This window comes from Rhizobium subbaraonis, assembly GCF_900220975.1.
GTDB classification, from domain to species: domain Bacteria; phylum Pseudomonadota; class Alphaproteobacteria; order Rhizobiales; family Rhizobiaceae; genus Mycoplana; species Mycoplana subbaraonis.
Map to the genome: position 1 here is coordinate 7606 of NZ_OBQD01000026.1, position 51938 is coordinate 59543.

General features: G+C 63.4%; 38 protein-coding genes and 2 pseudogenes. 19 read left to right on the forward strand and 21 right to left on the reverse strand.

The genetic code is table 11. From position 1 onward, the window contains the following. The 3 genes and pseudogenes from CRO48_RS33315 to CRO48_RS27030 all read left to right on the forward strand — a co-directional run. Positions 1 to 4504: pseudogene (locus CRO48_RS33315) on the forward strand (FG-GAP repeat protein); the annotation flags it as partial. 159 nt (positions 4505 to 4663) lie between these two features. Continuing rightward, positions 4664 to 5872 (forward strand): TIGR03032 family protein, encoded by a 1209-nt coding sequence (locus CRO48_RS27025; RefSeq protein WP_097142845.1) that lies wholly within the window; start codon positions 4664 to 4666, stop codon positions 5870 to 5872. 45 nt (positions 5873 to 5917) lie between these two features. Beyond that, positions 5918 to 6310 (forward strand): hypothetical protein, encoded by a 393-nt coding sequence (locus CRO48_RS27030; protein ID WP_280952698.1) that lies wholly within the window; start codon positions 5918 to 5920, stop codon positions 6308 to 6310. Between the two features lie 162 nt (positions 6311 to 6472). On the opposite strand, the gene CRO48_RS27035 is transcribed toward CRO48_RS27030, so the two are convergent. The 9 genes and pseudogenes from CRO48_RS27035 to CRO48_RS33565 form a co-directional block, all read right to left on the reverse strand. Further along, positions 6473 to 7735 carry a benzoate/H(+) symporter BenE family transporter gene (locus CRO48_RS27035; protein WP_097142813.1) on the reverse strand — a complete coding sequence of 421 codons (1263 nt, stop codon included), beginning with the start codon at positions 7733 to 7735 and terminating at the stop codon, positions 6473 to 6475. A gap of 90 nt (positions 7736 to 7825) precedes the next feature. Further along, the gene (locus tag CRO48_RS27040) at positions 7826 to 8632 is read right to left on the reverse strand and encodes an enoyl-CoA hydratase/isomerase family protein (RefSeq protein WP_097142814.1); all 807 of its coding nucleotides are present in this window, start codon (positions 8630 to 8632) and stop codon (positions 7826 to 7828) included. 38 nt (positions 8633 to 8670) lie between these two features. Further along, the gene (locus tag CRO48_RS27045; protein ID WP_097142815.1) at positions 8671 to 10188 is read right to left on the reverse strand and encodes an AMP-binding protein; all 1518 of its coding nucleotides are present in this window, start codon (positions 10186 to 10188) and stop codon (positions 8671 to 8673) included. Further along, positions 10181 to 10693 (reverse strand): (2Fe-2S)-binding protein, encoded by a 513-nt coding sequence (locus tag CRO48_RS27050; RefSeq protein ID WP_097142816.1) that lies wholly within the window; start codon positions 10691 to 10693, stop codon positions 10181 to 10183. Before CRO48_RS27050 ends, CRO48_RS27045 begins: the two co-directional genes overlap by 8 nt. Further along, positions 10681 to 11508 carry an FAD binding domain-containing protein gene (locus tag CRO48_RS27055; protein ID WP_097142817.1) on the reverse strand — a complete coding sequence of 276 codons (828 nt, stop codon included), beginning with the start codon at positions 11506 to 11508 and terminating at the stop codon, positions 10681 to 10683. The genes CRO48_RS27050 and CRO48_RS27055 overlap by 13 nt, the downstream gene beginning before the upstream one ends. Continuing rightward, on the reverse strand, positions 11505 to 14480 hold the full coding sequence (locus tag CRO48_RS27060) for a xanthine dehydrogenase family protein molybdopterin-binding subunit (protein WP_097142818.1): 2976 nt from the start codon (positions 14478 to 14480) through the stop codon (positions 11505 to 11507). The genes CRO48_RS27055 and CRO48_RS27060 overlap by 4 nt, the downstream gene beginning before the upstream one ends. 91 nt (positions 14481 to 14571) lie before the next feature. Then, the gene (locus CRO48_RS27065; RefSeq protein WP_097142819.1) at positions 14572 to 15438 is read right to left on the reverse strand and encodes a helix-turn-helix transcriptional regulator; all 867 of its coding nucleotides are present in this window, start codon (positions 15436 to 15438) and stop codon (positions 14572 to 14574) included. 150 nt (positions 15439 to 15588) lie between these two features. Next, positions 15589 to 17889, reverse strand: coding sequence for a hybrid sensor histidine kinase/response regulator (locus CRO48_RS27070; RefSeq protein WP_245423682.1), 2301 nt, complete (start codon positions 17887 to 17889; stop codon positions 15589 to 15591). A 12-nt stretch (positions 17890 to 17901) separates the two neighbouring features. Further along, a pseudogene (locus CRO48_RS33565) lies at positions 17902 to 18423 on the reverse strand (hypothetical protein); the annotation flags it as partial. Positions 18424 to 18623: 200 nt separating this feature from the next. Here CRO48_RS33565 and CRO48_RS27075 point away from each other — a divergent pair. From CRO48_RS27075 to CRO48_RS27090, 4 genes are all read left to right on the forward strand, one after another. Then, the gene (locus CRO48_RS27075; RefSeq protein ID WP_097142821.1) at positions 18624 to 19115 is read left to right on the forward strand and encodes a hypothetical protein; all 492 of its coding nucleotides are present in this window, start codon (positions 18624 to 18626) and stop codon (positions 19113 to 19115) included. A 5-nt stretch (positions 19116 to 19120) separates the two neighbouring features. Continuing rightward, complete coding sequence (locus tag CRO48_RS27080; protein WP_210202031.1) at positions 19121 to 19819, forward strand: response regulator transcription factor; 699 nt, start codon at positions 19121 to 19123, stop codon at positions 19817 to 19819. A 12-nt stretch (positions 19820 to 19831) separates the two neighbouring features. After that, on the forward strand, positions 19832 to 21187 hold the full coding sequence (locus CRO48_RS27085) for a sensor domain-containing phosphodiesterase (protein ID WP_097142823.1): 1356 nt from the start codon (positions 19832 to 19834) through the stop codon (positions 21185 to 21187). 272 nt (positions 21188 to 21459) lie between these two features. Continuing rightward, a complete protein-coding gene (locus tag CRO48_RS27090; RefSeq protein ID WP_097142824.1) occupies positions 21460 to 23169 on the forward strand; it encodes a cation:proton antiporter in 1710 nt (569 codons plus the stop codon). A gap of 208 nt (positions 23170 to 23377) precedes the next feature. On the opposite strand, the gene CRO48_RS27100 is transcribed toward CRO48_RS27090, so the two are convergent. From CRO48_RS27100 to lsrA, 9 genes are all read right to left on the reverse strand, one after another. After that, positions 23378 to 24676 (reverse strand): alpha/beta hydrolase, encoded by a 1299-nt coding sequence (locus tag CRO48_RS27100; protein ID WP_097142826.1) that lies wholly within the window; start codon positions 24674 to 24676, stop codon positions 23378 to 23380. Between the two features lie 14 nt (positions 24677 to 24690). After that, positions 24691 to 27741 (reverse strand): efflux RND transporter permease subunit, encoded by a 3051-nt coding sequence (locus CRO48_RS27105; protein WP_097142827.1) that lies wholly within the window; start codon positions 27739 to 27741, stop codon positions 24691 to 24693. Continuing rightward, positions 27738 to 28841, reverse strand: a complete 1104-nt coding sequence (locus CRO48_RS27110; protein WP_097142828.1) for an efflux RND transporter periplasmic adaptor subunit — start codon at positions 28839 to 28841, stop codon at positions 27738 to 27740. Before CRO48_RS27110 ends, CRO48_RS27105 begins: the two co-directional genes overlap by 4 nt. Position 28842: 1 nt before the next feature. Then, complete coding sequence (locus CRO48_RS27115; protein ID WP_097142846.1) at positions 28843 to 29910, reverse strand: efflux RND transporter periplasmic adaptor subunit; 1068 nt, start codon at positions 29908 to 29910, stop codon at positions 28843 to 28845. Between the two features lie 1145 nt (positions 29911 to 31055). Next, positions 31056 to 32309, reverse strand: a complete 1254-nt coding sequence (locus CRO48_RS27125; protein WP_097142830.1) for a class II aldolase — start codon at positions 32307 to 32309, stop codon at positions 31056 to 31058. A gap of 65 nt (positions 32310 to 32374) precedes the next feature. Then, complete coding sequence (gene lsrB, locus CRO48_RS27130; protein WP_097142831.1) at positions 32375 to 33406, reverse strand: autoinducer 2 ABC transporter substrate-binding protein LsrB; 1032 nt, start codon at positions 33404 to 33406, stop codon at positions 32375 to 32377. 2 nt (positions 33407 to 33408) lie between these two features. Then, entirely contained in the window at positions 33409 to 34422 is a 1014-nt protein-coding gene (locus CRO48_RS27135; protein WP_097142832.1) for an ABC transporter permease subunit, read from the reverse strand. Then, positions 34419 to 35450 (reverse strand): autoinducer 2 ABC transporter permease LsrC, encoded by a 1032-nt coding sequence (gene lsrC / locus CRO48_RS27140; RefSeq protein ID WP_097142833.1) that lies wholly within the window; start codon positions 35448 to 35450, stop codon positions 34419 to 34421. The genes CRO48_RS27135 and lsrC overlap by 4 nt, the downstream gene beginning before the upstream one ends. Next, on the reverse strand, positions 35443 to 36945 hold the full coding sequence (lsrA, locus tag CRO48_RS27145) for an autoinducer 2 ABC transporter ATP-binding protein LsrA (protein ID WP_176526915.1): 1503 nt from the start codon (positions 36943 to 36945) through the stop codon (positions 35443 to 35445). Before lsrA ends, lsrC begins: the two co-directional genes overlap by 8 nt. A gap of 239 nt (positions 36946 to 37184) precedes the next feature. On the opposite strand from lsrA, the gene CRO48_RS27150 reads away from it, so the two are divergent. Genes CRO48_RS27150 through CRO48_RS27160 form a run of 3 tightly spaced genes read left to right on the forward strand, consistent with a single transcriptional unit; the run spans position 37185 to position 40041 of the window. Beyond that, a complete protein-coding gene (locus CRO48_RS27150) occupies positions 37185 to 38132 on the forward strand; it encodes a sugar-binding transcriptional regulator (RefSeq protein ID WP_097142847.1) in 948 nt (315 codons plus the stop codon). Positions 38133 to 38135: 3 nt separating this feature from the next. Next, positions 38136 to 39698, forward strand: coding sequence for an autoinducer-2 kinase (gene lsrK / locus CRO48_RS27155; RefSeq protein ID WP_176526916.1), 1563 nt, complete (start codon positions 38136 to 38138; stop codon positions 39696 to 39698). A gap of 37 nt (positions 39699 to 39735) precedes the next feature. Then, positions 39736 to 40041: an antibiotic biosynthesis monooxygenase gene (locus CRO48_RS27160; protein ID WP_097142835.1), complete on the forward strand. Its 306-nt coding sequence runs from the start codon at positions 39736 to 39738 to the stop codon at positions 40039 to 40041. Between the two features lie 153 nt (positions 40042 to 40194). Here the strand turns inward: CRO48_RS27160 and CRO48_RS27165 are convergent, their stop codons facing one another. Next, entirely contained in the window at positions 40195 to 41436 is a 1242-nt protein-coding gene (locus tag CRO48_RS27165; protein ID WP_097142848.1) for a glycosyltransferase, read from the reverse strand. A gap of 208 nt (positions 41437 to 41644) precedes the next feature. On the opposite strand from CRO48_RS27165, the gene CRO48_RS27170 reads away from it, so the two are divergent. After that, positions 41645 to 42070, forward strand: a complete 426-nt coding sequence (locus tag CRO48_RS27170; RefSeq protein ID WP_097142836.1) for a GNAT family N-acetyltransferase — start codon at positions 41645 to 41647, stop codon at positions 42068 to 42070. Positions 42071 to 42185: 115 nt separating this feature from the next. On the opposite strand, the gene CRO48_RS27175 is transcribed toward CRO48_RS27170, so the two are convergent. Continuing rightward, a complete protein-coding gene (locus CRO48_RS27175; RefSeq protein WP_097142837.1) occupies positions 42186 to 42734 on the reverse strand; it encodes a TetR/AcrR family transcriptional regulator in 549 nt (182 codons plus the stop codon). A gap of 110 nt (positions 42735 to 42844) precedes the next feature. Here CRO48_RS27175 and CRO48_RS27180 point away from each other — a divergent pair, with 110 nt between their 5' ends. The 6 genes from CRO48_RS27180 (at position 42845) to CRO48_RS27210 (ending at position 48367) form a co-directional block, all read left to right on the forward strand. Further along, entirely contained in the window at positions 42845 to 43633 is a 789-nt protein-coding gene (locus tag CRO48_RS27180; protein ID WP_097142838.1) for an SDR family NAD(P)-dependent oxidoreductase, read from the forward strand. A 55-nt stretch (positions 43634 to 43688) separates the two neighbouring features. After that, positions 43689 to 44783, forward strand: coding sequence for an alkene reductase (locus tag CRO48_RS27185; protein WP_097142839.1), 1095 nt, complete (start codon positions 43689 to 43691; stop codon positions 44781 to 44783). Between the two features lie 310 nt (positions 44784 to 45093). Continuing rightward, positions 45094 to 46098, forward strand: coding sequence for an NADP-dependent oxidoreductase (locus CRO48_RS27195; protein WP_097142840.1), 1005 nt, complete (start codon positions 45094 to 45096; stop codon positions 46096 to 46098). A 41-nt stretch (positions 46099 to 46139) separates the two neighbouring features. Next, entirely contained in the window at positions 46140 to 46451 is a 312-nt protein-coding gene (locus CRO48_RS32490; protein WP_176526917.1) for a hypothetical protein, read from the forward strand. Between the two features lie 18 nt (positions 46452 to 46469). Continuing rightward, positions 46470 to 47186 (forward strand): TetR/AcrR family transcriptional regulator, encoded by a 717-nt coding sequence (locus CRO48_RS27205; RefSeq protein WP_097142842.1) that lies wholly within the window; start codon positions 46470 to 46472, stop codon positions 47184 to 47186. A gap of 98 nt (positions 47187 to 47284) precedes the next feature. Beyond that, positions 47285 to 48367 (forward strand): AI-2E family transporter, encoded by a 1083-nt coding sequence (locus CRO48_RS27210; RefSeq protein WP_245423684.1) that lies wholly within the window; start codon positions 47285 to 47287, stop codon positions 48365 to 48367. A 111-nt stretch (positions 48368 to 48478) separates the two neighbouring features. Here the strand turns inward: CRO48_RS27210 and CRO48_RS27215 are convergent, their stop codons facing one another. After that, positions 48479 to 50548 (reverse strand): ATP-dependent helicase, encoded by a 2070-nt coding sequence (locus CRO48_RS27215; RefSeq protein WP_097142843.1) that lies wholly within the window; start codon positions 50546 to 50548, stop codon positions 48479 to 48481. A gap of 654 nt (positions 50549 to 51202) precedes the next feature. Between CRO48_RS27215 and CRO48_RS32495 the strand changes: the two genes are divergently transcribed. Together CRO48_RS32495 and CRO48_RS27220 are read left to right on the forward strand one after the other, a co-directional pair. Further along, positions 51203 to 51352, forward strand: a complete 150-nt coding sequence (locus CRO48_RS32495) for a hypothetical protein (RefSeq protein ID WP_176526918.1) — start codon at positions 51203 to 51205, stop codon at positions 51350 to 51352. 25 nt (positions 51353 to 51377) lie between these two features. Continuing rightward, positions 51378 to 51746, forward strand: coding sequence for a hypothetical protein (locus tag CRO48_RS27220; protein WP_141402131.1), 369 nt, complete (start codon positions 51378 to 51380; stop codon positions 51744 to 51746). Positions 51747 to 51938: the final 192 nt, after the last annotated feature.

Sequence of the window (51938 nt, forward strand, 5' to 3'; positions counted from 1 at the left end):
CTCCGGCATCGAGCAGATTGTGCTGGCCAACGGACCAAACAACCTCACCCTGACCAATGCGCTGGTCGGCTCGGCCACTGGCGATATCCTGCGCGTGGCGGGCGGCTCGAGCAACGACGTTATCAACGCAGCAAGCGTGACGACAGCCAGCCACCGCGTGACCATTTCGGGGGGCGACGGCAACGACACGATCATTGCCGGCAGCGGAGCCGATACGCTGGATGGCGGTGCCGGTGCCGACAGCTTCCGCTTCACGGCCATGAACCTGACCGGCAGCGACACGGTCGTCGGTGGCGAGGGCAGCGCCCTAGACCGGTTCGTCTTCACCACATCAGGCACGATCACGGCATCCGCTTTCGCCAGGGTGTCCGGTATCGAGCAGATCGTTCTGGCCAACGGATCAAACAACCTCACCCTCACCAACGCGCTGGTCGGCTCGGCCACTGGCGATATCCTGCGCGTGGCGGGCGGCTCGGGCAACGACGTCATCAACGCAGCAAGCGTGACGACAGGCAGCCACCGCGTGATAATCTCGGGGGGTGACGGCAACGACACGATCATTGCCGGCAGCGGGGCCGATACGCTGGATGGCGGTGCCGGTGCCGACAGCTTCCACTTCACAGCCATGAACCTGACCGGCAGCGACACGGTCGTCGGTGGCGAAGGCAGCGCGGTGGACCGGCTCGTCTTTACCACGGCCGGCACGATCGCGGCGTCCGCCTTCGCCAGGGTTTCCGGCATCGAGCAGATTGTGCTGGCCAAGGGCAGCAACAACCTCACCCTCACCAACGCGCTGGTCGGCTCGGCCTATGGCGATATCCTGCGCGTGACAGGCGGCTCGGGCAATGACGTGGTCAACGCAGCGCCGGTGACGACAGGCAGCCACCGCGTGATAATCTCGGGGGGCGACGGCAACGACACGATCATTGCCGGCAGCGGGGCCGATACGCTGGATGGCGGTGCCGGTGCCGACAGCTTCAGCTTTACAGCCATGAACCTGACCGGCAGCGACACAGTCGTCGGTGGCGAAGGCAGCGCGGTGGACCGGATCGTCTTTACCACGGCCGGCACGATCGCGGCATCCGCCTTCGCCAGGGTGTCCGGCATCGAGCAGATTGTGCTGGCCAACGGACCAAACAACCTCACCCTGACCAATGCGCTGGTCGGCTCGGCCACTGGCGATATCCTGCGCGTGGCGGGCGGCTCGGGCAACGACGTTATCAACGCAGCAAGCGTGACGACAGCCAGCCACCGCGTGATAATCTCGGGGGGTGACGGCAACGATACGATCATTGCCGGCAGCGGGGCCGATACGCTGGATGGCGGTGCCGGTGCCGACAGCTTCCGCATCACGGCCATGAACCTGACCGGCAGCGACACGGTCGTCGGTGGGGAGGGCAGCGCGGTGGACCAGCTCCTCTTCACCACATCGGGAACGATCGCGGCATCCGCCTTCGCCAAGGTCTCCGGCATCGAGCAGATCGTTCTCGCCAATGGCAGCAACAGCCTGACCTTGGCCAATGCGCTGGTCGGCTCGGCCTATGGCGATGTGTTGAAGGTGACGGGTGGTTCGGGCAACGACGTGATCAATGCATCAGCCGTCACCACGGCCGCCAACTGGGTGCAGATCGTCGCCGGTGCGGGCAACGACACTCTGACCGGTGGCGCCGGGGCCGACACCCTCAATGGCGGTGACGGAGACGACACTCTGACCGGTGGCGCAGGCAACGACACGCTCATCGGGGGCGCTGGAAACGACACGCTGACCGGTGGAACGGGCAAGGACACGCTTTCTGGCGGCAGCGGCTTTGATTCCGCCATGCTCACGGCCAGCAAGGAGAGCTATCAGGCGTCATACAATGCCAAGGGCCAGTTGACACTCATGAAGGCGGGCATCGAGGTGGTGCTGGACAATACGGTCGAGGTCCTGTGGTTCAGCAATAGTATCATGGACCGCCGCGACATTGGCACGCCTGTGGTCACGTCGGTGACATCGGATGTTGGAGAACTGTCCCCGGGCGCCACGACCGACGATATGCGGCTAATTATCCACGGCCAGGCCGATCCCTTCACGCGCATCGTCGTCAAAGACGGGACCGTCCAGATCGGCGTAACCGTGGCCGATGCCGATGGCAAATGGAGCTTCGACCACACCAACGTCAGGCTGTCGAATGGCGCGCATTCGTTTTCGGCCACCGCCAGCTATGGCGATGGCCTGCCCGCCGAGACGGGCCCCAGCGCGACATTTACCATCGACACCACGGTCCAGTTGATCGACCTGGAGACGCTGACAGCCAGCCAGGGCTTCATCATCAAGGGCGACGGCATACAGGACCGTGCCGGCAGAAGTGTCTCATCAGCCGGAGACGTCAATGGGGACGGCTTCGACGACGTCATCGTCGGTGCGCTAGGCGGCGATGATGGCGGCAGCAATGCGGGCGAGGCATATGTGATCTTCGGTAAGTCCTCGGGATTTGGCAACACCGTCGCGGGCCGCCAGATCATGGACCTTGCCACGCTGACAGCGAGCGAGGGCTTCGTCATTCAGGGCAGTGCCGCGGAAGATTTCGCCGGCATTTCGGTGTCGGACGCGGGCGATATCAACGGTGACGGCTTTGACGACATCATCGTTGGGGCAAACCAGGGCGACCTCGGCGGCAGCAATGCCGGCCAAGCCTATGTGATCTTCGGCACCGCCTCCGGCTTCGGCAGCGCTGTCGGCGGTCGACAGGTCCTAGACCTTGCCGCGCTCACCGCCAGCCAGGGCTTCATCATCCAGGGCGATGCCGCAAGTGACAGTGCCGGTGAGACCGTGTCGTCGGCCGGCGATATCAACGGCGACGGCATCGACGACCTCATCATCGGCGCGACTGCGGGTGATGATGGCGGCGACAATGCCGGCGAGGCCTATGTGGTCTTTGGGACGACCTCCGCTCTTGGCACCAATGTCGCAGGCCAGCGCGTGATCGACTTGGGCACATTGACCGCCAGCCAGGGCTTCGTCGTCCAGGGCGACGCAGCCGGCGACATCACCGGCAGGTCGGTATCCTCGGCCGGCGATGTCAATGGCGACGGCTTCGACGACCTCATCATCGGCGCGAACGGGGCTGGTGGTGGCAACGGGGCGGCCTATGTCATCTTTGGCGCAGCCTCCGGCTTCGGCAGCAACGTCGCGGGCAGGCAGGTGATCGACCTCACCAATCTCACGGCCGACCAGGGCTTTATCGTCAAGGGCAGTGAAGCCGTGGTCTTCAATGGCGATCAAGCTGTTGAACAAGCAGGATTTTCGGTGTCTTCGGCGGGGGATGTCAATGGCGACGGCTTCGACGACCTCATCGTCGGAGCGCCCTTTTCCGGTATAGTCGAACAAATCACGGATGACCCTCGGGACACCTATCTATTCGTCGGCATAGGAACGGCCTATGTGGTCTTCGGCACGGCCTCCGGCTTCGGCAGCAATGTCGCGGGCCGGCAGGTGATCGACGCAGGCACACTGACATCCAGTCAGGGATTTGTCATCACCGACGGCAACTCCAGAGTTTTCACAGGCTACTCGGTCTCGTCGGCCGGCGATGTCAATGGCGACGGCTTTGATGACTTGATCGTCGGCGCCAAGGGCAGAAGTTATGGCGGCGCCTACGCGGGTCAGGCCTTCGTGGTCTTCGGCACGGATGCCGGTTTCGGCAGCACTGTCGATGGCCGCCAGGTTATCAACGTGCGAACGATGACGGCCAACGAGGGCTTCACCATTCAGGGTGACTCCGATTTCGATTATGCCGGAACTTCAGTGTCCTCCGCCGGCGATATCAATGGTGACGGTTTCGACGACCTGATGGTCGGCGCGCCCCTTGGCGGCGGCGACAATACGGGCCCGGACTATGTTGAAGGCGCGGGCGAGGCCTATGTCCTCTACGGCGGCTCGTTCGGTAACAACGCCGAGGCGATCAACCTCACCGGCACATCGGTGGCGGAAATCCTCAGGGGCGATGCTGCCAATGACGCGCTTTCCGGCAAGGGCGGCGCTGACATCTATCGTTCCGGTGCCGGCAATGACCGCATCCTGATCAGCGATGCCGGCTTCCGACTGATCGACGCTGGCGGCGGCGATCAGGATAAGGTGGTGTCGTCAGGCACCGGCTTCACGCTCGATGCCCGGAATTTCTCCAGTACCGAGTTGACCGGCATCGAGGGTTTCGACCTGACGACGGGCAACAACACGCTGAAACTGGCAGCGAGCGATGTCTTCCACTTCTCCACCACCGGTAACGGCCTGTTCACGGGCGCCGACAGCCACAACAGCCTCGTCGTCGATGGCAATGGCGGCGATAGGCTGGAGCTGTTCGACACTGGCGCAGCCAATGCCGACTGGGTGACGACCGAGGTCAACCGCAAGCTCGACGGGACGGCCGGCGGCGACTACACCTTCGTCAATCTCGTCGCGATCGGCAGCAGCAGGGTGCTGGCCTCGATCGCGGTCGATCATGACGTGACGCTCATCCTGTGAGCGAGGACCTCGTCAAGCGGGCGCCGGCTCCGGCGCCCGCTTGACGAGAAAGCCCTGCCTCCTGATGGAAAACGGGCCCGAGGCTCTGGTAAGGAAATGAAGAGAAGGTTTGGGCCAATCGGGCCCGACAAGCCGTCCAGTTTAGAAATCGATGATTCCATGACCAGTGCCCCTTCGCCGGCCCCCAAGCTCGAACTCTTGACCTCGCGCCAGTTCGTCTCCTGGCTGCGGGAGACGGGCGGGTCGATAGCGCTCTCGACCTACCACTCCGGCAAGGTTCTGTTCGTCGGCACGAACGCCGGAACCGACAGGATTTCCGTCTTCGAGCGCTCACTCGAACGGCCGATGGGCATGGCGGTCAGCGGTAACAGGCTGGCGATCGCCTCGCTCTACCAGGTCTATACGTTCATCGACGCGCTCGGCGATGGCGAGACGGCCAGGGGCGCGGACGCCGTCTATGTGCCTCAGGTGAGCCATTTCACCGGCGATCTCGATGTCCACGACATGGGCTATACATCGGACGGCAGGCTAGTGTTTGCCAACACGCTGTTCTCTTGCATCGCAGAAATCTCCGAGACCCATTCTTTCAAGCCGCTATGGAAGCCGCGCTTCATCTCGCGGTTGGCGGCGGAGGATCGCTGCCACCTCAACGGGCTGGCGATGAAGGATGGCCGGCCCGCCTATGTGACGACGGTCGGCAAGGGCGATGTGGCCGACAGCTGGCGCGACGCACGCGTTTCCGGCGGTGTAGTGGTGGATGTCGAAAGCAGCGAGATCGTCTGCTCGGGCCTCTCCATGCCACACTCGCCGCGCTGGCACGACGGTGAGCTATACGTGCTGAATTCCGCCCAGGGCGAGTTCGGCAGGGTCAATCTGGCATCCGGGAGGTTCGAGCCGATCGCCTTCCTGCCGGGATATGCGCGCGGGCTCACATTCTTCGGCCATTACGCGATCATCGGCCTCTCGGCGCCGCGCTCCAACCGCACCTTCGAGGGCCTGCCCTTGCAGGACCGTCTCGACGCGCAGGGCATGAGCCCCCGCTGCGGATTGCAGGTCGTCGATCTCAGGACCGGCGACGTGGCGCATTGGCTGACGATCGAGGGCATCGTCACCGAACTCTACGATGTCATCGCGCTTTCGCGACGTCGCTCGCCGTCGATGATCGGTTTCAAGACCGACGAAATCCGCCGTGTGATATCAATGGATGGCAAAGGCGCCCCTATCGAAGTGGCGACTGTTTTGGGGCCGCAAGCGATTGTCGGTATACCGCGGTCCTATGACCGCTTTCGTCCATTGCCGGCACAGAAGCAGTCAGCCAGCAGACGGCCCCAAAACGGAAGTCACCCTCTGACTTGGCTTGAGGCTTGAAATTACAAGTCTCTGTGTACTCAGGCTGCCACCGACACGCGCGCCTTGTACGAAAACATGCTTACCATGCTGATGGCAGGGCGTGCCGCCGAGAAGCTGGTGCTGAAGCGCGTATCGAGCGGCTGCGGGGGCGCTGATGACAGCGATCCGGCGCGGGCGACAAGGTTCGCCTTCGATATGGAACGCATCCTTGGCTTCAGCACCGAGCATCCGCTGCTCTATCGGCGGCATCGTGATCTGGGCGTGGTTCTGGACCATGAACCCGAACTGGCAGCTCGTGTTCATGTCAGGCTGGAAGCGGCGCTCGACCGGGCAGCCGCAATTCTTAGGCGACGTAGGCCGTCCTTTCATGCCCTCGCCAAGGCGCTGTTCGTGGCCCAGGCAATGGATGAGAAATCGGCGTGGCAAATTCTGGCGGACGGTGATCCGGCGCCCTGAGCCGATAGTCATGGGATGAAGAGTTTGTGGATCCCCATCGGGATTCAACGGTCAGATCCAACTCACGAGCCGGAAAGCTCACCGCCCCGGAGGGTCCAGTACGGATGCACCGGGGCAGTGTTTCCCTCTATATGCTGCGACCGCTCAGCGCTTGACGTCGCGTCACGCAGCCTGTTTTGCCGTCACCGTTCCGGCCTCGACCAGGGCCGAGACGATGACGCCGGCGACGAGGGCCCAGAAGGGGGCGCTGATGCCCAGCAGCGAGACATTCGACATGGCGACGGCGAGCGCCACGAAGGCGCCGGTCTGGTTGCCGAGCGACTTGCCGAAGGCGTTCTGGAAGGCCGACAGGAGCACGCCGATCATGGCGAGGCCGGCGACGGTGCCGATGAGGGCGGACGGCAGGCTGAGCACGATCGGAACGGCGGCGCCGGCGATCAGGCCGAAGGCGGCGAAGAGCACGCCATTGACGACGGTTGCGGCATAGCGCCCCTCCTTGTTCTCGCCGGCCTGTTCGGACGAGCATATCGCCGTCATCGGGCCTGCGATATTGGCATTGTGGCCGCCGAGGAAGCCGGCCGCGACGCCGCCGATGCCGGAAACGATCGTCATCGCGTTGACCGGCGGCCTGTAGCCTTCCGCCATCAGTACGCCGGTCGCCTGCGCGTTCTCGGCGCCGATCACGAGAAGGGCGAGCGGGATGGCGATCGCGAAGAAGGCATCGACAGAGAAGACCGGCATCGTGAATTCAGGTGCCGCGAAGGCGATGTTAGCCGCGCCGCCGCCGACCGCACCGGTCGCAAATGCCGCGATCAGGCCGGCGACGAGGGCCGCCAGCACCGGCGGGATGGTTTTGGTCAGCCGCATCGAGACGAAGAAGGCGAGGATCGCGGCGCCCGCGACGAGCGGGGCCGTGCCGAGCGCCGTAACGGTCCCGGTCGCAAAACGGATCAGCGCACCGGCGATCATCGCCATGACGATCGGCATCGGCAGCCAGCGCATCACCTTGCCGATGAGCCCGGTGACCCCGAGCAGCAGTACCAGCAAGCCCGCCAGGATGAATGCGCCGACGGCTTCGTTGAACGGAATGGTCGCAAGCGAGCCGGCAACGAGGGCCGCACCCGGGATCGAATAGGCGCCGTTGATCGGCTGCTTGTAGTAGAGCGCGAGCAGCAGACTGATGAGCCCGCCGAGCACGTAGATCGCGAAGAGCCAGGCGACGGTTTGCCCGTTGGTCAGATGGCCCGCCTCGGCCGCGCCGATGACGATGAGGGCCGGGCCGGAGCAGCCGAAGATGGCGGCGACGAGGCCGGCGCTCATTGTCTTGATGCCGAGGTGTTTTGGCAGGTCGCGGAGACCCGACGCGATGCCGGGTCCTCGTTCGACAAGGTGTCTTTCCTGTATAGCCTGCTGGGTCGTATCCATTCTCAATCCTCCCGAAGCGGATCCGAGGCCGCTCCCTCCTCGTAACTGGAGCCGGGTTCCCGCCCGGCCCGTGATTCAGCGTCCGGTGGTTCAGCGCCCGACGAAGGCCGGCGCGCGCTTTTCGTGGAAGGCGAGCACACCTTCGCGGAAATCGTCCGATGTCCGAAGCCGGCTGTAGCAATGGCCCTCGAGTTCGATGGCCGTCGACAGCAGCGCGTCGTCCGTGTCGTTCAGGAGCTTCTTCGCCGTGCGCTGGGCGAGCGGCGAGAAGCCGATCAGTTCCTCGACGAGCGCATCGACGGCCTTCTCCAGATCGGCGTCCGCGACGATTTCCGAGGCGATGCCCCAGTCGTAGGCCTCCTGGCCGGTGATCCGCTTCGAGCGCATCACGATGTTCTTGGTGCGGGTGACACCCACCATCTTCTGCAGGCGTGCCGAACCGCCGGAGCCCGGGATCTGGCCGAGCTTCTGCTCGGGCAGCGCATAGCGCGTGGTGTCGGTCGCGATGCGGAAGTCGCAGGCGAGCGACAGTTCGAAGCCGACGCCGAAGCAATAGCCGCGGTTGGCGGCGATGACCGGCTTGGAGCAGCGCGCAGGGGCCGCGATGTTCCAGGCGAGGTGCGAGACGTGTTCCGGGCTTGCCTCGAGGAAGCCCTTGATGTTGCCGCCGGACGAGAAGTGCTCGCCCTTGCCGGCAACGACGATGATGCGGATGCGGTCGTCCTCGTCGAGGGCCTCGAAGACAAGGCGCAACTGGTCGCGGGCCAGCATGGAGACGACGTTGTAGGGCGGGCGGTCGAGCGTGATGTCGGCGCGCTGGCGTGCCGCGTCGATCGTGACGGTGAAGCCGTCGAGTTCGGCGAGGCGCGGGTCCTGGAATACGGCATGTTCGGCCATGGAATGTCCTTTCGTTGATCTGTCGGCGCTCTGGCCGCTCACTGATGCTCGGGAATGCGTTCTTCGGTGTACTCGCCGGCCACCAGGAGGCGGCGCAGCAGCTTGCCGACGGGCGATTTCGGGATCGCCTCGACGAAGACGAAGCGGCGCGGGCGGCGGAAATTGGCAAGCCCGGAATCGCGGCAATGGCGGTCGAGATCCTCGGCCGTGACATCCCCCCGCCGCTTGACGAAGGCTACGACGATCTTGCCCCAGCGCTCGTCGGGCAGGCCGACGACGGCGACCTCGGCGACGCCCTCATGCAGCGACAGGCAGCTCTCCACCTCGACCGGCGAAACGTTCTCGCCACCGGTGATGATCATGTCGTCGGCCCGCCCGGTGACGAAGAGATCGCCGTCCCGGTCGACGAAGCCGGTGTCGCCGGTGAAGTACCAGCCGCCGTGCAGCGCCTTGGCATCCGCATCGGGCCGGTTCCAGTAGCCTTCGAAGGCCTCGTCGCTCTTCATCAGTGCAATGATCTCGCCTTCCTCACCGACGGCCGCCCGCTCGTCCGGGTTGCGGCTGCCGAGCTTCACGACGCGGATCGTCTGGTTGATGCCGGCACGGCCGGCGGAGCCGGGTTTTGCGGCCGCCTTCTGCTCGATCGTGAAGGTGTAGATTTCCGACGAGCCGTAGTGATTGACGAAGAGCTCCGGCCGGAAGGTCTGGTCGAGCCGCTTCAGCAATCCGTCGGTCATCGAGGCGCCGGCATAGCCGAGCTTGGTGACCGAGGCGACGCGTTCGGGCGAGAACGCCTCGTGATGCACGAGGTCGTGGTAGAGCGTCGGCACCAGATAGAGGTTGGTGATCCTCTCCTGCTCGATCAGGTCGAGCGCCTTCGCCACGTCGAAGCGCGGCAGGCAGACGAAGGTGCCGCCGATCAGCGAGGACGCGATCAGCGAACGCACCCCCATCGTGTGATAGAGCGGCATGACGCCGAGTGTGCGCTCGCCATGCCGGTAGAGGTTCTGCGCGACGTGGGCCACGGCGCCGGCGCGTTCGGCCCGGTGGCGGCGCGGCACGCCCTTCGGCTTCGACGTCGTGCCGGACGTATAGAGCATCAGCGACCAATCCGCGGCGTCCGCCAGCGGCACCGCATCGGGGGCGCTGGCGTCCATGATGCCGGCGAGTGCATCGGCGGAGAATCGCGGCAGGTCCTGCGCGAGGCGCGACAGGCGCACGGCCTCTTCGGTTGATTCCTCGTAGAACACAGCCTTCGCGCCGGAATCCTCGATGCCGAAGTCGATTTCGTCGGCCTTCGCCCGCCAGTTGAGCGGGGTGACGATCAGGCCGAGGAATTGGCAGGCCCAGTGCAGCGACGCGTTCTCCCAGCGGTTCTGCATGGCGGTGAGCACATGGTCGCCCCGCTTCAGGCCGGCCTCGCTAAGTGCTGCGGCAAGCGCCGAAACCTTGCGGTACCAGTCGTGATAGCTCAGCCGCATCTCCCCGTCGACGATCGCGAGCGCGCCCGGGTCGCGCTCGACGCTCGCAAGGAAGCTCGTTCCAAGATCAAGCATTCGGTTTCTCCTCCTTCCGTTGTTCCTCCGCGGCGGCGAGCGCCGCCTCGACGATGGTCGCGTAGCCCGTGCACCGGCAGAGATGGCCGGAGAGGTGCTCGCGAATGTCTTCCCGGCCCGCGTCGGGGTGCTCGCGCAGAAGGGCGTCGAGCGACATCAGGATGCCGGGCGTGCAAAAGCCGCATTGCAGGCCGTGGTGTCGGCGAAAGGCCGCCTGAAGCCGGGAGAGCTTGGCCGGGTCGGGCGAAAGCGCTTCCACGGTCCGGATGTCGCTGCCGCGGACCTGCTGGGCGAGCGTCAGGCAGGCGCGCGCCGGCTTTCCGTCGATCTGCACGGTACAGGCGCCGCAGACGCCGTGCTCGCAGCCGACATGGGTGCCGGTCAGCCCGATCTCGTGGCGCAGCAGGTCTGACAGCAGCATGCGGTTCTCGGCCTCCGCGCGCACCGCTTTGCCATTCAGGGTGAAGTCGACCGGGTGCTTCCGGGCAGCGTTCATGCGCGGCATCGGCTTGCCTCCTTGAGGGTCTCGCGGCCGAGGCTGCGGACCAGTTCGCGCCGGTAGCGGGCGCTTGCGTGAATGTCGTCGCGGGCGTTCAGCGACCAGGCGATATCGTTGATGGCATCTTCGAACTGGTCGTCGTCGAGCGCCGGCAGCGGGAAGACGCGCGGCCGGTCGTCGACGCCGGCAATGCCGAGCCGCAAGCCCCTGTCGTCGGCGACGGCGGCGCAGGCGACGATGGCGAAATCGCCATGCCGGCGACCGACCTCTCGGAAGGCGTAGCCGCTGCCGCGCCGGGCCTTCGGGAAGTGTACGGCTTCGATCATCTCGCCCTCGGCGAGGTCGGTGGCCATCATGCCGATGAAGAAGTCGTCCGCCTTGACCCTGCGCTTCTGCTTGCGGCTGCGTAGGCTGACCGCGCCGCCGAGCGTCACCAGAGACAGCGGCAGCTCCGCGCTCGGATCGGCATGGGCGACAGAGCCGCAGACCGTGCCGCGTGCCCGCGTCTGCACATGGCCGAGCCAGGGGAAGGCAGCGGCCAGTAGCGGCAGGTCATGCAAAAGGCTTGGCCACGTTTCCAGTTCGGCCTGGCGCACGCCCGCGCCGACGACGATCTCGTCGCCGGATGTCTCGATCCGGCGCAGAGCTTCAAGCCGCATGATGTCGACGAGCAGGGCAGGGCGGGCGAGCCGCATGTTCAGCATCGGCACCAGTGACTGTCCGCCGGCGATCACACGGGCCTCGCCGCCGCCCTCGGCGAGCGCGGCAAGCGCTTCCTCGAGCGTTTCCGGACAGAGGAAATCGAAGGATGCGGGTTTCATCGGCGCCTCCTGAAAAGGGCGACAAGCCGCTGGAGGAGGCCGGCGGGGGCGCTGGGAGGCGCGCCGCCGCCGGCATGACGGGCGAGCGCCTGGAAGAACTGACCGATCACCACGCGCGCCGCGCCGTCGAGAAGGCGTCCGCCGACCGAGGCGACCTTGCCGCCGATCGCCGCCTCGTAGCGATAGTCGATGCGGGTGCCGGTCGCGGTCTCGGTCAGCGTTACGCGACCCGTGCCGCGGCCGGAGCCGAGCGCGCCTTCCGTGCCGCCGGAGAGCGTAACCGCTTCCGGCGCGACCATGTCGGACAGGCGGATGTCGGCGCGATAGCGACCCTTGACCGGGCCGATGCCGAGCGTGACCTCGGCGCGGAAATGCGTATTGGAGACCTTGCGGACCTCGTGCGCACCGGGAATGATCGCCTTCAGCGTGTTCGGGTCCAGCAGCATCGCCCAGACGGAATCGCGGGTGGCGGTGACCTCGGCCGAGCCCGAACCGGTCAGCATCCGCTCGCCGGAAGCGCCGGTGGCGACCGGGGCCGCGTCCTGCGGCTTCGTCGGCGGGCGCTCCTCGCCATAGAGCCATTCGCTGACCCGGCTCGGCGACAGCGGCAGCCGGATGTCCTCGACGCCGAGCGCATCGGCGACGGCATTGGCGATGCAGACGGGCGTCGACATGCAATTGCCCTCGCCGACGCCCTTGGCGCCGAGCGGCGTGAAGGGCGAGGGCGTCTCGTGATGGAGGATCAGCGGCTCCGGCGTCTCCATGACGGTCGGGATCAGATAGTCGGCGAGCGTTCCCGTCAGGAAGCTTCCGTCGCCGCCGTACGCATATTCCTCGTAGAGCGCGGCGCCGACCGCCTGGGCGAAGCCGCCGCGCACCTGGCCGTCGACCATGCCGGGATGCAGGATGCGGCCACAGTCGTGCATCGTCACATAGCGGTCGATACGCACCTGGCCGGTCGTCCGGTCGATTTCCACGCCGCAGAAGTCGAAGATGAAGCCGTGACAGAGCGACGAGTTGATGCCGTCCGCCGCCGTCGGGGCCTGGAGCTCGTCCGGCGTCCAGAAGACCGTCTCGCGGATCGTCTGGCCGGTGCCCTCGGGCAGGGTACCGGGCGCCCAGTGGCTTGCGGCGGCGACGCGGCCGAAGGAGACGGCATTGTCCGGATTGTCGCGGTCGAAGAGCTTTCCGGCGCGGAAGTCCACGCGGTCCGCCGTGATGTTGAGCTGACCAGCGGCGATGGCCGCAAGGCGCGCCCGGATTCGGTCGGCCGCAAGGGCTGCGGCGCCGGCGACGGCGGGCGCGAAGCGGCTTGCATAATTGCCGGACGCGATCGACCAGGCGTCGCGCGCGGTGTCGAGTTCCGTGTTGACGCGCACGGCTTCCATCGCAAGCCCGAGCCGCTCGGCGACCACCTGTGCCAGAACGGTGCGGTGACCCTGGCCCTGCGGCACCGAGGCGACCTTGACGGTGACGGATCCGAGCGGATCGATGGCCACCGTCGCGACGGCCTGGGCGCCGTTCTTCGGCCCCGCCTTCGCCCGCTCCTCAGGCGTCAGCACGGTCGTGATGTAACCCATGTTGGAGACGCTCGGCTCGACCACCGCCGCATAGCCGATGCCGTAGAGCCGCCCTTCGGCCCGCGCTGCGTCCCGCCGCTGCTGCAGCGCCTCGAGGCCGCCTTCTGCGCAGGCGCGATCGAGTGCTGTCTGGTAGTCGCCGGAATCGAGCAGCCCGCCGGTCGCCGTGCGGTAGGGGAAGGCGTCCGCCGGTACGAGGTTGCGGCGAATGACGTCGAGCGGGTCAAGGCCGAGCTTGTCGGCGATCTTGTTCACCAACCGTTCAAGAGCGAAATAGATCTGCGGTCCGCCGAAGCCGCGGTTCAGCCCGGTCGGCGTCTTGTTGGTGAGCACGACGCGGTTTCGGATGGAGACGTTTTCGATCGCATAGGCGCCTGTCATGTTGCCGTGCATGCGGTAGAGCGTTGCCGGCTCCGGCGCGCGCAGATGGGCGCCGCAGTCTTCCAGTTGGTCCCAGGAGAGCGCGGTGATGCGGCCGTCGGCGGCAACAGCCGCCTCCAGCGTCGTGACGCGGTTGGTCGCCGAGACGGATGCCGTCAGGTGTTCGAGCCGGTCCTCGATCCATTTTACCGGCCGCCCGGCGACGCGGGCGGCGACGGCGGCGAGGATGACATAGGGAAACACGCCCTGCTTGATGCCGAAGGAGCCGCCGGAATCGGGCGGCGTGCGCAGCCGCATGCGATTGCCGGGCACGTTCAGCGCGCGGGAAATCACCGCATGGATCGAGAACGGTCCCTGGAAATTCGCCGTGACGTCATAGGCGTCCTCAGCCGCGTCGTATTCCGCGATGACGCCGTAGGTCTCGATCGGTGTGCAGGAATTGCGCGGATAGGCGATGCGGATGGAGATGCGGTGGGCCGCAGTCGCAAGCGCTGCTTCCGGATCGCCGTAGCGAAAGTTGCGCTCGTTGATGAGGTTGGTACCGAGCGAGGGATGTAGGACCGGTGCATCTGCGGCGAGTGCCTTTTCGGGATCGACAATGGCGGCCAGCGTCTCGTAGTCGACCTCGATCAGGTCGAGCGCGTCTTCGGCCACATAACGGTTTTCGGCGACGATGAGGGCGACGGGTTCGCCGACATAGCGCACCCGGTCGCGGGCGATCGGCCAGCATTCGACATTGGCCTTGACCCCGACCGTCATGCTGCGGGTGAGCCGCACCACATCCTCGCCGGTCAGTACGGCAACGACGCCGGGCAGCGCGCGGGCCGCAGTCGTATCGATCGCCCTGATTTCGGCATGGCCGTGCGGCGAGCGCAGGATCGCCAGATGCGCGGTATCGCGCCGGACCGGCAGGTCGTCGATGTAGCGGCCGCGGCCGGTCAGAAGTCCGGCATCCTCGACCCGTTCGACGGTCCGGCCGATCAGCCCTCCCGCCGTTTCCAATCTCGTCATTCGCTCCTCCCACACCCGTCCGTAAAGGGGTGCTGTGGTACGAAGAGTGGAGAAGGGTGGGCGATCGGGCGATACCGACGCGTATCAGACCTTACCGAGGAGTCTCAAAATCCTGAGCCGCGAGTCGGGTGACACTGCGAAATGTACTCGGCGACGACCCGGCATGATCGTGGAAGAAGCGTGAAAAATGCGCCGGCACGGAAAAGCCGAGCTGGTCGCCGATCGCGGCGAAGCTCTCGGTGCCGTCGGCGACGGCCATAACCGCCCGTTCGAGCCGCTGCACGTTGAGGAAGACGCGCGGCGTCACCCCCATCGACGTCTCGAACAGCCGGAAGAAATGTGCCCGCGAGAGGCCTACGTCGATCGCCAGCCGGTCGAGATCGGAGATCTCGCCCGGTGCCGCCGTCATGTGCTCGACGGCCTTGCGGATGCGGAAGTCGAGTATGGGGCGCGATGAGAGGTCGCGGATCGAATTCGGCACCGCGCGCCAGTCGGCGAAACGCTCGATGACTGCAATCATCAGTTCGCCGAGAAGCACCTCGTGCGCCTCGGCGCTGTTCGGCTCCTGCACCATGGCCTCCGCAAGCGTGCGCGTGCGCGAACGGATGGCGGGGGTGATCGAGCCCACATTGCAGGCGAAGAAGTCGGGCGCGTGGCTCGTCGCCCAGTTCGGCCGGAAATGACCGAGCCATTGCGGTTCAATATAGAGCGCGAGGATCACCGTCTTCGGACGCGTCTGGTCGTGCGCATAGGCATGCGGTTCCCAGGTGTTGATAAGAACTGCGCTTTCGTCGGTGAGCGGGACGAGCCGATCGCGCACCGAAAACTGCGTATCGGCTCCCTCGACCTTCAGCAGGACATGGCAATGCGGGTGCGCATGCCGCACCAGGGGCCGATCCATATCCAGCAGCGCCACTCTCCCGAAGCGGCCACGTGCGATGCGCAGAGCATTCGACATCGCTTAAATATTGTTCATTTCGCATAAACTGCAAGCCCGGCGGGGTTTCAGCCCTCAAGGCCGATGCCGGTCCGATCTCTTCAAGCCGACGAAGCTGAGCTTGCAGGGACTTCATGTGGCGCAGGCATGCGCCATGTTGTGCCCGGGAGATCATCGATTGTCATGCGAAGCGCTAATCGCTTGCCGCAAAGCCTCGGCGAGCTGCCGTCGCGTATAGGGTTTTGCAAGTGGCCGGAAACGTGACGTGGTGCCGATGCGTTCGACGTCCGCGTAGCCGGTCGCCAGGACAACCGGGACATTCGGATACAGCGTCAGGATCTGGGCCGCCATAGCATCGCCGTCGATTGGGCCGGGCATGACCACATCGGAGAAAACCAAATCGAACGGTCCGTCTGTTTTGAGGATCCGCAATGCTTCCGTTGCGTCGTCCGCGCATGTGACGGAATAACCGAGCGAAACGAGTGTGCCCGCTGCGAATTCACGGACCATTGGATCATCCTCCACGACGAGAATGCGCTCACTGCCACCTTCGAGCACCCCGTCCGAGATAGGCTCCGCCTGTATTTCCGTAGACGCCAGTCGAGGAAAGGACATGGAAATGGTTGTTCCCATGCCCGGTTCCGATTCAATTTCGATCCGGCCCCCTGATTGCCGCACGAAGCCATACACCATGCTGAGACCTAACCCGCTGCCCTTGCCGAAGGGCTTCGTTGTGAAGAACGGCTCAAAGGCCTTTGCCCGCGTCTCTGCGTCCATTCCGAAGCCGTTGTCGGAAATCCGGATCACCGCATCGTCACCGCTTTGCGCCGTCGAGATTGTCACGCTGCCGCCATCCGGCATTGCGTCGCGTGCGTTGATGCAGAGGTTCATGATGGACGCTTCCAGTTGCGCCGCATCCGCTCTGACATGACCTGCCGCCGGATCAAGCGCGAGCTGCATGATGATGGTTTCCCCAAGAGCCGTTGACAGCAATCCCTCCATGGCCCGGATGGTCCTGTTGATGTTCAGGGACGCCGGCTCGAGGGGTTGCCGTCCCGCGAAGGTGAGTAGCTGGCGTGTGAGGGCGGCGCCTTGCCACGAGGCCCTGTGGTTCAACTGTGCGATTGCAGAAAGTCGCGGATCGGTAATTTCGTCGGCTAATGTCTCCGCTGTCCCCATAATCACCGTCAACAGGTTGTTGAAATCGTGGGCGACGCCGCCCGTCAGTTGGCCTATCGCTTCAAGCCGCTGTGCCTGCAGCCGTTTTGCCTCGTTCAGCCGTGTCTCGGTGATATCGCGGACGCCACCGACCATCCGGGTTGCCTCGCCTGCGGCATTGCGGATGATATGGCCCTGATCGAGAACCTCGGCATAGGTCCCCGTTCCACGGCGGAAGCGGTATTCTTCCAGCCATGTGTCGACCTCCCCTTCAATCGCGGCAAGCACGCTGGACACCACGCGTGCGCGGTCGTCCGGGTGGATCTTGGATTCCCATTCCCGAAATCCATCTTCGATCGGCACGTCGTCGTGCCCGAAGACGGATTTGATGTTGCTGTTCCATTGCACACGGCCGGTAGCAACGTCCCAGTCCCAGACCGCGTCCGTCGTCATCATGGCGACAATTGCGAAGCGTTCCTCGCTCTCCGTCAGCCGTTCCGCTGCTCGCTTTTTGTCGGTGATGTCGCGACCGGTAGCGACAAAATGGCTCGCGCGTCCATCGGAACCGACAATGGGCACGATACTCATGTCCACCCAGTATTCGCGGCCGTCCTTGGTGTAGTTCACAAGTTCGGCCCGGATCGCCCTTGAGCGCTTGATCGCGCGGTCAATCGCTTCAATGGTGGCGAGTTCAGTCCGGTGCCCCTGAAGAAAGCCCGGGGAGCGACCGAGCGCGTCGGGCCGCGAATAGCCCGTGATCCTGACGAAGGCGTCGTTGACGTAGACGATCGTTTGCCGGCCCCCGGTCTGCGATGCGGCCTTTGTGATTATGACGAAGTCCTCGATTCTCGAGATTGCCATTTCCAAAAGGTGCAAGTGCTGATCGGCCGCATGCCGTCTCGTCACGTCTCGGAAATACACGGTCAGCCCTCCAGGACCCGGATAAGCGGTGACCGAGAACCAAGCGTTCAGGGACTCGTAAAAGACTTCGAAATCGGCCGTCTTGCGTTCGCGGACGGCACGTTCATAGCTCTGCCGGATGATCCCCGAGGAGGCCTCCGGGAACTCCTGCCAGATCAGGCGGCCCATCAGCGCCGATCGCGGGCGCTCCAGCAGACGCTCGGCCTGATGGTTGAGGTAGGTGAAGCGCCAATCGGCGTCGAGCTGGAAAAACGCATCGCTGATGTTCTCCATCGACTCGGCCAAGCGCCGCTCAAGATCCCTGGCCGTACTCTCCAGCCGCTTGCGCTCATCGATATCCTGGAGGGCGCCCTGTATTCGGGAGACGTGGCCCATGTCGTCGCGGATCGCCACGCCGATTGCGCGAACCCATTTCCGCCGGCCCGTGCCATCGATGATCTTCACCTCGATATCGTAGGGCAGACCGGTCGCAACGCAGGCTTCGAAGTGCCGCATGATCGCATCTCGCCATTCCGGCGCAAAATAGCCGATCCCCTCCTCGAAGGTGACCGTCTTGCCCCTGGGTCTCTCGTGGATCGCCCAGGTTTCATCCGACAATTCGATTCTCCGATCGGGCAGGTGCACCACCCATCCGCCGAGCTTCGCGGCCTTCCCGGCAATCTCGATAAGAGCCTGGTTCCCATAGAGATCCTGCGACTGCCGGCGAGCGTCGCGAGGGAGGGCCCCATCTTGACGGAGGAGTCGCCGAGCGATGATCAGCGTTGCGCCGACGACCCAGAGCCATGGAGTGGTCGGGAGCCAGGCGACGACGAAAGCGGAGATGCCGCCAACCAGTACCCCAGCGGAGAACCGATCCGTTGCACATTGTCTGAGAGCAGTCACCAGGACGCGAAAGCCCTTGCCAGCATTTTCGTTTTCCCGTCGCATGGTCCCTCAGCCGTCGTTGATTTCAACCTCTCGATAGTCTCAAGCGATCCCGCAATCCATGAGAGATTGCTAAATTTTACCTTATTTAAACTTGGCGCCGCGGTCGTTTAAGGGTGTGCCGGTCTAATCGATGCCACTAACTGCCGCGCCCCTTGCCTTCCGCCCGCGGATGAGATTTCGGCAAGCATCGAGGTCACCCTGTGAAAGCCACAAAGAGAACGACCTATCTGAACCGTGTCGAATCCGATTACTTCAGCCGCAAGTGGTACAGCCGAAGCGTCACGCTCTTCTGCAATCTGCTCTTCACCGGGAAGTGGATGCGCCAGACGCAGATCGTGCGCTGCCTCGTTGTGGAGATCAGCGAGGGTGGGGCGACGGTTCGCATAGGCAAGTCACAGATTCCAGATCACGCTTACCTTGTTTTCGGCAGGTTTGACGTCGTCGTCGGCAGTATCGTCGTTCAGCGCGATCCGGGGCACCTGCATCTTTGCTTCGTCAAAGAATTGAGGCCGGACTTCGTCAATCGGCTGGCACGCATGAGCTCCCCATTCTCCACCTTGGAAAGCCTCAGCCGGAGAACCATATCAGTGAGCGAAAACGTGCAGCCCATGCTGCGCCCAATGCCATCCCCGCCCTATGGCGCACAGGAAAGAGGCCTGGGCCACTCCACCAAACATTCGAAGAGACTATGAACATAATGATCATCGAAGATCAGCGAGACGTCGTTGATATGTTGCGGCTGAACTGGTCGGATTCTCGGGACCGGCTGGATTGCCTTGCATCCGTGAGGCAGGCGAACCGCTTCATTCATTCAAACGAGCTCGCTGCCTATGACTGCATCCTCATCGACATCAACCTGACAGACGGGAGCGGGCTGGAAGTGCTTCGAGAGGCGCGCTCTCGCTCCGACGTGCCCATCATCATGATCTCGGGCGCTGGAGACGCCGATAGCCGGGCGGACGCAATCAGTGTCGGTGCAGATGACTATGTGATGAAGCCGTTCAGCGTGAAGGAACTGCGCGCCCGCGTCCATCGCCTGCACGAGGCGCGGATAGGCCGCAGAGCTTTGCGGCAGAGTGTTGCTTTCAAGATCGGCAATATCGATTGCGACATCGGACGCCTGTCGATGGATTTCGGCGGCGCCAGTCGGCCGCTGACCGCACTCGAAGGTCGGATACTGCAGGTCCTTCACGACAGTGTCGGTGAGGATTGCCCGAAGTCTTGCATTGCAAGGCAGGCGCTCTTTCGGGAGTACGATCCGCGCGACAAGACGATCGACGTCTACATCAACCGGTTGCGCGGCAAGCTTGCGGAATTGGATGCCGCGAGTGGTGCTGCCATTAAGACGATCCGCGGCGTGGGCTATCGCCTGAGCGATATCCAACAGCAGGGATAGTGGAAAAGCCTTATGCTTCAGTGTGTTGATCGTAACGTGAATTCCGCGGAAACGTTCGGACCCGAAGGCCCCCCGCCGGACGAAGCGGCTCGCCTCAAACGTCTGAGAGAACTCTCCAGTGTGTCGTCCGGTCCGGATCCGGTGCTTGATGCGCTGGTCGATGCCGCCTGCCTTGCGGCCGGTACGCCAATCGGCCTCATCACCTTGCTGGACGGCGAACGCCAATGGTTCAAGTCGAAGCGGGGCATCGATGGGGAAGGTTCCCTCAGGGCGGACGCCTTCTGCGATTACACAATCCAGTCGTCGCGGCCCTTCGTGGTGGCGGATGCCGCTCGCGATTTCCGCTTTGCCGAAAACCCTTTCGTCACCGGAAGCGACAGGATCCGTTTCTATGCCGGGGTGCCGCTGGAGATCGAGCGGGGGCTTCGGCTTGGCTCGCTCTGCGTTCTCGATCGGGTGCCGCGACGCCTCGGGGCCGACGTGCGCGGCTTGCTGGATCGGCTGGCGCGTTGCGCCGTGGAACGTCTCCTGCAATCCGAAGACCGGTATCTGCTGTCCCGGATCGACTCTGGCCGGCTCAATCGCGCGAAGGCCGACAAGGCGGCGCTGGCGCTCGCGGAAGAGGCGCTCGCGCGGGGTCTGTTCGGGCTCCACTACCAGCCGAAGATTGCCCTCGATACTGGACGGCACGTCGGCTTTGAGGCACTTCTGAGGCTCAAGAGGGCCGATGGCTCGGTTCTCAGTCCCGCGGCCTTCGCCGCGGCTTTGGACGACCCAACCCTCTCTAGGCGCATCGGTCGCCATGTTCTGCGGTGCGCCGTCGCTCAAGCCAAGGCGTGGGCGACGGCCGGTGTCGATTTCGGCCACATTGCGATCAACGTTTCGTCGTCACAGTTTATCGCGTTGCCCGGCAGCCCTTGCCTTGTCGATGAAATCCTGGACGCGACGCGGTCGGCCGGACTGTCGCCCCGGCATTTCCAGATCGAGGTCACGGAAGGGGTCATGCTGTCGGAGCAGGGTGGCGATATCGGTGCACAGCTTGAGGCGCTGCGTATGGCCGGCTTTATCGTGGCTTTCGACGATTTCGGTACCGGCTTTGCTTCACTCGTGCATCTTAAGGAATTTGCCTATGACCAGATCAAGATCGACGGTTCCTTCGTGCGTGCGATGACTGGCTCGAGCGCCGATCATGCCATTGTGAAGGCCATCATCGATATGGCGAAGGCGCTGGGAAAGCAGGTCGTCGCCGAGGGTGTTGAAACGGTGACTGAACTCCACGCACTACGAGAGCTTGGCTGTCCATATGGCCAAGGGTTCCTTTTCGGCCGGCCCGCCAGCGCCTCTGATATAGAACTTCTTCCCGATTGATGGACGGGAATACGGATTGCCTCCCCGCGCATCTGATGAGGGGTGCGGTTGTTCATCTGTGTGTGGCCCCCGGAAAAGCCTTAAGCGTCGCAAAGTTGGCCACCGGCTTCGTCCGCGCGTCGCGAGAACCGACATACGTCTAAACCGTCTCGCAGCTCAAACGGAGGATTCGAGACGCCTCCCGTCGGCTGGGTTTTATTCCGCCATACAAGGCAACGCGGCGTTCATGTGGTAGACTTTGCCACCGCCCGCCCGTACCGCCGAGGCATCCCATGACAGAACACCTGCTGACCCAAAGTCTGTCGATGATCATGGTCTCGGCCGTTGCCGTCGGGCTCTTCGCTGCGTTGCGAATGCCTGCCGCCATGGGCTACCTCCTGGCGGGTCTTGCGATTGGTCCCTACGGTCTGAATCTCGTGGCACTCGGGGACGATACCCTCTTTCTCGCCGAACTCGGCCTGATCTTCCTGATGTTCATGGTCGGGCTGGAGTTCTCGCTGAGCACCCTGCTTGCAGCGCGCACCGACGTCCTCCTCGCAGGCAGCCTGCAGGTGGGCGGGACGCTGGCAACGATTGCCGCCGCGCTCTGGGCGCTCGGGCTTGATCCCCGCATCGCCATTCTGCTTGGTGGTGCTGTGGCGATGTCGTCGACGGCCGTTGCCATGAAGCAACTCGCCGAGCAAGGCGAGATTTCAAACCAGCATGGGCGCTTTGCCCTCGGCATCCTGTTGTTTCAGGATATCGCGACGATCCCCCTTCTCGTCGCCGTAGACAGTTGGTCGAGGCAGGCATCCGTCGATCCGTTCGATCTTGTGGTGCGTCTCGGGCTGGCGGCGATCGCACTCATCGCAGTCTCCATCATCGCCCGCCCGCTCGTCCGCACTGTGCTTGCAGGTGCTTCCAAGTCCCGCTCGAACGACTTGTTTCTCCTGGCGGCGCTTTTCGTTGCTCTCGGTGCCGCCTATCTCGCCCATCTCGCTGGTCTGGCTTTGCCGATCGGGGCCTTCATAGCCGGCATGGTGATCGGCGGAAGCGACTTTCAACACCGTGTCGAGGACGATTTACGCCCGTTCCGTGACGTGCTTGTCGGTCTATTCTTCGTCACAGTGGGCATGCAGATTGATCTCCGACTGATCGTGGTGTTTCCATACGCGATCCTCGCTTGGTGTGCGGTCTTTCTGTTCGGCAAAGCGCTCATTACCTTCATTGTTGGGCTCCTGCTGCGCAGGTCCGCCGCGGTCGCCCTCCGTGTCGCAGTCATCCTTGCCCACGGCGGAGAATTCGGCCTGCTATTGTTGACCCTGGCCATGAACAGCGGCCTGCTGACCTCCGAGGTCGGTCAACCGGTCCTGATTGCCCTTGCGCTTACCATGGGCCTGGCCCCAGTGTTGATTCAGCACAGCGCGGCGCTTGTCGAACATCTTGTCGGCGATCGGCGCGCCCGTGTGGCCGCAGCCGAGGATGCACTTCGCACAACAAGCGAATCGCTCGACCAACATGTTGTGCTGTGTGGCTGCGGACGTGTCGGCCGCCTCGTTGCCACCGCGTTCGAGGAGGCGAAGATACCGCACATTGGCATTGAGTCCGATCTCGCGCGGTTCAAGGAAGCTCAACGACAAGGCCACGCTATCGTCCACGGAGATGCCGCGCATCGCCGGATATTGTCCGCCGCAGGCCTCGCAAAGGCCAGGCTGGTCGTCATCACCTTTGATAGGCACTCCGCCGTCGAACGAATCCTGAAGTTTGCGAGCGAGCAGCAGGTGGCAATCCCCTGTGTTGTCAGTACGGCCGATGATCACGATATCACGGCTCTTGTCAAAGCCGGTGCGAACGTCGTCTTTCCTGAAAATCTAGCCGCCGGTCTTGCGCTCGCCGACCAGTCGCTTCTGCTGTGCGGCCTCACCCAGGAAGAGGCAGGGCGGATCGTTACCACGCTTCGAGCCGAGCTTAATCCGGAGCTTCGGGAACGGGTCGGCATCTGATGACGGGTAGCGCAAGCTCGTCGAGGGAATCGTCAGTAGTGCTGTTCGTGCGAGGCGCGCCAAAAGCGAACGGCGGGTTTGCTTCTGCTCAGCGGTTTGTTCGTGACCTGACTGGAGTCGCAGCGGAGTTCCTTCCAGGCATCACCGTGCTCACCTTCGTCGTTATGGTTGTTGTGTGGGCGCTCGCGTTCGGCGCCCAGTCTTCACACTAGTACGCGATCTGTCCGTCGACCATCTGGGCGGTTGACGGGGTAAGCTCGCGTTTCAGGACTTCGCGAGCCTCGCCGCTGATAACCGAGACCGGAGCCGCAACGGCCACACGCGCTGCCGAGCCGGCGAAATTGGCGGCGGCCACACCGACACGATCCGCGAACGTCGCCTCTCCACTCGCGAGCGACTGCCCGGCCAGCCGCCGCCCAAGCAGGCGGACGACCTCGGGGCTGTCGGCAAAGGTATTGTGGCCGAGCGGATCGTTCGACGCGACGGAACTCGTGTCGATGACCGACACGCCCAGTTCTTCAAGCACGGAGGCATAGGGTCTGAGATCGGATCCCCCGACGCGGTCCACGCCGCCCGAGAGCCAGCGGGACGCCCCGAGCGCCTTGTCGCGTGTCGATGCCAGGATCGCAAAGTGCGGTCGCTTTGGCCCCATCTCGACAAACTGACGCCGAAACACGTCGATATCGATGTCCGGCGATGCGAGAATGACATTGCTGACCTTCGCCGGGATTGATTTTTCACGCATGGCGACGCCGCGCAGCGCCTCTGCTGCGAGCCAGCCTCCCATGGAATGAGCGAGAATCGTGACGTCTTGCACATCGGGGCTCTTTGCGACCTGAAGGATCAGGTCCTCCAAGGCGCGACGCGAATAGTTGGCGCTCTCCTTGTCGTAAAGGTAGTCGAACGCCCGCCCTCGTGACGGCCAGGTGAACAGGATTGGCGCCGCATCCGTTCCTGAATCGTGAACGATTTGCGCCAGGCGGAAGACGGCGTCGGCATAGGTATTGTTGAAGCCGTGCACGAAGATGAGCACCTGGCGCTTGGAATTTCGATTTTTGCGAAACCACTCCAGTGCCTGACGTTCGGATTCGGCCTTGGTGACTTCGAGTACCGCGAATTCCTTTTCCGGATTCGGCGGCACGCGGGAAGGCCACTGCACCTCGCCGATCTTGCGGTTCCGATCCGGAGGAATGGAGACGGCGACGCTGTTGAGCGAGATCGCCGTTCCGCGCTCGCCGGTGTAGAGCTTGCCGGGGCTTTCCGAAGGCTTGCGTGTCGTAGCAACCAGCATGTCCACCCTGCTGGCGTCGCGGGCAGCCACCTCGGCAGGCTGAAGGACATTCTCCACCCGCGTCGCGCAACCGGGTGCGAGGAAAGTTAGCACCACAAGGAAAGCAAGCGCCCGCCGCGGGAACGCAACTATCGCAGCGATTGGGTACAGTCGGGTCGTCCGTTGCGCTGCCCGGGCGCCGTTTCGCCCGGGGAGAGAGAACCTGGAAAGTGTCATGTCAGTGTCGCTCGTCAGTGTAGCTCGGCTTCACGCGGTATCCTGAACCAGGCGACATAGAGCGCCGGCAGGAACAAGAGCGTCAGCGCCGTTCCGACGACAATACCTCCCATCATGGCATAGGCCATGGGTCCCCAGAAAATCTCGTGCGAGATCGGGATCAGCGCCAAGGTCGCGGCCGCCGCGGTCAGCATGATCGGCCGCATGCGATGTTCGGTCGCCTCGACGACCGCCTGCCATGGCGACACACCCTTCGCCCGCAACACCTCGATCTCTACGATGAGGATCACGGAGTTGCGGATGAGGATGCCGACGAGAGCCAGCACGCCAAGGAGCGCGACGAAGCCAAGCGGAGCATGGCTGAACAGCAGGGCCGCCACGACGCCGATAAGCGCCAGCGGAGCGACCGAGAAGACCAGGAACAGTCGGTGGAAGCTCTGAAGCTGGATCATCAGCAGCGTCGCCATGATGAGCAGCATGGCCGGCGCTACGCTTGCGATCGGACCTTGGGACTTTGCGCTCTCTTCGACTGCGCCGCCGACCTGGACGGAGTATCCGACCGGCAGCGTCTTTTCGAACGCCGCAACCTTGTCGGCGAGCGCGTTTGCAATGGTCGCCGGTTGCGTGGCGTCGCTGATCCCTGCCTTGATCGTGATGGTCGGGACACGATCGCGGCGCCAGATCGTCGGCTGTTCGAGCTCATAGCGGAAGGTTGCGACCGAGGATAGGGGGACGGACTGGCCGTTGCTGCTCTGCAGTTGCAGGTCGAGCAGGGTGTCGATCGAACGGCGCTCAGTTTCCGAGGCGCGGCCGACGACATCGACCAGATAGATGTCGTCCCTCACTTGCGTTGCAGCGTTACCTTGTACGACGGTGTTGAGTGCCATCGCGATATCCTGGGACGAGACGCCGAGCTGTCGCGCCTTGTCCTGCAGCACGTCGACCTTGACGACGCGGGCCGGTTCATTCCAGTCGAAGGCGAGGTTCTTCAGCGAAGGATGGGTGCCGACGACAGACCCCAGCTTAAGTGCCAGTTCGCGCACCGTCTGCAGATCCTCGCCCGACACGCGGTACTGAACCGGCTTTCCGACCGGTGGCCCGATCTCCAGCAGCTTCACATAGGCATCTGTTCCCGGGAATGTCTTCTGAAGGTAGGCTTCCACTTCCCGCTTCAGGCTATCGCGATGCTCGAGGCCCTTGGTGACGATGACGGTCTGGCCGAATGCCACGTCAGCCGGCTGTACGTCGAAGGAAAGGATGAAGCGCGGTGCGCCCCGTCCGACATAGGTCGACCAGTGCTCGACCGCGGGGTTGCCGGCCAGCATCTCTCGCTCGAACTGCCCCATCTGGCGGCTCGTCTCGGCAATCGAGCTGTTCTGCGGCAGGTTCCAGTCGATGATGAGTTCGGGCCGGTCGGAACTTGGGAAGAACTGCTGTTGCACCATCGTCAGGCCGGCGACCGATCCCGCAAACATCAGGACCGTCGCAAGGATCGTCATCCAGCGCCAATGCAGGCAGAATTGCAGCAGCCGCGAAAATGCCCTGGCGAACCAGCCCTTGTGTTCGGCATGCTTCTTCATCGTCTTCGGCAGGATGGTTACGCCGATCAGCGGGGTGAACAAGACCGCCACGATCCAGGATACGATCAGCGAAACGGCGATGACGACGAAGAGGGTGAAGGTGAACTCGCCGGCGTTGCTCTTGTTGAACGCGACCGGGATGAAGCCCGCTACGGTCACGAGCGTGCCGGTCAGCATCGGGAAGGCCGTGGACGTGTAGACGTAAGTGGCGGCCTTCCTGAGACTGTCGCCCATCTCCAGCCGCGCCACCATCATCTCGACCGCGATCATGGCGTCATCGACGAGCAGGCCGAGGGCGATGATGAGGGCCCCGAGCGAGATGCGTTGCAGCGAAATTCCCGAGTACTGCATGACCAAGAAGGTGATGGCCAGGACCAGCGGGATCGCGATCGAGACGACCAGGCCGGCCCTGACGCCGAGACTGATGAAACTGATCGCGAGTACGATGGCGACGGCCTCGAACAGGGCCTTTGTGAAGCCTCCCACGGCCTCGTGAACGACTTCGGGCTGGTCAGAGACCTGTTCGACGGAGACGCCGACCGGAAGATCCTGAATGATCCCAACCATGGCTTTTTCGAGCGCTTCCCCGAAGGCAAGCACGTTTCCGCCCGTTTTCATGCCGATCGCCAGCCCGATTGCAGGCTTGCCGTTGAAGCGGAAGAGCGAGTGCGGCGGGTCGACATAGCCGCGCGTGATGTTCGCGACATCGGTCAGCGGGAAGAAGCGGTCGTTCACGCGGAGATTGATTCCGCGCAAGGTGTCTTCGGAGATAAACCGTCCGCCGACGCGCAAGGCGATGCGCTCCGGTCCCGTCTGGACGAAGCCCGACTGGGTGACGGCGTTCTGCGCCTGCAACGTGGAAATGATGTCGGCGCGATTGATGCCAAGGGCGGCGATCTTGCGGGTCGAGAATTCGAGATAGATCACCTCGTCCTGCGCGCCGACGATATCGACCTTGCCCACATCCGGAATCCTGAGGATCTGCGTGCGTGCGTCCTCCGCGAAATCGCGCAGTTCCCTGAAGCTCAGCCCGTCGGCTGTGAAGGCATAGATGTTGCCGTAGACGTCACCGAACTGATCGTCGAAGAACGGCCCGATAACGCCTTGCGGAAATTCATGCGTGATATCGTCGATGAGGTTGCGCACCCGTGCCCAGGTGGGCTTCACATCCCGCGCATTCGTCTCCGGCAGCAGGTCGACGAAAACGATCGTCTGGCCGGCGGTGGTGATGCTGCGGGTATGTTCGAGATTGTCGAGTTCCTGCAGCTTCTTTTCGATGCGGTCGGTCACCTGCTGCGTCACTTCCTGGGCGGAGGCGCCGGGCCATTGGGCCTGGATGACCATTGTCTTGATCGTGAAGGATGGATCTTCTTCGCGGCCGAGAGCCATGTAGGCATAGGCGCCCGCCACGACGAAGATGACCATGAAGTACCAGACGAGAGAACGATGCTCGAGCGCCCAGTCCGAAAGATTGAATTTGTTCACGGGCGTAGCTCCTGTTCGACTTTCACCTTCTGGCCATCGGTCAGTTCGTTGACTCCGGCGACGACGACCTGTTCTCCCTCCCGCAGTCCGGACAGAACCCGCACCGAGCGGGACCCGGCCACACGGTTGTCGAACAGGACCGACCTTGCAGTGACCGTGCCGGTCGACGGATCCACGATCCAAACGCGGTCCGCGCGATCCTTGTCGCTGACGGCGGAGCTCGGCAGGGCGATTGCTCGCTTCGCCCCTTCGACGAGGGGCGTTGCCGTCACCACGGCGCCGAGGCGGAAGACCTCTGGTGCCGGCTCCATCGCAATCTTCAGCCGGTGGGTGCGGGTACTCGGATCGGCCTGCGGCGAAATCTCGCGTACGACGCCAAGGGTTCGCACCCTGCGGTCGAGTTGGAGGGCAATGCTGTACCGGTCGCCAAGGTGTACGGATCGGAACTGTGCTTCGGGAACATCGACCACCACATCGCGCTGCTCGATGCGCGCCAGTCTCAGGACCGGCTCTCCCGCCGCGACCGTCTGTCCCATTTCGCCGAAGGTGGCCGTGACGACACCGTCGAATTCCGCCAGCAGCTCGGCATAGCCAAGCTGCTCGCGCGCCTTGGCGACACTCGCCGTGGCCTTGGCAACATTGGCCTCGGCCGATCTCAGCTGTTGCTCGGCCAGTTCGTGGTCGGCCACGCTGCCAACGTTCTTGCTTGCGAGCGTTCGTTTGCGCCTTTCCGTCGTTACGGCGTTCGTCAGCTGCGCCTGGGCATCGCGCAAATTGGCTTCCGCGCTCGTGACCGCGAGTTGCAGGCTGAGCGGATCGATCTTGGCGACGACGTCGCCCTTGTGCACGAGATCGCCGGCGTCGACCTTGCGCGAGACCATGCGTCCTAAGGTCCGGAATGCAAGGTCCGTCTCGATCCGGGCGCGCACGACGCCGGGTAGACTGGCTAAGGCCTCCGGCTCGGCTGTCGCCGTGACGGACTTGACCGGTCGAGGGCTTTCCGCCTGCGCGGCGATTGAGCGCTGGTCGCAGCCGACGAGGAGCGTGACCGACAGCAGCAGCGGCAGCGCCGCACAGGGAAGAGAGCGAGCGTGCTGCATCTTACTGGCCTCCCCAGGCGACGGTCTGGCCTTCCTTGAGGAACTTTCCGCCCTCGGTGACGATCAGATCGTTCGGAGCGATGCCGCCGGTCACGACGAAGTCGCCCTTGCGATAGCGGTCGACCGAGACCTTTCGCAGCGAGACGGAGCCGTTTTCGGTTTTGACCAGCCAAACGGCGGGGTCGCCCCCGGCGGAGGCGATCGCGTTGTAGGGAAGCACGATACCCTCATGCGGCGCAGATTGGAGCTTGCCGACCACCGGCGTGCCGAGCGGCCAATGCGCATCCGCGTTCAGTTCCACCTTGACCCGGATCGTGCCGGCTTTCGTGTCGATCACCGGTGAGACCTCGCGGATCCTGGCGTTTACCCCGAGCGTCCGATCCCCGACCGGTGCCACCTCGACATTCGCCAGCGGCGGCCCATCCAGAAAGAAGGCCTCGAACACGTCGAACACCGCGTCCCTCGGACCGTCATGGGCGAGCGTGAAGGCCGGCTGTGCAGCGGACATGACCTGTCCCACTTCCAAGCTGCGGGCGGTGATGATCCCGTCGGCTTCAGCCTTCAGCTCCGTAAAGGACAGCGCATCCTCGGCCGTCGCCAACGCGGCTTCGGCAGCGTCCAGAGAGGCCTCGGCGCGCGTCAGCTCTTTCCGAGCCTCATCGAAGGTCTCCTGCGAAATGACCTGCGATTGCACGAGGGCCCTTGATCGCTGGAATGCCAGCGTCTTCTGCTGGACCACCGCTCGCGCCGATTCCAGCGCAGCTCTTGCGCCCCAGACATCTGCTTGCTGCTCTGTATCGTTGAGGCGCGCAAGCACCTCCCCGGCGCGAACGTGTGCGCCCACGTCAACCTGCCTCTCGATCACTCTGCCACTGACGCGGAATGAGAGTTCGGTCTGGATTCGCGCCTTCACCTCACCGGTAATTTCCGCACTCCGCTGATATTGAGCCGAGGTGGCCGGAATGACCCGCACCTGTTGAGGCGGCGGAGACGCGGCTTCCGTTTTGTCGTCGCAGGCGGCGAGATGGGCGCAGGCGAGACCAATTCCCAGAATTCGAAGGGGCTTCATTTTTTCTCCGTTGCCGTTTGCAACCATCAGAGAGCTGGCGCTTCGCCTGCGGATTTCCTGATCGCTGTAAGGGCTGTGCCAGATGTTGACGGTGCCCACTTAAAGATTAAAGTGGGCGACGTCAACATCGCACCGGAAGAAATGTTGACGCGCGTTGGCGGCCGTGCCTGCTGCGCGACGGGCGCGGGCTGGTGCGACTGGTCGGTGATGCACCGCCCCTCGGTGGCGGCCTGCGCCAGGCCCTGTTCGGACGGTTCGTGCTCACCATCAATGCAATCGTGAAGGGCGGCATCGTGGTGTCGCTCGTGCAGGGGCGCTCGGTGGGCGAGGCGTCCTTGAAGAAGGCAGCACGAAGACCGCCGTCGAGAACACCAGGAAATTCGCCAAAGTGTACCGTCTGTCAGACGTCCACAATCAGCCGCCAATGAAGCTCGAGCCGTGGTTCGACGAGACCTGGAAGCCGGGTGCATTCGAACCGGTCGAGTGACACCGGAACACGCGCTATGAACTGATTGCGACGTAGGAGCTCGCAGCCAGCGGGTATCTACGACGCCGATCCGACAGCTACGGTCGGATCGGGCTGGCGCGGACGCGGCATTGCAGTGCTCATCGGTCGGGGGATTTCAATGGCCGCTTCGGGTCGGAAATGGCCATGGTCGGCTGAGAACCGTACATCCGCACTTGAGGCAGCCGTGCGGCGAGCGGACTAGTCCGCTTCCGGCCCCATATCCGCCTTTCCGGTTGTTGCAAAGCGACACTGCTCGCCTTCGACGCCCGTCAATTCCTCCGAAATGCGCTGATGCTCGTCGGGTTCGCTCCGGATCGTGGCCGCCAAATATCGACAGATCTTCTGGGCGACGGCGTCGACCCATGCCGAAGAACGCGGCATGGCGGCGGGACGGAGCCCGATGCGGCGATAGCCGTATCGGCCAGGCTGGAGGGCGAGCGCGGGATGTCGGCCGTCAGCGCCGCTTCATCATCGAGGCACTGCAATCTTGCCCTGCGTGGAACGAGGTTGACCGGGAACCCCGCATGCCCGGCGTGCGGACACCCTCAGATCATCGCATGATCCACACAGGCGCCACGACGGGCGGGGCTCGGTTCAAATCTCATGAACGTCACACGAGGCGCCGTTTGAGCCGGCACTACTGAGCCGCGACCTGCAGCTTGGCCTGCTCCAGCGACCAGTACTCCATATCGAAGAGGTCGGCCTCGCCGATGGGAGTAAAGCGGCCATAGGCTTCTGCGGCGTTGATCACCCGGGTCGCCTGTTCACAAAGGTCGCCGCCGATCGTTGCAGCCTTGGCAGTCGCGCCGAGGGCATAGATACCTTTGCCCCGAACCAGAACGACGCGAGGATAGACGTCCAGAATGCGCTTCGGTTCATTCGTGCGGGCAGCGTTGCGGGTGAAGTAGGCACGGTAACGCTCGGCATAGGCGGCGAGCGCTTTGTCGATCGAAGCCTCTTTCGCATCGGCCTCGATGACCATCGGCCAAGGCTTGATGCGGATGACGTGATCCGGTGTGACGGTGCCTCGCAGGCCGATGGCCTCCACATTCTCCTTGGAAGCGTGCTCGCGGATCGCGTTGGTCGAGCGATAGTCGAGAATGACGCCGTTTGCGAAGTGGGAGCCGTCGCGGGTAAGCGCGTTCTCCAGCCGTGCCCTGAGCGCTGCGTCTTCCTCGCCGTCGCTCGGCTGAGGGCCGGTGAGCTTGACGCCGGCGCGCTGAAGCTCCTCTTCCGCCATGGTGACGAATTCGATCATCAGTTCATAGGAGGCGCGGGCATCGGCGGCGAAGGTGAAGAGACCATGGTTCTCCAGCCAGAGGCCTTCGCAGCCCGGATGGTCGCGGTAGATGCGATCGGCCACGATCGAAAGGTCGAAGCCGGGCATGACATAGGGTACGTAGGCGAGGCGGTCGCCGTAGATCCGCTTAACCGTCTCGCGCATGTCGGGTTGGTCGGCGAGTGCGAGGATCGCCGTTGCATGCGTGTGGTCGACGAAGGCGAAGGGCAGGAATGCGTGCAGCAGGGCCTCGACGGACGGGTTCGGCGCGTGCGTGTCGATGAGGCTGGCGCGCAGCAGAGCAACCATGTCCGGGTCGGAGAGTTTTGGACCGTCGCGGGCTTCGAGCAGCGGCGCGAGACGCACGGCCGGCAGGCCCGGCGCCTCGATCGTGTCGAGATCCCAGCCACTGCCCTTGATGTGCATGAGCGCCTCGCCATCAGCCGACGTCACCTTCACGGAGGTGTTGCCGCCACCGTGCAGGACGAGGTCCGGGTCGCCGCCGATAATGCGGGAGGTGTAGATGCGAAGGCCGAGGGCCTCGCTCTGTCCCGCCGCGCGCGCGGCCTCCACGTAACGGGCTGCGTCCTCGTCGTTCCAGCGGCTTTTCATGCGGATTGTCCTGTCCTTGAAATGAGTGCTGCGGGCAGCCGGAGCTGCCCGCCGTCCATGAGTGATCAGAAGTCGAACTTGGCGATGTTGTCCTTGGTGAAGACGGTGCGCTCCGGCAGCAAGATGATGCCGTTGCCGTCGGCCTCGTAGTCGTAGCCCTGCACCTTGTTGGCCGAGACCTCGACCGTGCCGACGCCGGGGATTTCAAGCTTGTCTCCGACCTTCATCGGGCCGTTCTTCAGGACGTGGTCGGCGACGTAGACCGAGATCTTGCCCTGCTGCGTGACGTCCCACAGGCCGAAGCGCTGGATCGTGCCGCGCTCGATATAGGGGCGCATGACGTTCGGCGTGGAGAAGCCGACGATGGTGACGCCTTCGCTGCGTTTCAGGTTTTCGGCGGCCTGCGCGGCGGCCGGCAGGGCGTTGGCGTCAGGCGCGATGATCGCGTCAAGGTCCGGATAGGTCTGGAGGATGCTTTCAGCCGTCTGCAGCGACTTCTGCGCGTCGTTGTAGCCGTACTGGGTGGTGACGATCTCCCAGCCCGGATGCTCCTTGGCGATCTTCGCCTTTGCGGCTTCCGCCCAGGCGTTCTGGTCGGTTACGGTGGGGCTGGAATAGAAGAAGGCGACCTTGGCCTTCTCTTTCGTCACGCCTTCCGCGGCCATGTCGACCAGGAGGCCGCCGAGTTGCTCGGGCGTGCCCTGGTTGATGTAGTAGCTGCGGCAATCGGGGTTGACATCGCTGTCCCAGGTCATGACGAGCACGCCGCGCTCCATCGCGCGCTTCAGCGCCGGGCACAGGCCGTCCGGCGAGACGGAGGAGACGATGAGTGCGTTGTAGCCCTGGTTGACATAGTTGTTGATGAACTGCACCTGGCCGGAAACGCTCGGCTCGGTCGGGCCGTCATAGGTGACCTTCGCGCCAAGCTCTTCGCCGGCCTTTGTCGCGCCGGCGCCGCCGGAGGTGAAGAAGCCGACGCCCACCAGCTTGGGGATGAAGGCGATCTGGTTTTCGGCATGCGCCGTGCCCGAGGCGAGCATGGTGCCGGCGGCGAGCACTGCGGCAAGAGCGCCGGATTTCATGATGGACTTGATCATTCTCATTCTCCTCCTGAAGTGACTGCCGCCCGGTTTTTTCTCGTTTGCCGGGCGACGGCGATGAAATCGGCCAGCATTGCACTTCCGTGGCGCAATGCGACCGCGACAACCAGCAACCCTCCCGAAAGTGCGCTGGAAATCTGGCTGGGGACGCCGGCCGCCTGCAGGCCTTGCTGCAGGTAGCCGATGACGAAGGTGGCGATCAGGGTGCCGAGGATGGACCCCTGACCGCCATAGATGGAGGCGCCGCCGAGCACGGCCGCGGTGACGGCCGGCAGCAGCGTCGCCGAGCCGAGGTCGACACGCGCGGAGCCGAAATAGGCTGACATGACGAGGCCGGCGATGGCAGCGGACACGCCCGTGATGACATAGGTGATCGTCTGCACGCGGCCGACCGGGATGCCGGCGAAGCGCGCCGCGCTTTCCGACTGACCCGAAAGGAAGACGGCGCGGCCAAAGCGGGTGAAGTGCAAGAGGACGACCAACACGAAGGCGAGCGCGAGGAAGAGCGTCAGCGGGGCCGGCAGACCGAGGATCTCCGCATAGCCGAAGGCATTGAAGGCTTCCGGGAAGTTGCCGATGCCCTCATAGCCGCCGGCGCCGACGAGGCCCGAGGCCACCGTCGCCGTGCCCTGGAAGAGATAGAGGCTGCCGAGCGTGACGACGAGCGGCTGGATCTTCGACAGGTGGATGACGGTGGCGTTGAGGAGGCCGCAGAGGGCGCCTGAGACGAGCGCGAGCGCGATCGAAAGCGGCAGCGGAACGCCGTAGAAGGTGGCTACGCCGAAGACGATGGCGCCAAGGCCGATCACCGAGGCGAAGGAGACGTCTATGCCGCCCGCGATGATGACGAGGGTCAGCGGCAGGGCGACGATGCCGATCTGCACGAAGTCCGACGTGCCGTAGATGAGGTTTGCTACATTGAGGAAGCGCGGATTGACGAGGCCGAAGATGACTAGCTCGGCGACGAGCATGGCAAGGAGGGCGCTTTCCCAGCGGAAGATCAGCTTCTTCATCGGCCGGCCTCCACGATGCGTGCCTTTGTTGTGTCAGCGGGTTGGGCGGGGCCGCGCTCGTGCACGGCATAGCGACGGGCGCGGATTCGGCGGTCGATGATCTGGCGGATGCGCCCGTCGAGCAGCAGCACCGAGAGCAGGATGGCGCCGGCGATGAAGTCGTTCCAGTAGGCAGGAATTTTGAGGAAGACGAGCGCGCTGTCGATCGAGGTGATGAAGATGACGGCGGCAAAGACGCCCGCGACCGAGCCGGTGCCGCCGAGGAGGCTCACCCCGCCGAGCACGTTGACGGCGATTGCCTTCAGCTCGATGCCGTTGCCGGCCTGGTTGGGGATGAAGCCTATCTGCGCGGCGAAGACGAGGCCGGCGAGCGCGGCGCATAGGCCCGTCGCGACGAAGGCGGCGAACTGCACGCGCCTGACCGGGACGCCGAGATGGTGCGCGGCAGCGCGGTTGTCGCCGACGGCGTAGAAATAGCGGCCGAAGCGTGTCTTGCGCAGGAAGAACCAGGCGAGGGCGACGAGTGCGAGCACGACGACGGTCAGCGCCGAGAAGCCGAGGCCGTGATTGCCCGCAAGGGCCTTCAGGTTCTGCGGCAGATCCTCGATCCAGCGCCCGCCGGTCAGCACGAGCATGATGCCGCGGTAGAGGCCGAGCGTGCCGAGCGTGGCGACGATGGAGGGAATGCCGAGATAGGCGACCATCAGCCCGTTGAAGGCGCCAGCGAGGGCGCCGGTCGCAAGGCAGAAGGCGATGGCAAGCGGCAGGCTGACGCCGGCGTTGAGCGAGAGGCCGAGCACGGCGGCGCTGAGGCCGAGCACCGAGCCGCTGGAGACGTCGATATTGCGCGTCAGGATGACGATCATCGTGCCGAGCGAGATGAGCATCAGCACGAGGCTGTTGGAGATGACGACGGAGGCGGTGGCGCCCGAGAGATAGCCGGGCGCGACAGCGCCGATAGCGGCATAGGCGACGAAGAGTACGGCGATGAGCGTTGCGACGCGGTTGCGCGCGAAAAGGTCAAGCATGGCGGGCCTCCGAGGCGCCGAAGGCAAGGCGGGCGATGGCGTCGACCGAGATGTCATCCGTGAGTTCCCCGCCGGATTGGCCGAAGGCCATGACCTCGACGCGGTCGGCGAGCTGTTCGATCTCATCGAAATCCGATGAGATGAGGACGATGGCGACGCCCTCGGCGGCGAGCTTGCGGATGATGTCGTAAATGTCGTTGCGGGCCGCGACGTCGACGCCGCGTGTCGGCTCGTCGAGGATCAGCACCTTCGGCCGGGCAGAAAGGCACTTTGCCAGCAGCACCTTCTGCTGGTTGCCGCCCGAAAGGCCGTGCGCCTCCTGGCCAGGGCCGGTGCACTTGATGCCCATGCTGGCGCGAAAATCGTCGAAGGTCTTCCGCTCTGCGCCTGGGCGCAAGAAGAAGGGCAGGCGATGCACGAGATAGGACGAGACGTTCCAGAAGAGCGGGGCTTCGAGAAAAAGGCCGTGCTGCTGGCGGTCTTCCGGCAGGTAGACGAGGCCGCGATCGATGCAGACGCGCGGCGAGCGCTTCTTTAGTTCCTCGCCGTCGAAGACGACGCTGCCCGCGGACTGGGGGCGGAGACCAAAGAGCGTTTCGGCGAATTCGGTGCGTCCTGCGCCGACGACGCCGGCAAGGCCGAGGATTTCGCCGGCCCGGACGTCGAGGCTGATGTTGCGGAAGCCTTCGCCGCTAAGGCCGCGCACGCTGAGGCGCGGCCTGCCGATCTGCGAGACCTTCCGACCGGTGCGATCCTTGCCGGAGGCGGCCGTGATCTGCACGCGGCTCATCGCGTCGATGATCTCGGCGTCGCTGTAGCTGTCGAGCGGGCCGGAAAGCACGATGACGCCGTCGCGCAGCACGCTGATCGTGCCGCAGATCTCGCGGATCTCGCGCAGCTTGTGGGAGATGAAGAAGATGCCGACGCCCTGCGCCTGCAATTTGCGCACGCGCTGGAAGAGCGCGTTCGTCTCGAAGGGGGTGAGGGCGGAGGTGGGCTCGTCAAGGATCAGCACGCGCGCATCGCGCACGAGGCCACGCAGGATCTCGACGATCTGTCGCTCGGCGATCTCGAGGGCGGCGGCCTGGGCGTCGAGGTCAAGCGAGACGGAAAGCTCCGTGACAAGCTGCTCGACGCGCGGGCGCAAGGCTCGCGGCGAGGCGGCAAGGCCAAGGCAGATGTTCTCGAGGACGCTCTGGTTGGGCAGGATGTGGGCTTCCTGCGGCACCAGATAGAGGCCGAGGTCCTGCGCATGGGCCGGCGAGGCATGGGTAAGCGCCCGGCCGTTGATTTCGATCGCGCCGGAATTGGCCGGGATGACGCCCGACATGATCTTCATGAGGCTCGACTTGCCGGCGCCGTTGCCGCCGAGAAGCGCGTGCACTTCTCCGGCCTGCAAGGTGATTGAGACGCCCTTCAGCACCGGAACGGCGCCGTAGGACTTCCAGATGTCCGTCAGCTTCGCGACCCTCCCGGCCGCAGGGCTCCCAGTCATTCCGCACCTGTTCATATGTAATACAGAGCAATCATGTGATCATAGTGATCAGCCTTCGTCAATATGCGCAGTTCGACGATTTCCGTCAGGTGCGTCAGATACTGCGCTGCAAAATAGGATTTGTAACCGGAAATCAACGTATTGCAGCCGCAAAGAATTTTTGCCGCATGGATGCGTTGACGTATCAAAAGTTTTCTTGGTATTCAAATGATCACAAATCGACCGAGAGGGCCGCTATCATGTCGTCGGACAACGGGGAGTGGAGCTATGCCGATACGGATGAGGAAATCCTCACCCGTATCGCTTGGTATTACTACAATGATGGGCTGACGCAGAACGAGATCGGCGAAAAGCTCAACATGTCGCGCATCAAGGTCTCGCGCCTGCTCGAAAGCGGCCGGCGCTCGGGCATCATCCAGGTGCGCATCAACTCGCGCTATCAGGGCTGCCTTGCGCTGGAGCGGCAGGTCAAGGAGCGCTACGGGCTGCTCGAGGCCTATGTGGTGCCGCAGCTTCCCGGTCAGGATCCAAGCGACCGGCTGGGGCAGGCGGCCGCGCAGTTCCTCATGCAGCGGCTGCAGATGGATGATCTGCTTGCGGTTGGCTGGGGTGCCACCGTCTCGAACACCATCCAGCGGCTCGGCCATCTCGCCAACGAGCGTAACATTGGCCTCGTCAGTCTGACGGGGGGCGTCGGCACCTATGTCGATGGGATGCGCACGGCCAACTGGGGCAGTGGGGTGCATCTGGTGCCCGCGCCGCTCGTCGTGCGCGACCCGGATGTGGCGCGCAATCTGTCCTCGGAGCCGGCCGTCGCGAACCTGCTCGACATGGCGCTCAACGCGACCTACCAACTCGTCGGCATCGGCGAGCTTTCCGCTGTTTCCACCGTCGTGCGCTCTGGCTATGTCAGCCCCGACGAGGTGGAGCCGCTGCGCCGAAAAGGCGCGGTCGGCGATATCCTCTGCCAGTTCTACAACGAGCGCGGTGAACCCCTCGACCTGCCGCTGCATGACAGGGTGATCGGCGTGAAGCTCGCGGCGCTGTCGCGCGCGGAAAAAGTCGTGGCGGCGGCGGGTGGCATCCAGAAGGTGCAGGCCATCCACGCGGCGCTGCGCGGAAAATTCGTCGGCATCCTCATAACCGACGAGACGACGGCCGCCGGCCTCATCGAGATCAAGGACTGACCCATGACGACTTCCTACCTGCTGGCTGTCGATGCCGGCACCGGCAGCGGCCGCGCCGTCGTCTTCGACGAGAACGGCAACCAGATCGCCAGCGCCCAGCATGAATGGTGGCACAAGGCCGATCCACGCTTTCCTGGCTCCATGGATTTCGATGTGGAAGGCAATTGGTCGCTGCTATCGCGCGCCATTCGCAAGGCGATAGCCGAAGCCGGTATCCATGCCTCCGATATCCGCGCCGTGAGCGCCACCAGCATGCGCGAGGCTATCGTCGCCTATGACCGCGGTGGTCGAGAAATCTGGGCCTGCGCCAACGTCGATAGCCGCGCCGTCAGCGAGGTACGCGACCTCAAACGCGAATTCCCGGGCCTTGAACGCGACCTTTATGCCGAGAGCGGCCAGACCTTCGCGCTCGGTGCCTTGCCGCGCCTTCTCTGGCTGAAGCGCAACCTGCCGGACATTTATGCTCGCATCGACAGGATCAGCATGCTCTCCGACTGGGTTCTGGCGCGCCTTTCCGGGGTTATAGCCAGCGACCCCTCCAACGCCGGCACGACCGGTCTCTACAGCCTCGCAGAACGCGACTGGTTGCCGGCGGCGATGGCCAAGGCCGGCATGCGCGACGACATCTTCCCCGAATGCGTCGAGCCGGGTACCGTCATCGGGCGTGTCACCGAAAAGTCGGCGGACGAGACTGGCCTTGCCGCCGGTACGCCCGTCGTCATGGGTGGCGGCGACTGCCAGATCGGCGCGGCGGCGATTGGCGTCGTGAACGAGGGCGACTGCGCCGTGCTCGGCGGTACATTCTGGCAACAGGTGGTCAATGTTGGACCCATCGTCTCCGACCCTTCGATGGACCTGCGCATCAACCCGCACGTCGTGACCGGCCTCAACCAGGCCGAGGCGATCAGCTTCTTCGTGGGTATCGTCATGCGCTGGTTCCGCGACAGCTTTGGCGCGGAGGAAGTGGCGGCGGCCGGGCCGGGCGGCGATGCCTATCGGCTGCTGGAGGAGAAGGCGGCGGGCGTACCTGTCGGCGCCTACGGTATCATTCCTGTCTTCTCCGACGTCATGCACTACGGCAACTGGTATCACGCCGCCCCATCGCTACTGAACCTTTCCATCGACCCGGAGAAATCCGGCAAGGCCGCGATCTTCCGGGCGCTGCAGGAGAACGCGGCCATTGTCGCGGCCCGTAACCTGTCGGCCATCTTCAAGCTGTCGGGCAAGATGCCGGACAAGATCGTCTTTGCCGCCGGCGCGTCGAAGTCTGCCCATTGGTCGCAGATCCTTTCCGACGCCACAGGTCTTCCGGTCGTCACGCCGGTCGTCAAGGAAGCAACCGCGCTCGGCTGCGCGGCCTCAGCCGCCATCGGCATCGGCCTTCGCCGCGATTTCGTCGAGGCCGCCGAGGGCTGGGTGCGCTGGGACCAGCGTTTCGAGCCGAATTTCGAGCACAAGGCCATCTACGACGAGGCCGGCGAGCGCTGGGCGCGCGCCTACACGCTTCAGCGCCAGCTCGTGGACGAGGGTGTCACCACAGCGATGTGGAAAGCGCCGGGCCTCTAACCTCTCATTCGAGATTTAACACAGCAAGGATCAAGACATGCTCATCCAGATGGTCAGCATCAACGTCAAGCCGGGCCATGCCGCCGAGTTTCTGGAGGCCTTCCGCATCAACTACGAGGGTACGCGCCAGGAGCCGGGCAACCTGCGCTTCGACGTGCTGCGAAACCCGGAGGATGACCACAGCTTTGTCATCTATGAGGTCTTCAAGTCGCCCGAAGCGCTCGACGAGCACCGCAAGACCCCGCACTATCAGGAATGCGTACGTCGGATCGACCCGATCCTCGCCGGCCCGCGCACCAAGACCTTCTATGATGTCGAGATGGCAGATTTTCTAAGCGCCTGAATCCTTTTGTAGGCTCGGACACCACAGCGAGCGAGCGGTGGATCCGGAATGGTCGAGGCTGTTTGATCCTGACTTGGCTCCGATATAGCTGCCGCGGGGCGGTGGCGATGTGCTGACAGTCGGGACGACAACGTCGATGTGGAGACCTCGCGCTCAACGTGGCGCGACGCTCAGTCGTTCGAGGAATTCAATTGCAGCCTCGACACCGCGTTCCCTCGCTAGGGCCGTACTCAGTTCCGCCGCGCGTGCTCGCATCTGGGGCGCGTCCATCGCTGCCAGCGCTTTTGCCAGCCCGGCAGCGCTGAGCGTCTTCCGGGCGAGCGGGGCGGGACCAGCGCCAAGCGCTGCCACCCGCCTGCCCCAGAACGGCTGGTCGCCGAAGAAAGGGATGATCTGCGTAGGCAGCCCCGCACGTAGGCTCGCCGCGGTCGTTCCTGCTCCGCCGTGGTGGATGGCCGAACTGGCCCGTGGCAGCAGCCGATCGTGTGGCGCGCTGCTCAGGAAGAACGCACGTGAGCTCGCATGCACTTCACCGATCGCACCGCCCCCACCGGTCAGCAGGCCGCGCTTGCCAGTCATTTCGAGCGCCTCCAGGATCATGTCCGTCATCGCCGAAGGGGCGATCCCAGGCATGCTCCCGAAACCGAAATAGACGGGTGGGGAGCCAGCTCTCAGGAAAGATTCCAGCGCCTCGTCAGGTTGCCAATCGGGGCTGTTAAGGAACCAATATCCGGTTACCAGCACGTCCGGGCCCCAATCGCTCGGTGTTGGGAGAACTGCGGGGCTATAGGCGTAGAGTGTGCCTGCCGCCGGCTTGCGAACAGACTTTCGAGATAGGCGGAGAGTATTTGCGCGCCACTCTTTCAGTTCCTTGGCGAACAGCAGTCGCGCGCCTTTGATGGCAAGGGCGTGACTCATCCTGTTGAATGGTCCGAGCGACACGAACGGAAGCATTGGGCTCGGGAACTCTTGTGTCGGCGTGAAACCCGGAACGGGGGAAGCCAGGACATGCGGCACGCCGAGCGCCGCAGCCATGTCCGGCGAGCCGAACGATTTCGGATGGTAGACCAGCACGTCGGGCTGGAAGCTGCTGACGGCCCGCCACTCCTCGTCGAGAAGCCTCATCATGAGCGGGCGCACATGCTTGAGGAGCTTGAAGCCGGCGCTGAATCCTTCACCACCGGCAATGGCGGCCCTTGCCTCCCGCGTATCCAGGAGCGCGAGGAACTCGCCGGGAAGGTCCGCGAACGGAACACCATTCTCGGCGGCCATGTCGGTGAATTGGACGGGAGCGGCCAACTGGACCTGATGTCCACGCGCCATCAGGCCCATAGCCAACGCAATGTAAGGCTGGACGTCACCGCGTGTGCCGAGGGTTTCAATTGCGACGCGCATCGAGCCTTTGTACACCATGCCGTGGCGAATGTACGCTCGTTGCGACGCTGACCCTATGCCGGCCGGTCCGGGGTCGATCCAAAGCGGCCGTCGGGCTAAGGCAAAGCGCACAATTCTGGATCTACCCTGCGCGGAGTTCGAGCCGTGGCAATGCAAAAATCGCTCAGCATCAGTCCTGCTGCCGGGCGAGAAGAAAAGGAGAAGTCGAATGAACCAGCCTTCCTATTCCGTCGTGGCGCGAACCCCTTCTGTTGAAGAGTATCTGCATCTTCGTGCAGTGGCAGGGCTAAGCCCTTTCTCGGAAGCCGCCGCTGGCAAGGGGCTGCAGGGGACAATCTTTTCCGTAGTGGTTCTTCACGAGGGATCTGCAGTCGGCATGGGACGACTGGTCGGAGATGGCGGCTGCTTCTTTCAGGTTGTGGACATCGCTGTCCATCCCGATCACCAGGGACGTGGACTGGGAAAGGCGATCATGTCGGCCATCATGGGGTACGTGAATGAGAACTTAAATCCCTCCGCTTATGTCAGCCTCATCGCAGACGTGCCGGCAAACACGCTCTACGAGAAGTTCGGCTTTAAGGAGACCGCGCCAAGGTCTTTGGGGATGGCATATCGGGTGAACGCGGTGGCATGACCGCTTTCGACGAATTGACGGGTCGTCGGTCCAGACCCCTTCAAAGCTCTAGTGAGTCAATCGTTGACTGGGCGGAGCCAGGTGCTCGTGATACGCAAGCTCTGTTCCTCGCGACCTAGCTGACACGGGTATCGATCCATGCGCGTGTCTGCTCCAGGATCTCGTCGGAAAGCGCTGGATCATCGATTGCCCGTGCGAGGATGACTGCGCCCACCATTGCTGCCCAGCTTCCGATCGCTGCACGGCGCTTGTCGGCTAGTCCCTGCTCCGGGAGTGCCTTCTCGATTCGGGCGATCTGCGCGCGGAGACCTTCTGCCATGGCTGATTGCGCTGCAGGCGTCTGGTGACGGATTGCCGCCGCGAGACCGGCGGTTGGGCAACCACCGGCCGGGTTGTCGCGATGGCGCGGTGCCAGATAGGAGCGGACGAAGTCGCTGAAATTGCCTTCTCCGACACTATCCGCAGCAAGAGCGTGAGCAAGCGTCTGCGCCACCAGATCGTCCTTGGAGCTGAAATGGCCGTAGAAGCCGCCATGGGTCAGGCCGGCTGCCTTCATGACTTCCGCGACGCTCACGGCATCGAACCCCTTGTCCTTAAACAACCGTGTGGCGACCTCCAGGATCCGGCGTCGGTTCTCCGCCATCTGTTCTCGGCTGACCTTCATATCAAATTTCCCCACGGCGGTCGTTGACATTTACATGATGGTCATCATATTTGATTCCAATCATGATAATGATCATGAATATAGGTCCGATCACAGAAAAGAGCAATCCTATGAGCCAGCTTCCCGCAGTCCTAGTTACCGGCGCCTCCACAGGCATTGGCGCCACCTATGCCGAACGCTTTGCGCGGCGTGGACACGACCTCGTGCTGGTTGCCCGCGACGTGGCGCGAATGGAGGCCGTGGCGAACCGTCTGCGTCAGGAAACCGGCGTAACGATCGACATCCTCCAGGCTGACCTGACGCAGGCGGCTGATCTTGCCAAGGTCGAGGTCAGACTGCGCGACGATGCTCGCATCGGCATCCTCGTCAACAACGCCGGAACGGCCATCGGCGGAACCTTCGTCGAGCAGAGCACGGACGACATGACCCGGCTTGTTGCGCTCAACACGGCCGCCCTTGTCCGGCTTGCCAGCGCCATTGCCCCGCGGCTTGCCAAGGCCGGTGAGGGGGCGATCGTCAACATCGGTTCGGTTGTGGGTTTGGCGCCCGAGTTCGGCATGACGGTCTACGGCGCGACCAAGGCCTTCGTTCTGTTCCTGTCTCAGGGGCTCGGCCTGGAGCTTGGACCGAAGGGCGTCTACGTTCAGGCCGTCCTTCCCGCCACCACCCGAACCGAGATCTGGGAGCATGTCGGCGCCGACGTCAACGCCATGAACAATGTCATGGAGGTGGGCGACCTGGTGGATGCGGCCCTAGTCGGGTTCGACCGTCGCGAGCCTGTCACCATTCCCCCGCTTCACGATGCCGGCCAATGGGAAGCCCTGGAGGCCGCGCGCAGAGCCATGCTCGGAAATCTCGTCAACGCGCTGCCCGCCGAGCGGTATCGTACGCTCGCCTGAGCATCCCGCAATCAACGAGCCAATGCCAGTGCAGCGGAAACACCACAGGTAAAACATGACCGACAACACGCTTTTCGAACCCTACGCCCTCGGCGCCATCACCCTTTCAAACCGGATCGTCATGGCGCCCCTGACACGCAATCGCGCAGGTCCGGGCTTTGTGCCGGGGAACATCACAGCAGAGTATTACGCCCAGCGCGCTTCGGCAGGGCTGATCATTTCCGAGGCCACCCAGATTTCGCAGCAGGGGCAGGGCTATCAGGACACGCCCGGCATCTATACGCAGGCGCAGATCGACGGCTGGCGCAAAGTTACCGCTGCCGTACACGAAAAGGGTGGGCACATCTTCCTTCAACTCTGGCACGTCGGCCGCATCAGCCATGTCGATCTGCAGCCAAATGGCGCAGCGCCGGTGGCGCCTTCAGCGATCCGAGCCGAGACCAAGACCTTCGTCGACAATGCGTTCGTCGACGTTTCGCAACCCCGTGCCCTGGAGATCGATGAAATCGCGGGGATCGTGAATGACTTCCGTCAGGCCGCAGCCAATGCCATCAAGGCTGGTTTCGACGGTGTCGAGGTACACGGTGCGAACGGCTATCTGCTCGACCAGTTCGCCAAAGACGGCGCCAACGTTCGGACAGACGCCTATGGCGGCTCGGTCGAAAACCGCGCGCGCCTGGTGCTCGAAGTCACCGCTGCGGTTGCCGAGGAAATCGGTGCTGCGCGCACCGGCATCAGGATCTCGCCGGTCTCGCCCGCCAACGGCATCTCCTGTAGTGATCCCCAGGCACAGTTCGACTACATCGTCGATCAGCTCGAAGCCCTTGGTATCGCCTACATCCATGTCGTCGAAGGCGCCACCGGCGGGCCGCGCGACGTCACGCCGTTCGATTTCGGATCGCTGCGTCGCCGTTTCAGCAAGACCTACATCGCCAACAATGGCTATGGCCTCGAACTCGCGACGTCGAATCTTGCCGATGGCAAGGCGGATCTGATCGCCTTCGGACGTCCGTTCATCGCCAATCCGGATCTAGCAGAACGACTGAAAAGCGGCGCGCCGCTGGCGCAGATGAATCCGGCCACGCTCTATGGCGGCGGCGCGGCGGGCTACACCGATTATCCCAGCGTCGCCGAGGCATCCGCAAAGTGAAATACTCGGGCCGCACTTCGCTGCGGCCCCACGCCACCAGGGGCTTTGGCACGATCACCCGGATATCCCGCTTGGCATTAATGGTGATGCTCAACAACGAATATTCAAACATGATACCAATCATGATTAAGCTTCGACAAGCCTCAGTACTGCGCGGCAGGACCTCTCAAACCACATCCCAACCGCTGCACTGGTGAACTACGAGGATGCCGGCCACGACGGGATCCTCCAAATCCATGCCGAGTTTGTGCCGAAAGCCCTGGCTTTCCTGGCTGCCTGACCTGATCAAAGTTCACACTGGAGAAAGCCCGTGAAAGCCTTCGTGGTAGACAAGTACAAGAAGAAAGGCGCGTTGCGCCTGGCCGACATGCCCGATCCCCGGATGGGCCCGGACGATGTTCTGGTGCGTATTCAGGCCGCGGCTATCAACCTTCTGGATTCCAAGGTACGGGACGGCGAGTTCAAGCTGTTCCTGCCGTATCGCCCGCCCTTCATTCTGGGCCACGATCTGGCCGGAACGGTTGTCCGCGTCGGCGCGAACGTGCGGCAATTCAAAGCGGGGGACGAGGTGTATGGGCGTCCGCGCGATCACCGGGTTGGCACCTTTGCAGAGTTGATTGCGGTTGACGCCGCCGACCTGGCCCTGAAACCGACGAACCTGTCCATGGAGCAAGCCGCTTCGATCCCGCTGGTCGGACTGACCGCCTGGCAGGCGCTGGTCGAAGTGGGCAAGGTCAGGCCTGGCCAAAAGGTATTCATTCAGGCGGGTTCCGGCGGGGTAGGCACCTTCGCCATCCAGCTTGCCAAGCATCTTGGCGCTACGGTGGCCACCACGACCAGTGCCGCGAATGTCGAGCTGGTCAAAAGCCTCGGCGCTGATGTGGTGATCGACTACAAGACACAGGATTTCGAACGGGTGCTGTCCGGTTATGACCTGGTGCTGAACAGCCAGGATGCCAAGACGCTGGCAAAGTCACTCAACGTGCTGAAACCGGGCGGAAAGCTGATCTCGATCTCCGGCCCTCCGGATGTTCCCTTTGCCAGGTCTCTTCGGCTGAACCTGTTCCTGCGCTTTGTGATGCGGATGCTGAGCCGAAGCGTTCTGAAAAAGGCGGAAAGTCGAGGCGTCGGGTACGCCTTCCTGTTCATGCGCGCCGACGGGCAACAGTTGGTCCAGATCGCGAAGCTGATCGACTCCGGTGTGATCCGTCCGGTCGTGGACAAGGTGTTTCCCTTTGCGCAAACGGCAGAGGCCCTGGCCCATGTTGAAACCGGACGCGCAAAGGGAAAGGTCGTTGTCAGCTTTAAGAGCTAGGTCTATGGCGCTGCTGCGCGGTCCAGCCGCAGCAGTTGCGGATGGCATTCACGCAAGCCGGCCTGCAAGCCGCGAACCGTCTGGAACTCGACTGGGGCACCGGAGCCGGCGAAATTGGCGGCGGCCACACCGACACGATCCGTGAACGTCGCCTCTCCACCCGCGAGCGACTGCCCGGCCAGCCGCCGCCCTTTTTCTCCGTTGCCGTTTGCAACCATCAGAGAGCTGGCGCTTCGCCTGCGGATTTCCTGATCGCTGTAAGGGCTGTGCCAGATATTGACGTCGCCCACTTAGAGATTAAAGTGGGCGACGTCAACATCGCATCGGAAGAAATGTTGACGCGCGCAACATAACGGCCTAGACGGACGAGCATGACCAAAGCCACCACCACCGCAGATCCGCGCCCCTACCACCACGGTGACCTGCACAGGGCCATCGTTGGTGCCGCGCTCGAAGTCCTCAGCGAATCCCAAAGCACGGAGTTCTCGCTTCGGGAGCTCGCCCGTCGCGCGGGCGTCAGTCACAACGCCCCCTACAAGCACTTCGCCGACAAGCGTGATCTGTTGGCGGCCGTCTCGGCGGTGGGGTTCGAGCTCCTTGCAAGGCAGATGACCGATGCGACGATCGGACAGAGCAGTCCGCGCGAGCGGCTGGCGGCCATGGCGCGCGCTTATGTGCGCGGCGGCGTCAACAATCCTGCGCTCTACAGATTGATGTTCGGCGGCTATCTTACCGGTCAGGATGATGGACGCCCGGCAATCGAAAGAACGGCGGCTGAGAACATGAAAGCGCTTCTGGTGGACGCGATCAGGGATGGCGCTCTCGGGCGCGTCATTCCAACTGCTGCGGCAAACACGCGTGAGATTGACGGCGCCATTCTAATTTTCTGGTCGCAGATGCATGGCCTGACATTGCTGCTGGTAGACCGCCTCGTCGGCCCTAGCGAAAAGATGGACGAGTTGAGCGAGAGCGTCTTGCAAGGCATGCTCAACGGGCTGGCGAACAGTATCCCCGCTATACCGGCAGGCGTGTGGGTGGGTCCTCCGCCTGGCGAGCCGAATGTCCCGAACCTCGCCTTGAGGGGCTGAAATCGGGAGAGTTGCGGCACGGTGCGGCGGCGGAAACGCAAAAGGCGTTTGCGAGGCCGATGTCCGTGGAGGTGTCACGCGCAACCGGGGAGCGAAGAGTGCGGCAACCGAGAGACAACACCTTCGTCTGGCTGACCATAGCGGTATCTTTGGCCTTTGCGTGGATGCTGTGGCCCTTGTCCGGCGCCATCCTCTGGGCGGTCGTGCTCGCCGTGCTGTTTGCCCCGGTCAACGACGCGATCCTCAAGACCCTCGCGGGCCGCCCCAATCTCGCAGCCCTGTCCACATTGGTCATCGTTCTCGTGATGGTCATCCTGCCCTTTGCGCTGATCGCGAGCTTCGTCGTTCGCGAGGCGTCCTCCGTTTACCAGAATATTGCGGCGGGCCAGTTTGCTGCCGGCGTCGAGCTTCAGGCCCTTCGCGAGATGCTGCCAGACTGGCTCAAGGCACTGCTCGACAGCGTCGGGCTGCCCGACGCCGCTGCGCTTCGCGCGCGACTGCTGAACGCGCTTGCGGAGAGCGGACAATTTCTGGCCGGGCAGGCGATCAACATAGGGCAGTCGACCTTCCACCTCGTCTTAAGCGCATTCGTCATGCTGTACCTGCTGTTCTTCCTGCTGCGCGACGGGCGCGGGCTGGTGCGACTGGTCGGTGATGCACTGCCCCTCAGTGGCGGCCTGCGCCAGGCCCTGTTCGGGCAGTTCGTGCTTACCATCAATGCACTCGTGAAGGGCGGCATCGTGGTGGCGCTCGTGCAGGGAGTGCTCGGCGGGCTGATCTTCTGGGTGCTCGATATCCGTGCCGCCGCGCTTTGGGGCGCCGTGATGGCCATCTTTGCGCTTCTTCCCATGGTGGGCACGGGTCTGGTTTGGGGACCCACCGCCATCTACCTCCTGGCCTCAGGAGACATCTGGGAGGGCATGGTTCTGCTTGCCTTCGGTGTCCTTGTCATCGGGCTTGTTGACAACCTCTTGCGACCAGTCCTGATCGGCAAGGAGACCAAAATCCCGGACTATCTGGTCCTCGTCTCGACGTTGGGCGGCATCGCCACCTTCGGGCCCAACGGCGTTGTCGTCGGCCCGATGATCGCAGCCTTGTTCCTGGCTGTGTGGGCAGTCTTTCCGGCCCTGATGAGCGACCTTAGAGGCGATGGTGTCGACAAGGATCGACACGACGTTTGACGGTCCCATTTCTCGGGACCCATCCTGGTTGCATTGCTCCGTGGCGTGACTGCCAGGGGTCGTTGTCGGCGGAAGAAGCGGGGGCGACGCGGGAGACATTCCCTTGTCCGACTACTGCCACATCGAACGCATCCTGGCGGCAACGTCGATCCGGACCTGTCGCGCACTGCGCTCGCCGGCGCCTGGCGATGCCTTCGGCCAACTCGTTGTCTCGAAGAACTGCAACAGGGTGGCCGGGATAAACCGCGTTCGGGACGCGTAGACATGACGATCGCCCTGGCCATGCTGGCCATGGGTGAAGAAGCGTTGCGGGGTGACGAGCGCCAGACTGTCGCGCGCCCTTGTCATTCCGACGTAGAGCAGCCGCCGTTCTTCTTCGAGTTCCGCTGTCGTGCCGACGCCGAGATCAGACGGTATGCAGCCATCGACAACGTTCAGCATGAATACCGACCGCCACTCCTGTCCCTTGGCGGAATGGATGGTCGAGAGGATGAGATAGTCCTCGTCAAGCAAGGGAACGCCTGCCTGATCGCTGGTGGCATCGGGCGGATCAAGCGTGAGCTCGGTCAGGAAACGCTCCCTGCTTGGATAGCCAGTCGCGATTTGCTCGAGCTGCAGGAGATCCGCCTTGCGGGTGTCGGCATCTTCATGGATCCGATCGAGGTGGGGTTCGTACCACGCGCGCGCGGTGGCAACTTCCGCCGGCCAGCCGTCGCCCGCTTTCCGCAGGCCGGCAAGCAGGGTGATGAACTTGCCCCAGTCTTCGCCCGTCTTTGGCGGAGACGGTATTTCTGCGAGAGCGGCCAGCGGCTCGGGATCGGCGGCGATTGCGTCCAGGATCTTTCCGGCCGTCTGCGGGCCGATGCCGGGCAACATCTGGAGAAGCCGAAAACCGGCGACGCGGTCGCGAGGGTTCTGCGCAAACCGCAGCACGGCAAGCAGATCCTTCACGTGGGCGCTGTCGAGGAATTTCAGGCCGCCGAACTTGACGAAGGGAATGTTGCGTCGGGTCAGCTCGACTTCCAGCGCGCCACTGTGGTTCGACGAGCGGAACAGCACGGCCTGTTGCTTGAGGGGGATGCCGACCTCGCGATGCTCCAGGACCTGTTCGACAATAAAGTTTGCCTGATCGGTTTCGTCCTTCACGGTTACCAGGAGAGGGCGCTGCTCGGATTGCCGGTCCGTCCAGAGGTTCTTGGTGAAGCGCTCGCGGGCGAGGTCGATGACGCCGTTTGCCGCCGCCAGGATCGGTTGCGTCGAGCGATAGTTGCGGTCAAGCGTGATGACGTCCGCGGGATCGGGAGAGAATTCTTTTGGAAAGTCGAGGATGTTGCGAATGGTCGCTGCACGGAAGGAATAGATCGACTGCGCATCGTCGCCGACGACGGTAAGTCCATGTCCACCCGGTTTCAGCGCCATCAGGATGGAGGCTTGCAGACGATTGGTGTCCTGGTATTCGTCGACGAGGACGTGATCGAAGCGATTGCCGATGTCGGCGGCGAGCTCCGGATCGGACATCGTCTGGGCCCAGTAGAGAAGCAGGTCATCATAGTCGAGAACGTTCTGCGCCTGTTTGGCCTCGACATAGCCTGCAAAGAGCGCCTTCAGTTGTTCCTCCCACCCGGCCACCCACGGATAGGCCGACTTCAGGACATCGGCGATCCAGGCTTCGGAATTGACGACGCGAGAATAGATCGCCAGGCATGTGCCCTTGGTCGGAAAGCGGCTTTCGGTCTTCGACAGGCCGAGTTCGTGGCGAACGAGGTTCATGAGGTCGGCGCTGTCTTCCCGGTCGTGGATGGTGAAATCCACATTGAGACCGATCTGCTCGGCATACATCCTGAGCAGGCGCGCCCCGATCCCATGGAACGTGCCGGACCAGGCAAGCGCATCCTTCATGACGGCTGCGTTTCCGCCGAGCACCTGCCGGCAAATGCGCTCGACCCGTCGCGCCAGTTCTGATGCAGCCCGGCGTGAAAAGGTCATGAGCAGAATTCGACGGGGGTCTGCGCCGTTGACAATCAGATGTGCCACCCGATGGGCCAGCGTATTGGTCTTGCCGGACCCGGCCCCTGCGATGATCAGGAGCGGGCCGCCAAGCCCACCATCCGGCAACCCGACACCATGTTCCACCGCCTCGCGCTGGCGGTCGTTCAGTTTCTCCAGATAGGTCGCGCTCATATTTCCTCATGCGGCTACCGCAAAATTACCGTGCCCGACGTTGAGCCGTCGGTCTGGAGACATGCAAAATCGCCAGCAGGGTCGGCAGGCGTTGACGTCGTATTCCGCCTCAGGCGAGCGCAGACGCGATCGACTCACTACGGTAGTCGGAACGGAAAGGGAACGTATCAGGTTCGACTCGGGCTGAAAACCCAGTTCGGCGGGTGCGCAGCCAAAACCGCTCACGGTCTCGGGCCGGTCTGTTTCAATGAGGCCGCCGATATCGATAAGGTGCCGCAGGATGGTGGTGACGAACTGAGCGCGGCGGCATGGAGATCGTTAATCGATTGCTGAGGCGAAAACCGGCTTCAAAATCTGGTTAACAATTTGAAAGATAATAGAATATTTTCAGAAACAACGCATCTGCGAAAGGCTTCGTTTATTATAGCAGATCAAAAAGACAGGCGGAAAATGGGAGAGGGTATTTTCCCGGAGGCCATTTAACAGGTTGTTCAGGGGGCGAGCGGACAGTGCCCCACAAGGACGAGTTCCTTGACGCAATGCTATTGGGCGTTGCGTCGTGGGGGTCGGCGCAAGCCATGACACCAGACCCGCCGATGATTGGCGCACCACATCGTTTCCGCAACCGCCGATTATTGTACGGGTAGTATTCAAATGACCGACCTCTCTTCATCGCCGTCCCCCGCATACGACAACAATCTGTCGTTCGCTACGTCGATCTGGTATCTCGCTCGTTGCATCAAGAGCCTCGTCTACCTGCATCGCGACCAGCCGATCGCGAGCCCGAAAACCTGGTTGTTTTGAGTTCGAGGGAAGCGAGATGCGAAAGATGCGTACTTCCCTTCGGGTCCTCGTTCCGGGTGCCCTGGCGATCTTGCTTGCCTCCTGCTCCGGCGAGCCCTCCGAAAGCGACATTGCGAATGCCCTGCAAAAGGCCATGAATGCCGAGCGCGAGCAGCTGGAGGCATTGGGTGCCGGTCTGATGGGCAAGTCTGCGCCCAATCCGATGAGTGGCATGCTCGATATCCGTATTTCCGATGTCGAGAAGATCGGTTGCCAGGAAAGTGGCAAGAACTCCTATAGCTGCGACGTGCGCTACAAGGTCAGCGGAGGCCTTGCCGGATCGGACGGTCGGTCAATGAGTGCGCCCGTCCGAATGATCTCCGCCAGCGAAGGCTGGGTCGTATCGGGCAACTGATCAACGCCCGGACAATTCCCCCATGTGTGGACGGCCCGTGGAATGCAAGACTCTGTATCGATGGGATCGGTCAGGTTCAGTCATGTGTCCGGCCTTTTATCGTGGCATTGTAGCCACTGGCCCTGATGAAGTCCGCGGATGGAGAGCCAATCAATTTGTCGAGCTCAAGGCTCTGGGGGAACCTAGGCTTTG

Excerpts from the sequence above, each read along its gene's own strand:
- CRO48_RS27165 (WP_097142848.1), bottom strand. The coding sequence starts at position 41,436 with ATGCGCGTCGCAATTGAAACCCTCGGCACACGCGGTGACGTCCAGCCT.
- CRO48_RS27100 (WP_097142826.1), bottom strand. The coding sequence starts at position 24,676 with ATGACACTTTCCAGGTTCTCTCTCCCCGGGCGAAACGGCGCCCGGGCA.
- CRO48_RS27080 (WP_210202031.1), top strand. The coding sequence starts at position 19,121 with ATGATCATCGAAGATCAGCGAGACGTCGTTGATATGTTGCGGCTGAAC.
- CRO48_RS27220 (WP_141402131.1), top strand. The coding sequence starts at position 51,378 with ATGCGTACTTCCCTTCGGGTCCTCGTTCCGGGTGCCCTGGCGATCTTG.
- CRO48_RS27215 (WP_097142843.1), bottom strand. The coding sequence starts at position 50,548 with ATGAGCGCGACCTATCTGGAGAAACTGAACGACCGCCAGCGCGAGGCG.
- CRO48_RS27175 (WP_097142837.1), bottom strand. The coding sequence starts at position 42,734 with ATGAAGGTCAGCCGAGAACAGATGGCGGAGAACCGACGCCGGATCCTG.
- CRO48_RS27205 (WP_097142842.1), top strand. The coding sequence starts at position 46,470 with ATGACCAAAGCCACCACCACCGCAGATCCGCGCCCCTACCACCACGGT.
- CRO48_RS27160 (WP_097142835.1), top strand. The coding sequence starts at position 39,736 with ATGCTCATCCAGATGGTCAGCATCAACGTCAAGCCGGGCCATGCCGCC.
- CRO48_RS27085 (WP_097142823.1), top strand. The coding sequence starts at position 19,832 with ATGCTTCAGTGTGTTGATCGTAACGTGAATTCCGCGGAAACGTTCGGA.
- CRO48_RS27045 (WP_097142815.1), bottom strand. The coding sequence starts at position 10,188 with ATGCTTGATCTTGGAACGAGCTTCCTTGCGAGCGTCGAGCGCGACCCG.
- CRO48_RS27065 (WP_097142819.1), bottom strand. The coding sequence starts at position 15,438 with ATGTCGAATGCTCTGCGCATCGCACGTGGCCGCTTCGGGAGAGTGGCG.
- CRO48_RS27170 (WP_097142836.1), top strand. The coding sequence starts at position 41,645 with ATGAACCAGCCTTCCTATTCCGTCGTGGCGCGAACCCCTTCTGTTGAA.
- CRO48_RS27040 (WP_097142814.1), bottom strand. The coding sequence starts at position 8,632 with ATGGCCGAACATGCCGTATTCCAGGACCCGCGCCTCGCCGAACTCGAC.
- lsrK (WP_176526916.1), top strand. The coding sequence starts at position 38,136 with ATGACGACTTCCTACCTGCTGGCTGTCGATGCCGGCACCGGCAGCGGC.
- CRO48_RS27135 (WP_097142832.1), bottom strand. The coding sequence starts at position 34,422 with ATGAAGAAGCTGATCTTCCGCTGGGAAAGCGCCCTCCTTGCCATGCTC.
- CRO48_RS27185 (WP_097142839.1), top strand. The coding sequence starts at position 43,689 with ATGACCGACAACACGCTTTTCGAACCCTACGCCCTCGGCGCCATCACC.
- lsrB (WP_097142831.1), bottom strand. The coding sequence starts at position 33,406 with ATGATCAAGTCCATCATGAAATCCGGCGCTCTTGCCGCAGTGCTCGCC.
- CRO48_RS27115 (WP_097142846.1), bottom strand. The coding sequence starts at position 29,910 with ATGAAGCCCCTTCGAATTCTGGGAATTGGTCTCGCCTGCGCCCATCTC.
- CRO48_RS27025 (WP_097142845.1), top strand. The coding sequence starts at position 4,664 with ATGACCAGTGCCCCTTCGCCGGCCCCCAAGCTCGAACTCTTGACCTCG.
- CRO48_RS27060 (WP_097142818.1), bottom strand. The coding sequence starts at position 14,480 with ATGACGAGATTGGAAACGGCGGGAGGGCTGATCGGCCGGACCGTCGAA.
- CRO48_RS32490 (WP_176526917.1), top strand. The coding sequence starts at position 46,140 with ATGGCATTCACGCAAGCCGGCCTGCAAGCCGCGAACCGTCTGGAACTC.
- lsrA (WP_176526915.1), bottom strand. The coding sequence starts at position 36,945 with ATGACTGGGAGCCCTGCGGCCGGGAGGGTCGCGAAGCTGACGGACATC.
- CRO48_RS27050 (WP_097142816.1), bottom strand. The coding sequence starts at position 10,693 with ATGCCGCGCATGAACGCTGCCCGGAAGCACCCGGTCGACTTCACCCTG.
- CRO48_RS27180 (WP_097142838.1), top strand. The coding sequence starts at position 42,845 with ATGAGCCAGCTTCCCGCAGTCCTAGTTACCGGCGCCTCCACAGGCATT.
- lsrC (WP_097142833.1), bottom strand. The coding sequence starts at position 35,450 with ATGCTTGACCTTTTCGCGCGCAACCGCGTCGCAACGCTCATCGCCGTA.
- CRO48_RS27090 (WP_097142824.1), top strand. The coding sequence starts at position 21,460 with ATGACAGAACACCTGCTGACCCAAAGTCTGTCGATGATCATGGTCTCG.
- CRO48_RS27055 (WP_097142817.1), bottom strand. The coding sequence starts at position 11,508 with ATGAAACCCGCATCCTTCGATTTCCTCTGTCCGGAAACGCTCGAGGAA.
- CRO48_RS27035 (WP_097142813.1), bottom strand. The coding sequence starts at position 7,735 with ATGGATACGACCCAGCAGGCTATACAGGAAAGACACCTTGTCGAACGA.
- CRO48_RS32495 (WP_176526918.1), top strand. The coding sequence starts at position 51,203 with ATGACCGACCTCTCTTCATCGCCGTCCCCCGCATACGACAACAATCTG.
- CRO48_RS27110 (WP_097142828.1), bottom strand. The coding sequence starts at position 28,841 with ATGCAGCACGCTCGCTCTCTTCCCTGTGCGGCGCTGCCGCTGCTGCTG.
- CRO48_RS27125 (WP_097142830.1), bottom strand. The coding sequence starts at position 32,309 with ATGAAAAGCCGCTGGAACGACGAGGACGCAGCCCGTTACGTGGAGGCC.
- CRO48_RS27150 (WP_097142847.1), top strand. The coding sequence starts at position 37,185 with ATGTCGTCGGACAACGGGGAGTGGAGCTATGCCGATACGGATGAGGAA.